The organism is Cupriavidus sp. SS-3 (assembly GCF_035818815.1).
In the GTDB taxonomy this organism is placed as follows: Bacteria; Pseudomonadota; Gammaproteobacteria; order Burkholderiales; family Burkholderiaceae; genus Cupriavidus; species Cupriavidus taiwanensis_C.
In genome coordinates this window covers 1-43,387 of the sequence record NZ_JAYLVT010000029.1, presented here as the reverse complement: position 1 = coordinate 43,387, position 43,387 = coordinate 1, and the positions used below count along the sequence as shown (strand labels likewise).

The 43,387-nt window shown below is 69.9% G+C and carries 37 protein-coding genes and 3 pseudogenes; 22 read left to right on the top strand and 18 right to left on the bottom strand.

The genetic code is table 11. From position 1 onward, the window contains the following. Positions 1-209 precede the first annotated feature (209 nt). On the bottom strand, positions 210-1,118 hold the full coding sequence (prpB, locus tag U9J39_RS28885) for a methylisocitrate lyase (RefSeq protein WP_115703169.1): 909 nt from the start codon (positions 1,116-1,118) through the stop codon (positions 210-212). Between the two features lie 280 nt (positions 1,119-1,398). Between prpB and prpR the strand changes: the two genes are divergently transcribed. Further along, entirely contained in the window at positions 1,399-3,360 is a 1,962-nt protein-coding gene (gene prpR / locus U9J39_RS28880) for a propionate catabolism operon regulatory protein PrpR (RefSeq protein ID WP_326348745.1), read from the top strand. A 16-nt stretch (positions 3,361-3,376) separates the two neighbouring features. Here prpR and U9J39_RS28875 read toward each other — a convergent pair whose 3' ends face one another. Further along, on the bottom strand, positions 3,377-4,378 hold the full coding sequence (locus tag U9J39_RS28875) for a cysteine synthase A (protein WP_326348744.1): 1,002 nt from the start codon (positions 4,376-4,378) through the stop codon (positions 3,377-3,379). A gap of 121 nt (positions 4,379-4,499) precedes the next feature. Continuing rightward, positions 4,500-4,793, bottom strand: a complete 294-nt coding sequence (locus U9J39_RS28870; RefSeq protein WP_062799507.1) for a putative quinol monooxygenase — start codon at positions 4,791-4,793, stop codon at positions 4,500-4,502. A 224-nt stretch (positions 4,794-5,017) separates the two neighbouring features. Between U9J39_RS28870 and U9J39_RS28865 the strand changes: the two genes are divergently transcribed. Next, the gene (locus tag U9J39_RS28865) at positions 5,018-6,241 is read left to right on the top strand and encodes an HD-GYP domain-containing protein (protein ID WP_115709535.1); all 1,224 of its coding nucleotides are present in this window, start codon (positions 5,018-5,020) and stop codon (positions 6,239-6,241) included. An 18-nt stretch (positions 6,242-6,259) separates the two neighbouring features. On the opposite strand, the gene U9J39_RS28860 is transcribed toward U9J39_RS28865, so the two are convergent. Next, positions 6,260-7,168: a LysR family transcriptional regulator gene (locus U9J39_RS28860; RefSeq protein ID WP_115709534.1), complete on the bottom strand. Its 909-nt coding sequence runs from the start codon at positions 7,166-7,168 to the stop codon at positions 6,260-6,262. A gap of 119 nt (positions 7,169-7,287) precedes the next feature. Between U9J39_RS28860 and U9J39_RS28855 the strand changes: the two genes are divergently transcribed. Then, the gene (locus U9J39_RS28855) at positions 7,288-7,605 is read left to right on the top strand and encodes a DMT family transporter (protein ID WP_115680273.1); all 318 of its coding nucleotides are present in this window, start codon (positions 7,288-7,290) and stop codon (positions 7,603-7,605) included. Between the two features lie 78 nt (positions 7,606-7,683). Beyond that, entirely contained in the window at positions 7,684-9,012 is a 1,329-nt protein-coding gene (locus U9J39_RS28850; protein WP_115709533.1) for a mechanosensitive ion channel family protein, read from the top strand. A gap of 12 nt (positions 9,013-9,024) precedes the next feature. On the opposite strand, the gene purT is transcribed toward U9J39_RS28850, so the two are convergent. The 7 genes and pseudogenes from purT to U9J39_RS28815 all read right to left on the bottom strand — a co-directional run bounded on the left by purT (position 9,025) and on the right by U9J39_RS28815 (position 16,264). Continuing rightward, a complete protein-coding gene (purT, locus tag U9J39_RS28845; protein WP_115680271.1) occupies positions 9,025-10,230 on the bottom strand; it encodes a formate-dependent phosphoribosylglycinamide formyltransferase in 1,206 nt (401 codons plus the stop codon). A gap of 71 nt (positions 10,231-10,301) precedes the next feature. Beyond that, entirely contained in the window at positions 10,302-10,781 is a 480-nt protein-coding gene (locus tag U9J39_RS28840; RefSeq protein ID WP_116312590.1) for a hypothetical protein, read from the bottom strand. A gap of 143 nt (positions 10,782-10,924) precedes the next feature. Beyond that, positions 10,925-12,094 carry an MFS transporter gene (locus tag U9J39_RS28835; protein ID WP_240987711.1) on the bottom strand — a complete coding sequence of 390 codons (1,170 nt, stop codon included), beginning with the start codon at positions 12,092-12,094 and terminating at the stop codon, positions 10,925-10,927. A gap of 294 nt (positions 12,095-12,388) precedes the next feature. Continuing rightward, a pseudogene (locus tag U9J39_RS28830) lies at positions 12,389-13,386 on the bottom strand (Bug family tripartite tricarboxylate transporter substrate binding protein). Between the two features lie 89 nt (positions 13,387-13,475). Further along, entirely contained in the window at positions 13,476-14,240 is a 765-nt protein-coding gene (locus tag U9J39_RS28825) for a crotonase/enoyl-CoA hydratase family protein (RefSeq protein ID WP_115680267.1), read from the bottom strand. Positions 14,241-14,267: 27 nt separating this feature from the next. Then, positions 14,268-15,032 (bottom strand): SDR family NAD(P)-dependent oxidoreductase, encoded by a 765-nt coding sequence (locus U9J39_RS28820; RefSeq protein ID WP_115709529.1) that lies wholly within the window; start codon positions 15,030-15,032, stop codon positions 14,268-14,270. Between the two features lie 53 nt (positions 15,033-15,085). Then, the gene (locus U9J39_RS28815; RefSeq protein ID WP_326348743.1) at positions 15,086-16,264 is read right to left on the bottom strand and encodes a thiolase family protein; all 1,179 of its coding nucleotides are present in this window, start codon (positions 16,262-16,264) and stop codon (positions 15,086-15,088) included. Between the two features lie 214 nt (positions 16,265-16,478). On the opposite strand from U9J39_RS28815, the gene U9J39_RS28810 reads away from it, so the two are divergent. Further along, the gene (locus tag U9J39_RS28810; RefSeq protein ID WP_326348742.1) at positions 16,479-17,294 is read left to right on the top strand and encodes an IclR family transcriptional regulator; all 816 of its coding nucleotides are present in this window, start codon (positions 16,479-16,481) and stop codon (positions 17,292-17,294) included. A gap of 29 nt (positions 17,295-17,323) precedes the next feature. Here the strand turns inward: U9J39_RS28810 and U9J39_RS28805 are convergent, their stop codons facing one another. Further along, the gene (locus tag U9J39_RS28805; RefSeq protein WP_115709525.1) at positions 17,324-18,121 is read right to left on the bottom strand and encodes a crotonase/enoyl-CoA hydratase family protein; all 798 of its coding nucleotides are present in this window, start codon (positions 18,119-18,121) and stop codon (positions 17,324-17,326) included. Between the two features lie 299 nt (positions 18,122-18,420). Between U9J39_RS28805 and U9J39_RS28800 the strand changes: the two are divergent. Then, positions 18,421-20,591 (top strand): annotated as a pseudogene (locus U9J39_RS28800) (PQQ-dependent dehydrogenase, methanol/ethanol family). Between the two features lie 25 nt (positions 20,592-20,616). On the opposite strand, the gene U9J39_RS28795 reads toward U9J39_RS28800, so the two are convergent. Together U9J39_RS28795 and U9J39_RS28790 are read right to left on the bottom strand one after the other, a co-directional pair. Next, positions 20,617-21,609, bottom strand: coding sequence for a tripartite tricarboxylate transporter substrate-binding protein (locus U9J39_RS28795; protein WP_326348741.1), 993 nt, complete (start codon positions 21,607-21,609; stop codon positions 20,617-20,619). A 29-nt stretch (positions 21,610-21,638) separates the two neighbouring features. Continuing rightward, complete coding sequence (locus U9J39_RS28790; RefSeq protein ID WP_326348740.1) at positions 21,639-23,066, bottom strand: amidase; 1,428 nt, start codon at positions 23,064-23,066, stop codon at positions 21,639-21,641. A gap of 379 nt (positions 23,067-23,445) precedes the next feature. Between U9J39_RS28790 and U9J39_RS28785 the strand changes: the two genes are divergently transcribed. Genes U9J39_RS28785 through U9J39_RS28760 form a run of 6 tightly spaced genes read left to right on the top strand, consistent with a single transcriptional unit; the run spans position 23,446 to position 29,306 of the window. Next, a complete protein-coding gene (locus tag U9J39_RS28785) occupies positions 23,446-26,262 on the top strand; it encodes a monovalent cation/H+ antiporter subunit A (protein ID WP_326348739.1) in 2,817 nt (938 codons plus the stop codon). Beyond that, on the top strand, positions 26,262-26,648 hold the full coding sequence (locus tag U9J39_RS28780; protein ID WP_115680259.1) for a Na+/H+ antiporter subunit C: 387 nt from the start codon (positions 26,262-26,264) through the stop codon (positions 26,646-26,648). The genes U9J39_RS28785 and U9J39_RS28780 overlap by 1 nt, the downstream gene beginning before the upstream one ends. After that, entirely contained in the window at positions 26,645-28,186 is a 1,542-nt protein-coding gene (locus tag U9J39_RS28775; RefSeq protein ID WP_326348738.1) for a monovalent cation/H+ antiporter subunit D, read from the top strand. Before U9J39_RS28780 ends, U9J39_RS28775 begins: the two co-directional genes overlap by 4 nt. A 3-nt stretch (positions 28,187-28,189) precedes the next feature. Beyond that, a complete protein-coding gene (locus tag U9J39_RS28770; protein WP_115680257.1) occupies positions 28,190-28,693 on the top strand; it encodes a Na+/H+ antiporter subunit E in 504 nt (167 codons plus the stop codon). Beyond that, positions 28,678-28,950, top strand: coding sequence for a K+/H+ antiporter subunit F (locus U9J39_RS28765; protein WP_025586311.1), 273 nt, complete (start codon positions 28,678-28,680; stop codon positions 28,948-28,950). The genes U9J39_RS28770 and U9J39_RS28765 overlap by 16 nt, the downstream gene beginning before the upstream one ends. A gap of 11 nt (positions 28,951-28,961) precedes the next feature. Further along, positions 28,962-29,306, top strand: coding sequence for a Na+/H+ antiporter subunit G (locus U9J39_RS28760; RefSeq protein WP_013956828.1), 345 nt, complete (start codon positions 28,962-28,964; stop codon positions 29,304-29,306). Between the two features lie 30 nt (positions 29,307-29,336). On the opposite strand, the gene U9J39_RS28755 is transcribed toward U9J39_RS28760, so the two are convergent. Beyond that, positions 29,337-30,206 (bottom strand): DUF72 domain-containing protein, encoded by an 870-nt coding sequence (locus tag U9J39_RS28755; protein WP_326348737.1) that lies wholly within the window; start codon positions 30,204-30,206, stop codon positions 29,337-29,339. 242 nt (positions 30,207-30,448) lie between these two features. Between U9J39_RS28755 and U9J39_RS28750 the strand changes: the two genes are divergently transcribed. The 3 genes from U9J39_RS28750 (at position 30,449) to U9J39_RS28740 (ending at position 32,816) form a co-directional block, all read left to right on the top strand. Then, positions 30,449-31,240: a TorF family putative porin gene (locus tag U9J39_RS28750; RefSeq protein WP_326348736.1), complete on the top strand. Its 792-nt coding sequence runs from the start codon at positions 30,449-30,451 to the stop codon at positions 31,238-31,240. Between the two features lie 93 nt (positions 31,241-31,333). Then, a complete protein-coding gene (locus tag U9J39_RS28745) occupies positions 31,334-32,155 on the top strand; it encodes a class I SAM-dependent methyltransferase (RefSeq protein ID WP_326348735.1) in 822 nt (273 codons plus the stop codon). Between the two features lie 118 nt (positions 32,156-32,273). Then, positions 32,274-32,816 carry a hypothetical protein gene (locus U9J39_RS28740; protein WP_326348734.1) on the top strand — a complete coding sequence of 181 codons (543 nt, stop codon included), beginning with the start codon at positions 32,274-32,276 and terminating at the stop codon, positions 32,814-32,816. 9 nt (positions 32,817-32,825) lie between these two features. On the opposite strand, the gene U9J39_RS28735 is transcribed toward U9J39_RS28740, so the two are convergent. Continuing rightward, on the bottom strand, positions 32,826-33,878 hold the full coding sequence (locus U9J39_RS28735; protein WP_115709513.1) for a glycosyltransferase family 4 protein: 1,053 nt from the start codon (positions 33,876-33,878) through the stop codon (positions 32,826-32,828). A 398-nt stretch (positions 33,879-34,276) separates the two neighbouring features. Between U9J39_RS28735 and U9J39_RS28730 the strand changes: the two genes are divergently transcribed. Next, the gene (locus tag U9J39_RS28730) at positions 34,277-34,927 is read left to right on the top strand and encodes a response regulator transcription factor (protein ID WP_326348733.1); all 651 of its coding nucleotides are present in this window, start codon (positions 34,277-34,279) and stop codon (positions 34,925-34,927) included. After that, the gene (locus U9J39_RS28725) at positions 34,924-37,917 is read left to right on the top strand and encodes a hybrid sensor histidine kinase/response regulator (protein WP_326348732.1); all 2,994 of its coding nucleotides are present in this window, start codon (positions 34,924-34,926) and stop codon (positions 37,915-37,917) included. The genes U9J39_RS28730 and U9J39_RS28725 overlap by 4 nt, the downstream gene beginning before the upstream one ends. Positions 37,918-37,923: 6 nt before the next feature. On the opposite strand, the gene U9J39_RS28720 is transcribed toward U9J39_RS28725, so the two are convergent. After that, the gene (locus U9J39_RS28720) at positions 37,924-38,391 is read right to left on the bottom strand and encodes a hypothetical protein (protein WP_115709510.1); all 468 of its coding nucleotides are present in this window, start codon (positions 38,389-38,391) and stop codon (positions 37,924-37,926) included. Between the two features lie 275 nt (positions 38,392-38,666). On the opposite strand from U9J39_RS28720, the gene U9J39_RS28715 reads away from it, so the two are divergent. From U9J39_RS28715 to U9J39_RS28695, 5 genes are all read left to right on the top strand, one after another. Continuing rightward, positions 38,667-39,008: a hypothetical protein gene (locus tag U9J39_RS28715; protein WP_115709508.1), complete on the top strand. Its 342-nt coding sequence runs from the start codon at positions 38,667-38,669 to the stop codon at positions 39,006-39,008. 51 nt (positions 39,009-39,059) lie between these two features. After that, on the top strand, positions 39,060-39,467 hold the full coding sequence (locus U9J39_RS28710) for a DUF3302 domain-containing protein (RefSeq protein WP_116312575.1): 408 nt from the start codon (positions 39,060-39,062) through the stop codon (positions 39,465-39,467). Continuing rightward, on the top strand, positions 39,468-40,643 hold the full coding sequence (locus U9J39_RS28705; RefSeq protein WP_115709504.1) for an HlyD family secretion protein: 1,176 nt from the start codon (positions 39,468-39,470) through the stop codon (positions 40,641-40,643). It abuts the gene before it with no gap. A gap of 10 nt (positions 40,644-40,653) precedes the next feature. Continuing rightward, positions 40,654-42,042 carry a TolC family protein gene (locus tag U9J39_RS28700; RefSeq protein WP_326348731.1) on the top strand — a complete coding sequence of 463 codons (1,389 nt, stop codon included), beginning with the start codon at positions 40,654-40,656 and terminating at the stop codon, positions 42,040-42,042. Positions 42,043-42,247: 205 nt separating this feature from the next. Further along, positions 42,248-43,252, top strand: a complete 1,005-nt coding sequence (locus U9J39_RS28695) for a GlxA family transcriptional regulator (protein ID WP_326348730.1) — start codon at positions 42,248-42,250, stop codon at positions 43,250-43,252. 39 nt (positions 43,253-43,291) lie between these two features. Here the strand turns inward: U9J39_RS28695 and U9J39_RS28690 are convergent. After that, a pseudogene (locus tag U9J39_RS28690) lies at positions 43,292-43,387 on the bottom strand (zinc-binding dehydrogenase); the annotation flags it as partial.

Genomic DNA, 43,387 nt, shown 5'->3' with positions numbered 1-43,387 from the left:
GTCATTGCCGGTGCGGCCGACGGTGCACAGCGCGGTGTTGCCGGCGGTCACGCCCGACAGCGCGACGGATTTCTTGGGCTTGGGAGTGACGAGCGGTTGCGCTTCGGACATCTGGGTCTCCTTGGTGTGATGCCTGGTGTTGCCTGTCTTGGTCGTGCAAGCGGCCGGGAGGGGATGTCCCCGGCCCGGCCGCGCCTGCGTCTGGTTGCTTACTTGCCCTTGCCTTGCGCGAACAGGGCGTCGAGCTTCTGCTCGAAGTCATGGTAGCCGATGCTCTCGTAGAGCTCGGCACGGGTCTGCATGGTATCGACCACGTTCTTCTGCGTGCCGTCGCGGCGGATCGCCGCGTAGACGTTTTCCGCGGCCTTGTTCATGGCGCGGAAGGCCGACAGCGGGTACAGCACCATCGACACGCCGGCACCGCCCAGTTCTTCGGTGGTGAACAGCGGCGTGGCGCCGAACTCGGTGATGTTGGCCAGTACCGGCACCTTCACCGCGTCGACGAACTTGCGATACATGCCGAGGTCGGTCATGGCTTCCGGGAAGATGGCGTCGGCGCCGGCTTCGACGCAGGCCACGGCGCGCTCGATGGCGCTGTCCAGGCCTTCCACGGCCAGCGCATCGGTGCGGGCCATGATGACGAAGTTCTCGTCGGTGCGGGCGTCGACGGCGGCCTTGATGCGGTCGACCATTTCGCCCTGGGTGACGATTTCCTTGTTGGGACGGTGGCCGCAGCGCTTGGCGCCGACCTGGTCCTCGATATGCATGGCCGCGGCGCCGAACTTGATCAGCGACTTGGTGGTACGGGCCACGTTGAAGGCCGAGGCGCCGAAGCCGGTGTCGACATCGACCAGCAGCGGCGTGTCGCACACGTCGGTGATGCGGCGGATATCGGTGAGCACGTCATCCAGGTTCGAGATACCCAGGTCCGGCAGGCCCAGCGAGCCGGCCGCCACGCCGCCGCCCGACAGATAGATGGCCCGGTAGCCGGCGCGCTTGGCCAGCAGCGCGTGGTTGGCGTTGATGGCGCCGACCACCTGCAGCGGATGTTCGTCGGCAAGCGCCTGGCGGAAACGGGCGCCAGCGGAGCGCGCGAGGTCGGAAGCGGAGTAGGTCATGGCGTATGCGTTGGTGAACAGGACAAGCCGAATACTGCAAGGGGTGTGCCAGGCTCGGCGAAAGCAGCCGGAAAACCCGGAATCCCTTGCCAGCGCTGGGCTGGCGGGCAGGGCGACAGGCACCTCCGCGGGATCCGTGCCGGGTTTTCCGCACTTTTGAAATCCACGACCTGTGTTTTGGAATTCAAAGTTGAAATCCCGGGCATCGTGGCGGACAATGTGACAGCACTGTACGCCTGTTCATCCCGCCTTTCATCCCACTTTCCTTCCGCACCGCATCATGGCTCCTCCCGTTTCCGCGCAAGGCCGCCCGCGCATCTGGGCAATCGGCATCAGCCGCCTCGCGCGCGCCTTTGCCGACCTGATCCCGGCCTATGCCGACCGCGCCGAATTCCGCATCGTCGGCAAGGGTTTCGAGGCCGCCGCCAGCGCGGTGTCGCGCGAGGTGCGCGAGGGCCGGCTCGACGTGGTCGTCGCCGGCGGCTCCAACGGCGCCTATCTGCGCCAGCATGTGGACGTGCCGGTGGTGCTGGTCAAGGTCACGGGCTTCGACGTGATGAGCGCACTGGCCACCGCGCGGCGGATCTCGCCGCGGGTGGCGCTGGTCACGCACGCGGCAACCTACGCCGAGGTCGATGAATTCGTGCGCGCGTTCTCGCTGTCGGTGCCGGCCTACACCTACCTGACCGAGGATGACGCGGTGGCGCGCGCGAAGGCGCTCAAGCAGGAGGGCATCCAGGTGGTGGTGGGCCCCGGCCTGGTGACCGACCTGGCCGACCGCTATGGCCTGACCGGCGTGTTCCTGTACTCGGGCAACTCGGTGCGCATGGCACTGGAAGACGCGATCGAGGCGGCGCGCCTGCGCCGCATCGAGGCCACCCGCCGCGACTACGTCAACACCATCCTGGCGCACCTGAACGAGGGCGTCGCGGCGGTCGACGCGCAAGGCCGGATCCAGTCGTTCAACCCGGCGATGGAGCGCTTCCTCGGCACCTCGGCCGCCGCCGCGGTCGGGCGCAAGCTGCAGACGCTGGCGCCGAGCCTGGCGCTGGAAGGGGTGATGCAGAGCGGCGACAAGGAGCTCGAGGCGATCCACAAGCTCGGCGACAAGATGGTGGTGGTCAACCGCATTCCCATCCTTTCCGAGGCCGGCACCACCGGCGCGGTGCTGACCATCCAGGACGCCAGCGCGATCCAGCGCGTCGACCGCAACCTGCGCTCGCGCAGCCGCGCGCGGCCGGCGGCGGTGCGCTACAGCCTGGACGACCTGGCCGGCACCTCGGCCGCGATGACGGCGCTGCGCGAACTGGCGCGGCGCTATGCCGTGGTGGACTCCACCGTGCTGATCGGCGGCGAGAGCGGCACCGGCAAGGAGGTGCTGGCGCAAGGCATGCACGATGCCAGCCCGCGCCGCGCGTTCCCGTTCGTGGCGGTCAATTGCGCCGCCTTTCCCGAGGCACTGCTGGAAAGCGAGCTGTTCGGCTACGAAGAGGGCGCCTTCACCGGCGCGCGCCGCGGCGGCAAGGCCGGCCTGTTCGAATCGGCCCACAACGGCACGCTGTTTCTCGACGAGGTGGGCGACATGCCGCCCGCGCTGCAGACGCGGCTGCTGCGCGTGCTGCAGGAAAAACAGGTGCTGCCGATCGGCGGGCTGGACGCGGTGCCGGTGAACGTGCGCGTGATCGCCGCCACCCATCGGGACCTGGCCGCGATGGTGCGCGACGGCAGCTTCCGCCAGGACCTGTATTACCGCCTCAACATCCTGCGCATTGCCATGCCGCCGCTGCGCGAGCGCGCCGAAGACCTGCCCGAACTGGCCGAACTGCTGTACCGCCGCGCGCAGGACCGGCTGGGCCTGGAGCGCCCGCAGCGCCTGCCCGCCGCGGCGCGCGCCCGGCTGGCGCGCTACCGCTGGCCCGGCAATATCCGCGAGCTGGAAAACGTGACCGAGCGCATCGCGGTCCTGGTCGCCGGCCGCCGGCTCGACGGCGAGGCCCAGCAGCGCGAACTGCAGGCCGCGGCGCCCGAGCTGTTCGGCGAGGTCGCGCCCGCGGTTGAACCCGAAGCCGCAGCCGCGGCGCCAGCCGCGCGGGCGCGCCGGTCGCTGGCGCGCATCAAGCAATCGAGCGAGGTCGACCATATCCGGCGCGTGCTGGAAGAGTGCGGCGGCGACCGCACCGCCGCCTGCCATATCCTCGGCATCAGCCCGACCACGCTGTGGCGGCGGCTGAAGGCGGCCTAGCCCGGGCGTTATCCCGTTATCCGGCGGGGCTGGCCCGGCGGAACGGAATCGGCTGCAGCCCCTTGCCCTGCAGCCACGCCTCATTGAACAGCCGTCCCATATACAGGTCGCCACGGTCGCACAGCAGCGTGACGATGGTGTGCCCTGGTCCCATCTCGCGCGCCAGCGCCACCGCAGCGCCGACATTGATGCCGGATGAACCGCCCACGAACAGCCCTTCCTCGCGCAGCAGCCGGTAGACCATGTCCACGCAGGTCTGGTCGTCGACGCGCACGGCATCGTCGATGGGGGTGTCCTGCAGGTTGGCGGTGACGCGGCTGGAACCGATGCCTTCGGTGATCGAGCTGCCTTCGGCCTTGACCTCTCGGTGCTTGACGAAATGGTACAGGCCGCTGCCGTGCGGGTCGGCCAGCACGATGCGCACGCCCGGCTTGTGTTCCTTCAGGCAGCGCGCGATGCCCGCGAGCGAGCCGCCGGTGCCGGTGGCGCAGGTGAAGGCGTCGATATGGCCGGTGGTGGCGTGCCAGATCTCGGGGCCGGTGGTCTCGTAGTGGGCCTGGCGGTTGGCGAGGTTGTCGAACTGGTTGGCCCAGATCGCGTTTTCGGTCTGGTCGGCGAGCCGGCCGGCGATCTTCTGGTAGTTGTCGGGATCGGCGTACGGCTTGGCCGGTACCGCGCGCACTTCGGCGCCGAGCATGCGCAGCCGCTCCATCTTTTCCGGCGATTGCGTGTCGGGGATCACCACGATGCAGCGGTAGCCGCGCGCCGCGCACAGGTGCGCCAGGCCGATGCCGGTATTGCCCGCCGTGCCTTCGATCACCGTGCCGCCCGGCTTCAGCAGCCCGCGCCGCTCGGCGTCGCGGATGATGTAGAGCGCCGCGCGGTCCTTGACCGAGCCGCCGGGATTGAGGAATTCCGCCTTGCCGTAGATGTCGCAGCCGGTGTCGGCGCTCAGGCCGGCCAGCCGGATCAGCGGCGTGTGGCCGATGGTGCCGGCAAATCCATCCCTGATCTCCATGGTGCACTCCTGCCGCGCCCGGGGCGGGCGTCACCTTGATTGATAGGTCGGTGCGGCGGGAATGACAAGCGGCGGCCGGCGCGCTGGAGCAGCGGAAAGTGACCGGGATAGCGCCTTGCGCTCAGGCGGCGTTGAGCCAGCGGAAGCTGAAATCGCCCTCGACGAAGTCGGCGCGCGCGGCGTGGAAATCGCGCATATAGGGGCGGTTCAGGTGCGATTCCAGCGCGCGCTTGGAATCCCAGACCATGTAGATGACGAACACCCGCGCGTCCTCGGCATCCTGCCCGACGTGATAGTCCAGGCAGCCGGGCTCGGTCAGCCCGCGCGAGCGCAGCGCAGCGAGCTGGGAGACCAGCGCGTCGCGGCGGTGGGTCTTGGCACGGGCGATGCCGACTAGCGTGTACGTTCCGGACATGGGTGAACGGGGGCGACTGGCTGGCGTCTGTGAGCACTGGGCCAGCCATTGTAGCGGCGGCCATGGCCCGGCCCGGCAATGCCCGACGGCGCCGTCCGGGCATTCGGGCGGCGCTTGACAAGGGTGCGCGGCACGGTTCCTGCCGCCGTGGCCGACGCTCAAGTTATGTCCGCCGCCGCCGATATCCGGAACGACAACGAGAAAACCATCATCCGAGGGGGCGCATGCTGAGACGCATTGGATCGGAGCAATTGCAGGTCGGGATGTTCGTCGCCAGGCTGGGCGGGCCCTGGATCAACCATCCGTTCTGGCGCGCGCGCTTCCTGGTCGCCAGCGAGGAGCAGGTACGGCAGATCCGGTCGGCGGGCGTACGCGAAGTGTGGATCGATATCCTGAAGGGCCGCAACGTGCCGGTGCCGGAAGGCGCCGCCAACGCCGCGTCGGGCCTTGCCACGGCCCACCCCGCAACCGGGGCCGAGGGCCCGGCCCACGCGCCGCCAGCCACCACGCTCGAAGCCGAGATCGTGCATGCGCGCGAACTGCTGCAGTCCGGCAAGGCCGTGATCGGCTCGATGTTTGCCGACGTGCGCATGGGGCGGGCGCTGGACGTCAGCGGCGCGCTGCTGCTGGTCGACGCGGCGTCGCGCTCGCTGTCGCGGCATGGGCAGGCGCTGCTCGCGCTGGCGCGACTCAAGGCGCGCGGCGACGACAACTACCTGCATGCCTTCGCGGTCTGCGCGCTGATGATCGCGGTCGGCCGCACGCTGGGGCTGCCCGACGACGAGGTGCGCGAACTGGGCCTGGCCGGCCTGGTGCATGACATCGGCAAGCTGGCCGTGCCCGGCGCCGTCAGCCTCCGCGCCGGCGAGCGCACGCCCGAGCAGGAGGAGGCCTACCGCCGCCATCCCTCCGCCGGCTACCGCATCCTCAACGAAGCCCGGCTCTATTCCAATATCCCGCTCGACGTCTGCGTCCACCACCATGAGCGCGTCGACGGGCGCGGCTTTCCCTTCGGCCTGGTCGGGCACGAACTGAGCGTGCACGCCAGGATCGGCGCGATCTGCGATACCTATGACACCCTCACCGCCAGCCACCCCGGACACCAGCCATGGTCACCGGCCCGCGCCATGGAATACATGGCGGTGCGCGTCGACACGCTGTTCGACCGGCGCGTGTTCAAGGCCTTCTCGCGCACCGTCGGCATCTACCCGCTCGGCACGGTGCTGCGGCTGCGCTCCAACCGGCTGGCGGTGGTGTGCGCCCAGCATGACGCCGACCCGCTGCGGCCCAAGGTGATGGCGTTCTATTCGGTGTCGCAGTCGCGGCCGGTGCCGACCGAACTGATCGACCTGCGCCATGGCGACGAGACCGTGGTGGCGTTCGAGAACGCGGCGGAGTGGGGCTTTACGGATGAGCAGTTGCTGGAGATGTATGCGCCGGCGGCGTGAGCGCACGCCGCCGGTGCGTCACCCCGCCAGCCATCGCCCTTGCCTGAGCCGCTCATGCAGGAAGTCCCCCAGCGCCCGCACGCGCGCGCTGTGCCGCAGGTCCGGGTGGGTCAGCACCCACAGGTCGGTGTCCATGGCGGCGTCGGGCGGCGCCAGCCGCACCAGCGCCGGATCGTCGCCGGCCAGCAGGCACAGCAGCATGCCGGCGCCCATGCCATGCCGGACCGCGTCGGCCATCGCCACCAGGCTGTCGGCGCTGACCACGCGGCGCGGTTCCGGCACGTGCTCGCGGATCCAGCGCGACTGGGTCAGGTGCGACAGCGCTTCGTCCGGCACGACCCAGTCATAGGCGGGCCAGTCCGCCAGCGCGGGGCTGTCGGCCATGGCGGGCAGCCCGAGTTGCTGCAGGTAGCTTCGCGCCGCGTACGGGGCCGTTTGCAACCGGCCGATGCGGCGGCCCACCAGGTACTCGGGGGGCGTGTTCGCCGGCCGGATCGCGACGTCGGCCTCGCGCCGGCTCAGGCTGAGGAAGCTGTTGTTGACGACCAGCTGCAGCTGGATGCGCGGATGCAGGGCGCGGAACTCGGCCAACAACGGCATCAGCAGCCCGCCCAGCAGCGTGTCGGTGGTGGTCACGCGCAACGGGCCGCTCAGCTGGCTGTCGAGGCCGGACAGCTGGCGCTGCGCCGCATCGATCTGTTCGCCCACCCCGGCCAGCCGTTGCGCCAGCGCCTCGCCGGCCGGGGTCATGGCGTAGCCGGTGGCATGGCGCTCGAACAGCAGCGTGCCGAGGGCGTCTTCCAGCCGCGCCAGCCGGCGCAGCACCGTCGAGTGGTTGACGTGCAGGGCGCGGGCCGCGCCGGCCAGCGAGCCGGACTGGCCCACGGCGAGGAAGTATTTCAGGTCGTCCCAGTCTGCTTCCTGCATGTTTGCATAATCCCTTTGCAAGTTCGGCCAGTTCCCGTGCGGATCCGCACAGCCTACAGTGGCTGGGCGTGGCCGGCAATGGGTGCCGGCGCACGAGCGAAGGGAGGAAAAACATGGCAATGGCGTGGACGCTGCTGGTGCTGGCCGGGTTGATCGAGATCGTGATGGCGCTGGCGCTCAAGCATACCGATGGCTGGACCCGCGTCGGCCCGACCGCGCTGGGCATCGGGGCCGCGCTGGCCAGCATCTACCTGCTCAGCGCGGCCCTGCGCCACTTGCCGGTGGGTACTGCCTATGCCATCTGGACCGGGATCGGCGCGATCGGCGTGACGCTGATCGGCATCCTGTTCCTGGGCGAGAGCGCGTCGCCGCTGCGGCTGGTGCTGATCGGGCTGATCTTCGTCGGCATCGGCGGGCTGAAGCTGCTGCCTGCCTAGCCGGATCCGGGCGCCGCGCAGCGGGGCGGGCGCGTTCGGTACACTATCAGGCCAAGTCAAAGGCCAGAGTCGCCCCCCATGAGTTTCGATGCCCTGCTGGAGCTGTTCCAGCAACGTATTCCTGCCCATCCGTGGGCCCAGATCGCGCTATACCTGGTGGCGCTGGTCCTGATCGCCGCGCTGGCGCAGTGGCTGTTCGGCCATGTGATGTCGCGCATCGCCCACCGGGTGCTGAAGGTGTGGGGCAAGACGCCGTGGAGCACGGCGCTGACGCGCCATCGCGCCTACCGGCGTTTCGGCTACGCGGTGGGCTTTGCAGTGATCACCGTCGGCATCGGCGAAGTCCCGCATATGGGCCGCTATGCGCTGGCGATCGAGCGCCTGGCGCATGCCAGCCTGTGGGTGTGCTTCTTCCTGATGCTCGGCGGCGTGCTGGGCGCCTGGCAGGACGTGTACGCCAGCAGCCGCCGGGCGCAGACGCGCTCGATCAAGGGCTATATCCAGGTGGGCCGGCTGGGGCTGGGTCTGGTGTGCGCGGTGCTGGTGCTGTCGATCCTGATCAACCGCTCGCCGCTATGGATGCTGTCCGGCCTGGGGGCGCTGTCGGCGGTGCTGCTGCTGGTGTTCAAGGACACGCTGCTGTCGCTGGTCGCCAGCACGCAGCTGACCTCCAACGACATGCTGCGCATCGGCGACTGGATCGAAATGCCCCAGTGCAATGCCGACGGCTACGTCAAGGACATCGCGCTGCATACGGTCAAGGTGCAGAACTGGGACAACACCGTGACCACGGTGCCGACCTACAAGCTGTTCTCGGAGAGCTATCGCAACTACCGCCAGATGTTCGAGTCCGGCGCGCGCCGGATCAAGCGCACCTTGCGGCTGGATGCGGGCAGCGTGCGCTTCCTGGAAGACCGCGAGGTCCACGCGCTGATGCGCTTCCGCCTGCTGCACGACTACCTGGAAGAAAAGCAGCGCGAGGTCGACGAGGCCAACCGGCTGCTGATCGCCGCCGGCAACGACCCGGTCAACCGGCGCCGGCTGACCAATATCGGCACCTTCCGCGCCTACGGCATTGCCTACCTGAAGGCGCACCCCGAGATCCACCACGACCTGCTGCTGAACGTGCGCATGATGGAGCCCGATTCGCAGGGCATCCCGGTCGAGATCTACTGCTTTACCGCGCTGACCGCGTGGATGGACTACGAGCGCATCCAGGGCGATGTGTTCGACCACCTGCTGGCGATCCTGCCCGAACTGGGGCTGCGGCTGTACCAGGCGCCGTCGGGCGCCGACCTGAACGGCGTGCGCATCGCGCCGGTGCTGGCGGCCGCGCAGGTGGCGGCCGTGCAGGCGGCCCAGCATGCCCCGGCGCATGGTGCCGCCGCGGGCAGCCATCCGATCTAGCGGCGCCGCGCCTCAGCCCACCGCGCGCGGGCGCACGCGGCTGGCGGCTTCCTTGGCGCGCGTGCGCGCGGTGTCGATGTCGTCGGCATAGGCCAGCGCCACGCCCATGCGGCGGCGGGCGAAGCTCTCGGGCTTGCCGAACAGCCGCACCTCGGTCTGCGGCACGCGCAAGGCCTGGTCGACGCCGTCGAAGACCACGCCCTGCGCTTCCACGCCGCCGTAGATCACGGCGCTGGCGCCGGGGCTGCGCAGCGTGGTGTCGACGGGCAATCCGAGGATGGCGCGCGCATGCAGCTCGAACTCGTTCTGCCATTGCGTGGCCATGGTGACCATGCCGGTGTCGTGCGGGCGCGGGCTGACCTCGCTGAACCAGACCTGCTCGCCCTTGACGAACAGCTCCACGCCGAACAGGCCCATGCCGCCCAGGTCGGCGGTGACCGCCTGCGCGATGCGCTGCGCGCTGGCCAGCGCGGCGGGATGCATGGGTTGCGGCTGCCAGCTCTCGACATAGTCGCCACTGACCTGCACGTGGCCGATCGGCGCGCAGAACTGCGTTTCGACCTGCCCGCTGGCGCCGATGGCACGAACGGTCAGCAGCGTGATCTCGTAGTCGAAATCGATAAAGCCTTCGACGATCACGCGGCCGTGGCTGACGCGGCCGCCGGCCATGGCGTAGTCCCACGCCGCCTTGACGCCTTCGGGCCCGTCGATCTTGCTCTGCCCCTTGCCGGAGCTGCTCATCACCGGCTTGACCACGCACGGGTAGCCGATGCCGCCGTCGATGGCGGCCTGCAGTTCTTCCAGCGAATCGCAGAACTTGTACGGGCTGGTGGGCAGGCCGAGCGATTCGGCGGCGAGCCGGCGGATGCCTTCGCGGTCCATGGTCAGGCGCGCGGCGCGGGCGGTGGGAATCACGCGCACGGTGCCGGCGGCTTCCAGGGTTTCCAGCATCGGCGTGGCAATCGCCTCGATCTCGGGCACCACCAGGTGCGGCTTCTCGGCTTCGATCAGGGCCTTGAGCTGGTCCGGGTCGCTCATCGCGATAGTGCGGGCGTGATGCGCGACCTGCTGGCCGGGCGCGTTGTCATAGCGGTCGACCGCGATCGTCTCCACGCCCAGGCGCTGCAGCGCGATCAGCACCTCCTTGCCGAGCTCGCCGGAGCCGAGCAGCATCACTTTGGTGGCGGAGGGGGAAAGGGGCGTTCCGAGGGTGGTCATGGCGGCGGGGCGGCGAGGCGCAGGGAAAACCGAGATTGTACGTGCTGCCGCGCGTGCTGGCGCCGCCGGGCCTAGTCTTCGGCGTCGCGCGAGCCGGTTGGGCGCCGTGCGGCCTGGTCCTTGCGGTCGGCCGCCTCGGCCTCGGCCGGGCTGGAGGCGACGCCGTACATGCCGTGGCGCGGCGTGCCCGCGGGCAGGTTGCCGAGATCGGTCGGTTGATAGGGATGCGGGCCCGGCGGCGGCTGCGAGGTATCGCTGGACGGATGTGCTCTGCCGGTGAGCTTCTCGTCGCGGGTCACGCTGTGGCCGCCGTAGTGGTAGTCGGTCAGCGAGCCTTCATGCGCGGGGGCTGAGGGGGCCGGCGCGCCGGAGATATCGGTCACGCGGACCGGAATCGACGGATAGACCTGCTGGGCGCCGGCGATCGCCATCTCGGGCGAGTCGAACTCGCCGTCGAGCCGCTCCGGCGCGCCGTTGCCGGTGCGCATTTCCAGATGCCAGCGGCCGTCTTCCGGGCCGCACACCAGGATTTCCTGTTCGGTCGAGGTCATGGGGCCTCCTTCGGTCTGGGCATTGCGTCTCTGCGCAGACAGGCACGAACCGTTCCAGCCGCGCGGCCCGCGCCGTACCGGCCTGGGCGCGCGCCGCGTGACGCCAGATTTACAATGCGCGCGCGTTCTTACCGCCGCCGCGCTCAGGACGTCGCCATCAACGGCGGCCGCGGCCGCGTCGCCACCGCGAAAGCGATCTGCGCGAGCCCCGCCGCCAGCCCCAGCGCCACCCCGGCCTGCCAGGCCACGGTATAGGAGCCGAGCGCGTCATAGACCAGCCCGCCGCCGAAGGCGCCGACAAAGCTGCCGATCTGGTGGCTGAAGAAGGCCACGCCGCCCAGCATCGCCTGCCAGCGCAGGCCGAAGGTCTCGGCGATCCAGCCCGAGACCAGCGGCGCCACGCCCAGCCACAGGAAGCCCATCACCGCGGCGAACACCAGCGTGCTCTGCGGCGTCGGTGCCGACGAGAAGTACCAGGTCAGCGCCAGCGAACGCAGCGTATAGATGCCGCCCAGAAGCATCAGCTTGTTGTAGCGGCCACCGGCCCAGCCGAAGAAAATGCTGCCCAGCACATTGAAGCCGCCGATCACGCCCAGCGCCTCGGCGCTGAGCATCGGGTCCATGCCGCACACGTCGAGATACGACGGCAGGTGCGTGGTCAGGAACACCAGCTGCATGCCGCAGACAAAGTACGCCAGTGCCATCACCACGAACGGCGCGTGGCGCAGCGCGGTGCCCAGCGCCTGGCGCGCGTTGTCCTGGCCGATGCCCGCCGGCGTCGCCAGCGGCAGCCGGTCGACGCGCCCGGCCGACCATGCCGCCGGCAGCATCACCAGCGCCAGCAGCACGAAAGCGGCCAGGCCGGTGCGCCAGCCGTAGGCCTGCGTCACCATCTGCCCGATCGGCGCCGCCAGCAGCGCGCCCAGCGAGCCCGCGCCCGACACCAGCCCCAGCACCGTGCTGCGCAGCGCCGCCGGCACCGGCCGCGCCGCCACCGCCATCGCCAGCGCGCTGCCGGTGCAGGCCATCGACGCGCCGATGGCCACGCCCGCGCCCAGCGTGACGCCGACCATGCTGTGCGCGGTCGCCAGCAGCACCAGCCCGATTACGTAGAGCAGCGAGCCCGCCATCATCAGCGGCCGGAAGCCGATGCGCGTGGCCCACGCGCCGGCCAGCGGCTGCAGCAGGCCCCACGCCAGGTTCTGCACGGCGATGGCGACGGTGAAATCCGACACCGAGATGCCGATATCGCGCGTCAGCGGCGGCATGAAGATGCCCAGGCTCTGGCGCAGGCCCATGGCCAGGCTCAGCATCACCGAAGCGCCTAGCAGGATCGGCAGCGCCGGGCGCAGGCCCTCGAAGCGGGAAGGGGATGAAGACGGGGAAGGGGCGGGGGAGCGTGGCACGGCAGGTCTCGTCGCGGGGTTATCGTTATCGTTGTGGACCCCGGGCGCCTTCCATGTCTGCAATGTCTGTAATTTAAGCGGGCACTGAATATACCGCAGGGTAAGGCGAGGGTATGCCGCGGCCCCCGGCCATGTCAATTTGGCTTTGGGCCGGGCCGCCTTCCGCTTTGGCGAAGTCGGCCCGGCGCGGCGCCCGCGGGGTCAGTCCAGGCTGACCTTCGAGGCGCGGATGGTCTCGCCCCAGCGCTGGATCTCGCCGCGCACCAGCGCGGCGAACTTCGGCTGCGGCTCGCCGCCGGCAACGCCGCCCATGTCGCGCAAGCGCGCCGCCACTTCGGGATCGCGCATGGCTTTGCCCAGCGCCTCCTGCAGCGCCGCGGCCACCGCCGGCGGGGTCTTGGCCGGGGCGAAGAAGCCCAGCCAGCCCATCACCACGAAGTCCTTGACGCCGGCTTGCGCCATGGTGGGCACGTCGGGCAGCGCGGGCAGGCGCTCGGCGCTGGTCACGGCGAGCGCGCGCAGCTTGCCGGCGCGGATCTGCGGCAGCGCCTGCGTCAGGTTGTCGAACATGAAGGTGGTTTCGCCCGCCAGCACGGAGGTGGTGGCAGGCGTCGAGCCCTTGTACGGGACGTGGATGACCTCGGTGCCGGTGCGCAGCCGGAACAGTTCCGCGGTCAGGTGGGGGTCTGGCCGATGCCGGCCGAGGCATAGGAATACTTGCCGGGCGACTGCTTGAGCTGCGCCACCAGCTCGGGCACGCTGCGCACCGGGGCCTGCGCGCCGACCACCAGCACGTTGGCGAACGAGATCAGGTCGGTCAGCGGCAGGAAATCCTGCGGCTGGTAGGACAGCTGCTTGTAGGCGCTGTAGTTGATGGCATGCGAGCCGGTATTGCCGACCAGCAGCGTGTAGCCGTCCGGCGCCGCGCGCATGAAGGCCTGCGTGCCGATGATGCCGCCGCTGCCGGGCTTGTTGTCGACCACCACCGGCTGGCCCAGGATGGCCGACAGCTTCTGCGCCACCAGCCGCGTCGGGATATCGGTGGTGCCGCCGGGCGCGCCGGGCACGATGATGGTGATGGGCCGCTCGGGCCAGGCCGCGGCATGCGCGGCCGCGGGGGCCACGCAGGGCAGCGCCGCGGCGGCGAGCAGCAGTGCGGCGCTGGTATGGGACTGCGATGCGGGCAGCTTGGGTGTCATGGGTCTCCTCCACGTATGTTTATGGGCTGCTTGGCAAGGCAAGAACGGCCGGCTTGCGGCCGGCCGTTCTCAGGTCAGGTGCGGGCGTTTCACTTGCCCGTCCACACCGGCTTGCGCTTCTCGGCGAAGGCGGCGGCGCCCTCGCGCGCGTCGGCGGAAGTAAAGACCGGGTCGATCAGCGGCTTCTGCTTCACGAACATGTCCTCGCGGGTCCAGTCGCCGGACTGCGCCACCACCTGCTTGCTGGCGGCGATGGCCAGCGGCCCGTTGGCGCCGACCGCATCGGCCAGCTGCAGCGCGGCGTCGAGCGCGCCTCCGGCATCGGTCAGGCGGTTGACCAGGCCCAGCTCGTAGGCGCGCTCGGCCGGCAGCATGTCGCCGGTCAGCGCGTATTCCATCGCCACGTGGTAGGGCACGCGGCGCGGCAGGCGGATCAGGCCGCCGGCGGCGGCGGCCAGGCCGCGCTTGACCTCGGGCAGGCCGAACCTGGCGGCGCGCGAGGCCACCACCAGGTCGCACGCCAGCACCAGCTCGAAACCGCCGGCCAGCGCATAGCCCTCGACCGCGGCAATCAGCACCTTGCGCGGCGGCTGCTCGGTCACGCCGCCGAAGCCGCGGCCGGGAATGCTCGGGCGCTTGCCGGCCAGGAAGCCCTTCAGGTCCATGCCGGAGCAGAAGGTGCCGCCGGCGCCGGTCAGCACCGCCAGGCTCAGGTCGTCGCGCGCATCGAGTTCATCCAGCGCGGCGGCAATCGCGGTGGCGGTCTCGAAGTCCATCGCATTGCGGGCCTCGGGGCGGTTGATGGTCAGCACCATCACGTTGCCGCGGATTTCCTTCAGCAGGGTATCGCTCATGAGTTCTCTCCTGTCTGGTCGGCTGGTTCAGCGCGGTGCCATGCGGATGGCGCCATCCAGGCGGATGGTCTCGCCGTTGAGCATGGGGTTCTCGAGGATGTGCAGCGCGGTCGAGGCATATTCGTCCGGCGCGCCCAGGCGCGCCGGGTGCGGCACCATGGCGCCGAGCGAGGCGCGCACGTTCTCCGGCAGCTTGGCCAGCAGCGGGGTGTCGAACAGCCCCGGGGCGATGGTGCAGACGCGGATCGCTCGCTGCGCCAGGTCGCGCGCGGCCACCAGCGTCATGCCGACGATGCCGGCCTTGGCCGAGGCATAGGGAATCTGGCCGATCTGGCCTTCGTAGGCGGCCACCGACGCGGTCAGCACGCAGGCGCCGCGTTCGCCGTCGACCAGCTCGTTCCTGGCCATGCGCGCGGCGCCCAGGCGCAGCGCGTTGAAGGTGCCGATCAGGTTGATGCGCACGATCGACTCGTACTTTTCCAGCGAGCCCGGCGAGCCGTCCTTCTCGACCACGCGCACGGGGCCACCCAGGCCGGCGCAATGGATCAGCGCGCGCAGCGGGGCAACGGCCTCGGCGGCGTCGTAGACCGCGTTCATCTGCTCGGTGTCGGTCACGTCGGCCTTGAGGAAGCGGACCTTGCCGCCGAACTCGTCGACCACGGCGTTGCCGCGTTCTTCCGACAGGTCGGCGATGACCACGTCGACGCCGCGCTCCACCAGGCGCCGCACGCAGGCCAGGCCCAGGCCGGAAGCGCCGCCGGTGACGACGGCGGACATGTTGGTCAGTTTCATGGTGAGTCTCCTTGATGGGGGATCGGGATGGCGGAAATGGGGCAGGGCGCCGCTTACAGGCGCTCGATGATGGTGGCGTTGGCCATGCCGCCGGCTTCGCACATCGACTGCAGGCCATAGCGCTGGCCGCTGTCTTCCAGCGCATGCAGCATGGTGGTCATCAGCCGCACGCCCGAGGCGCCCAGCGGATGGCCCAGCGCGATCGCGCCGCCGCGCGGGTTCAGCCGCGCCGGGTCGGCGCCGAGCGCGCGCTGCCAGGCCAGCGGCACGCAGGCAAAGGCTTCGTTGATCTCGTAATGGTCGATCTGCTCCAGCGTCAGGCCGCTCTTCTTGATGGCGCGCTGGCTGGCGGGGATGGGAGCGGTCAGCATCGCGATCGGATCGTCGCCGCAGACGTCGAACGCGACGAAGCGCGCGCGCGGCTTCAAACCCAGGCGCTGCGCCATGGCCTCGCTCATCAGCAGCATGGCGGCGGCGCCGTCGCTGATCTGCGAGGCATTGCCCGCGGTCACGTTCCAGCCGATCTGCGGGAAGCGCGCGCTCAGCTCGTCGTTGCGGAACGACGCCTGCAGCGTGCCCAGCTTCTCCACCGAGGTGCCGGGACGGATGGTCTCGTCGTGCTCGACCACGCCGTTGGGGGTGCTGATGCCGACGATCTCGCGGCGGAACGCGCCGCTTTGGCGCGCGGCGGCGGCCAGTTCGTGCGAGCGGGCCGAGTAGCTGTCCATCTGCTCGCGCGACAGCTCGTACCGGGCGGCGACCAGCTCGGCCGCCACGCCCTGCGACACCAGGCCGGGCGCATAGCGCGCTTCCATCGACGGGCCATACGGGTTCTGGCCGATGCGCGCCGAACCCATCGGCACCCGGCTCATCGACTCGATGCCGCAGGCGATGACGATGTCATAGGCGCCGGCCATGATGCCCTGCGCCGCAAAGTGCACGGCCTGCTGGCTGGAGCCGCACTTGCGGTCGATGGTGGTGGCCGGCACGTGCTCGGGGAACCCCGCCGCCAGCCACGCCACCCGGCCGGGGCCGGCGGACTGCTCGCCCGCCTGCGTCACGCAGCCGGTGATGACGTCGTCGACCAGGCCCGGGTCCAGCCGGTTGCGCTCGACCAGCGCCTTGAGCACCTGCGCCAGCAGTTCGGTGGCATGGAGCTCGGTAAAGGCCGAGCCCGGCTTGGAGCGGCCCATCGGGCTGCGGATAGCGTCGACGATGACGGCTTGTTGCATGCGGAGTCTCCTGAGAAAGCTGAGCGTTGCGAGTCGTGGCGGGATATTGAGACGTCTGTATCGAAAAGTGATCGTCCGATACGATGAATTGGGATTCTGGCGTCGAAAAACCGCCATGTAAACGCAAAAAAACCGGTTTGACTTTCGAAAAGGCGAAGGGCAACATCCGGGTTTTGAGACGCGAGTATCAAAAAACTCAGATTCAGGCCTTGCAATGACCAATGCTCCACATGCTTCCGTGGCCCCGCCAGCCGCCGATGCCGACGGCGAGGCGCGCCTTGTCAGCGCGCTGGCACGCGGTGTCTCGATCCTCAACTGCTTCTCGCCAACGGTGCAGGAACTCAGCAGCCGGGAACTGATGGAACGCACCGGGCTGGCCAAGCCGACCCTGTTCCGGCTGCTCGACACGCTGTGCGGGCTGGGCCTGCTGCATTACTCGGAACGGCTGTCGCGCTATGTGCCCGGCGTCGGGCTGATCAACCTGGCCGCGCCGGCGCTGGCGCGCATGACCATCCGCCAGCTGGCGCGGCCGGCGATGCAGGAGCTGGCCGACCATATCGCCGGGCAGGTCGAGCTGATCGTCGGCAGCGGCCATGCGCTGACCTATGTCGAGATCGCGCAGGGTGTTGGCAGCCATGTGTTCCGGCCAGAGGTGGGCACGCGCGTGTCGGCCACGCGCACCGGCTCGGGCCGCGCGTACCTGCTGCGCCTGGACGAGGCCGAGCGCGAGGCGTACCTGGCCCAGCTGCGTGCCGCCGACCCGCCGCGCGCCGACTGGCTGCAGGCGCGCCTGGCCGATGGCGCGCGCGACCTGCAGGAGCACGGCTTCTGCCGAGGCCATCGCGACCTGCACCGCGAAGTGGAATCGGTGGCCGTGCCGCTGCGCACGCGCCGCGACGGCGAGGCGTGGATCTTCGCCGCGTCGGTGCCGGTGTTCAGCCAGCAGAGCAAGCAGCTGGAGGAAGATATCGGCCCGCGCCTGGTCAGCCTGGTGCGCAATGTCGAAGGCGCGCTGGGCGTGGCGGGATAGGGCCGCGCCAGCGCATTGCTGCGGCGGCTTCAATTGCCGGTAAAGACCGGCGTGCGCTTGTCCAGGAAGGCCTGCACCGCTTCGCGGTGGTCGGCGGTCTGGTGCGACAGCGCCTGGAAGCCGGCCGACAGTTCCAGCAGCGTATCCAGCCGGGTATGCATGGCTTCGCGCATCAGGCGCTTGGCCAGCCGCACCGCGTGCGGCGGATTGGCGGCGATGCGGCCGGCCAGTTCATAGGCGGTGGGCAGCAGCGCGTCGGGCGCCACCACGCGCGACACCAGGTTCCATTCGAGCGCCAGCCTGGCGTCGATCGGCTGGCCGGTGAAGGTCATCTCGGCCGCCCGCGACAGGCCGATCACGCGCGGCAGCAGCCACGCGCCGCCGTCGCCGGGAATGATGCCCAGCTTGACGAAGGACTCGGCGAACTGCGCGCGCTCCGAGGCAATGCGGATATCGCACATGCAGGCCAGGTCCAGGCCCGCGCCCATGGCCGCGCCGTTGACCGCGGCGATCACCGGCACCTCCAGGTTGAACAGTGCCAGCGGCAGGCGCTGGATGCCGCGGCGGTAGTCCTGGCGGATCTCCATGCCGGGCACCGTGCCTGAGGCCTGGCGCTCCATGTCCTTGATATTGCCGCCCGACGAGAACGCCGTGCCGGCGCCGGTGATCACCACCGCGCGCACGCTGCCGTCGCCGTGGATGCGGTCGATCGCCTCCAGGAACTCCGCCACCGCGGTATTGCCGGTCAGCGGGTTGCGCCGCTCGGGCTCGTTCATGGTCAGGGTGACGATGTGGTCCTGCTGCTCGTAGAGAAGGAACTGGCTCATGTGGGGGCTCCGGGTAGGGATGCAAGGTCTGTCCTGGCGCCAAGGCTAAGCCACGGTGGCCGGCAGCGTCCAATATTCATTTCTTCCCTGCCGATATCCAGGGGATATTGCTCGCGCGGCCCGGACCTCCGGTGGGCAGTGCCGGCCGCGGAGCCGGATTGGGGTTATCCCTGTACCCATAACGCGAGGGCTCGCCGATGATCGGTGGGCCCCGGCTACCGCCCGGCATCGCGCAGTACCGCGCAGTACCGTAATCCTGCAGTCCCGAATTCCAACAAGAATGCCCTTCAGGAGACGATATGAGCCATGCGTTGAAGCCGGCAACGGATCCCGTTGCCGCCGAATTTGCCTCCGCAGTTGCCACGGCCAGGCGCCGTACCAGGAATCGCGCCGCGGTCTGGCTGGCGATCCTGGCGCTGGCGGCGCAACTCTTGCCCGCCAGCGCCGCGGCGCCGCGCAACGCGGCGGCCCGGGTCGACGGCGCCTTCATCAGCGCCAATGCCAGCACCACGCGCGACTGGCCCAGCCATGGCCTGGACTATGCCGAGACCCGCTTCAGCCGGCTGCGGCAGATCGATGCGGCCAATGTGCGCGACCTGGGGCTGGTGTGGAGCTATAACCTGGAGTCGACCCGCGGCGTGGAAGCCACGCCGCTGGTGGTCGACGGCGTGATGTACGTGACCGCGTCGTGGAGCGTGGTGCATGCGGTCGACGCGCGCACCGGCAAGCAACTCTGGACCTTCGACCCCAAGGTGGACCGCGCGCTCGGCTATCGCGGCTGCTGCGACGTGGTCAACCGCGGCGTGGCGCTGTACCAGGGCAAGGTGTTCGTCGCCGCCTACGATGGCCGGCTGATCGCCCTCGACGCCGCCAGCGGCCGCAAGGTTTGGGAGCAGGACACCATCATCGACCGCCGCTATTCGTACACCATCACCGGCGCGCCGCGCGTGTTCAAGGGCAAGGTCATCATCGGCAACGGCGGCGCCGAGTTCGGCGTGCGCGGCTACATCACCGCCTACGATGCCGCCACCGGCGCGCAGCAGTGGCGCTGGTTCACCGTGCCGGGCGACCCGTCCAAGCCGTTCGAGGACGAGTCGATGGCCGCGGCCGCCAAGACCTGGGACCCGAGCGGCAGGTACTGGGAAGCGGGCGGCGGCGGCACCGCCTGGGACACGCTCGCCTTCGACCCCGAACTGAACCTGATGTACGTCGGCACCGGCAACGGCGCGCCGTGGTCGCGCAGCAAGCGCAGCCCGGCCGGCGGCGACAACCTGTACCTGGCCTCGATCGTGGCGCTCAACCCCGACACCGGCAAGTACGTCTGGCATTACCAGGAGACTCCGGGCGACAACTGGGACTACACCTCGACCCAGCCGATGATCCTGGCCGACCTGAAGCTGGACGGCCAGCTGCGCAAGGTCATCCTGCACGCGCCCAAGAACGGCTTTTTCTTTGTCATCGACCGCACCAATGGCAAGTTCATCTCGGCGAAGAATTTCGTCGACGTCAACTGGGCCACCGGCTATGACGCCAGCGGGCGCCCGATCGAACGGCCCGAGGCGCGCGCGGTGGACCGGGCCTATGACGCGATCCCCGGCCCGTACGGCGCGCACAACTGGCACCCGATGTCGTTCAATCCGCAGACCGGACTGGTCTACCTGCCGGCGCAGCACGTGCCGCTCAACCTGATGGACGACAAGACCTGGCAGTTCAACCAGGGCAAGCCCGGCACGCCGCATGGCAACGTGGGCTGGAACACGGCCAAGTTCCTCAACGCCGAGCCACCGCAAAGCAAGCCTTTCGGCCGGCTGATTGCGTGGGATCCGGTGCAGCAGAAGGCCGCGTGGACCAAGGAGCTGGTCTCGCCGTGGAACGGCGGCACGCTGACCACGGCCGGCAACCTGGTGTTCCAGGGCACAGCGGACGGCCGCTTCGTCGCCTATGACGCGCGCACCGGCGACAAGCTGTGGGAATCGCCGACCGGCACCGGCGTGGTCGCCGCGCCGGTCAGCTTCGAGCTCGACGGCAGGCAGTATGTCTCGGTGGCGGTGGGCTGGGGCGGGGTCTACGGGCAGGCGCAGCGCGCCACCAACCGGCAAGGCCCGGGCACGGTCTACACCTTCGCGCTCGGCGGCAAGGCGCCGCTGCCGGCGTTCGCCGAATACCGTGCCGGCAAGCTGCTGCAGGGCGTGAAGTACGACCCGGCGCTGGTCAAAAGGACGGCACCGCGCTGTACGTCAGCAACTGCGTGCTGTGCCACGGCGTGCCCGGCGTCGACCGCGGCGGCAATATCCCCAACCTGGGCTATATCGATGCCGCCTTCATCGAGAACCTGGACAAGGTCGTGTTCAAGGGCCCGGCGATGGCGCGCGGCATGCCGGACTTCACCGGCAAGCTGACGCCGCAGGACGTCGAGAAGATCAAGGCCTTTATCCAGGGCACCGCGGACGCGGTGCGGCCCAAGCCCTGAGCACGGGGCAGGGCCGCGCCGAAGCTCAGTCCTCGGCCTGGAAGCCGGTCGCCTCGACGATCGGCTTCCACGCGGCGCGCTCGATCTGGATGCGGCGGCGGCCCTCCTGCCCGGGGCGCGCCACCACTTCCAGGCCCAGCGCCTCCAGCTTCGCCGCGGTGGCGGGGTTGGCCGATGCGGCCAGGAACATCTTCTCCACCTGCGCCAGCACGTCCGGCTGGGTGCCGGCGGGCACGAACACGCCGTACCAGCTGGTGGCGTGCTCATACTGGCTGAAGCCCTGTTCCTTCATGGTGGGCACCTCGGGCAGCGCCTTGGCGCGGCGCGCGCCGCTGACGCCGAGGAAGCGCAGCTTGCCGCCCTTGTACAACGGCATCATGCTGGCCACCGCGTCCCAGCCGATCGACACATTGCCGCTGACCACGTCGACCAGCATCGGCGACGCCCCGCGGTACGCCGCCGGCGTGATGGCAATGCCTTCGGCCTTGCCCAGCGCCACCGTGCCCAGGTGGCCGGCGCTGCCGATGGTGGCCAGGCCGAGGCTGGCGTTGCCGGGGTTGCGCCTGGCCCAGCCGACATACTCCTTCATGTTCTGGTACGGCTGCTGCACGCCGGTCACGACCGCGGTCGGCACGTCGGTCAGCACCGCCGCGGGCAACAGGTCCTTGTCGGCGTCGTACGACAGTTTCTTGTAGGTCAGCGGGAAGATGGTGAACAGCGGCGATGGGCCGATGAACACGGTCTTGCCGTCCGGCCTGGCGCGCTTCACGTAGTCCAGCGCAAGCCGCGCCGAGGCGCCGGGGCGGTTCTCGACCACCACGGTGCCGTGGCCGTCCTGGCGCAACTGCTCGGCATACAGGCGCGCCAGGCTGTCGGCGGCGCCGCCAGGGGCATAGCCGACGATGATATGCATCGGCTCGGGGTCGGCCGCGTTGGCTGGCGCGGCAACGGCAAGGGCGGTGGCGGCGGCAGCGGCCAGCGCCAGCAAGCGGCGCTTCGGTCGGAGGGATGGGGTCATGGCAGTCGGCAGGTCATGGGGTAAGGTGGTCAGGGCAGGGCGGGCCAGTGGCCGGTGAAGTCGTGGACGGCTTCGAACAGGGCGGCGGCGCGCAGCAGCGCGGCATCGCCGCGGATTCGTCCCACCAGCTGCAGGCCGACCGGCAGGCCGTCCTGGCCAAAGCCGCACGGCAGGCTGATGGCGGGGTGGCCGGTCAGGTTGAACGGCATGGTCCACGGGAACCAGCTTGCGCGCACATCGGGGCAGGCCTGGCCGTCGATCTCGATCTGGCCGAACAGGTCCTGCTCCAGCGGCAGCGCGGTGCGCGTGAGCGTGGGCATGGCGAGCCAGTCGGCATCCGCCAGCAGCGCCTGCACGCGCAGAAACAGCTGGGAGCGCGCGAACATGGCCTGCTGGTATTCCACCGCGGTGAACGCGGCGGCGGATTCGACCTGGCGCACGAAGGTCGGGCTCAGCGCGTCGCGGTGCTGCGCCACGATCGGCGCAAAGCGCGTGCGCCATACCGTATGGTTGATGGTGCGCCAGACCGGCTCGATGTCGAAGCCATCGCCGCTGAACGGCTCCAGTTCCGCGCCGAGCCCGCGCAGCTGCGCCAGGCTGACCTCGAACGCGCGCGCCACGTCGGCGGCCACCGGCCGCCCCGGCGGCGCCAGGCAATAGCGGATGCGGCGGCCGCGCAGATCGCCGTGCGGCCGCGCGGCGTCGACGTAGTCGGGCACGGGCACGCCGATCGACCACGGATCGCAGGCGTGCTCGCCGGCCATGGCCTGCAGCCTCAGGCCGGTGTCCGCCACCGTGCGCGTGGTCGGGGTCACGTAGGTCTGGTTGCCGAACAGGTCCTGGGCCTGGCTGTGCGGCACCACGCCCTGGCTTTGCTTGATCCCGACCACGCCATTGCACGCGGCCGGGATGCGGGTCGAGCCGCCGCCGTCGGTGGCCACCGCCAGCGGGGCGATGCCGCTCGCCACCGCCACCGCGGCGCCGCCGCTGGAGCCGCCGCTGGTGCGCCCGGCATGCCAGGCATTGCGGGTGCGGCCGAACAGCGGCGCATCGGTCAGGCACTTGGAGCCGAATTCCGGCGTGGTGGTCTTGCCGACCAGGATCGCGCCCTGCGCGCGCAGCCGCGCCACCGCCACGGCGTCTTCGGCGGGCACGTGGTCGCGCATCGGCACTGCGCCAAAGGTGGTGCGCACGCCCGCGGTGTTGACGATGTCCTTCACCGTGAAGGGAATGCCGTGCAGCGCGCCCAGCGGCGCGCCCGACATCAGCTGCGCTTCGGCCGCGCGCGCCGCGGTCATGGCCTCGTCCGCGCACAGCGTGATCAGGCAGTTCAGCGCGGGCTGCAGCCGGGCCGCGCGCTCCAGCACGGCCGCGGTCAGCTCGACCGGTGAAATCTCCTTGCGCCGGATGCGCTGCTGCAGTTCGGCTGCGCTGGCAAGGCAAAGCGCGTCGCTCATGGGTGGTGGCTCCGGAAGGTTGGGGACGTGGGGCGCGGTGGTTCCGCCATCTTACAACTTGCTGTGCGGGCCTCTCGCATGGCAGCCCGGATGACCTGGCGCGGGTGCGGCCTGCCCATCGCGACACGCCTCCGGTTCCTTGCGCGATACGATGATTTTTTTTGCAAATCGCGCCAATTGACTGGCACAGCCGGCGCAATGCCGGCAGAATCCGGACAGTAGCGGCCGCAATCGCCCACCGAGATCTGCCACGCCATGACCACCGCCCCGACACTCCGACTCCGACACTGCGCCCCACCGGCGACCCGGCTGACCCTGCGCCGCAAGGCAGGCTGGCACCTGCCGGCCCCTGGCCCGGGCAACGGCTGAAGGGGCGCGCATGGCGCTGCCGCTGCTGATTGCGCTGCCGCTGCTGGCCGCGGCGCTGACGTGGTTGATCGGCACCCGTGCCCCACGGCTGCTGGCGCCGGTCATCATCGGCCTGCCGCTGGCCGGGCTGATGCTGCTGCTGAGCCTGCGCGGCGAGGTCTTCGCGCAGCCGGGGCACGCACTGGGCTGGCGCGTGGCGTGGCTGCCCGCGCTCGGGCTGGACCTGTCGCTGCGCCTCGACGGGCTGGCCTTCCTGTTCGCGCTGCTGGTGCTGGGCGTGGGCCTGCTGGTGATCCTGTATGCGCGCTACTACCTGGCGCGCAACGAATCGGCGGTGCGCTTCTTCTGCCTGCTGCTGCTGTTCATGGCGGCGATGCTGGGCGTGGTGCTGGCGGGCAACCTGCTGTTGCTGGTGGTGTTCTGGGAGCTGACCAGCATCCTGTCGTTCCTGCTGATCGGCTTCTGGTCGTGGCGCGCCGATGCGCGTCAGGGCGCGCGCATGGCGCTGGCGGTGACCGGCGGCGGCGGGCTGGCGCTGCTGGCGGGGGTGCTGCTGCTGGGCCATATCTGCGGCAGCTTCGAGCTGTCGGTGGTGCTGGCGCAGGCCGGCAAGGTGCAGCACCACCCGCTGTACCTGCCGATGCTGGTGCTGGTGCTGCTGGCGGTGTTCACCAAGTCGGCCCAGTTTCCGTTCAGCTTCTGGCTGCCGCACGCGATGGCCGCGCCCACCCCGGTTTCGGCCTACCTGCACTCGGCCACCATGGTCAAGGCCGGCGTGTTCCTGCTGGCGCGGCTCTATCCGGTGCTGGACGGCACCAACAGCTGGTTCTACCTGGTCAGCATGACGGGGCTGGCCACGCTGATCGTCGGCGCCGGGCTGGCCCTGCTGCAGCGGGACCTGAAGGGCCTGCTGGCGTATTCCACCATCAGCCACCTGGGGCTGATCACGCTGCTGTTCGGCCTCGATACCCAGCTCAGCACGGTGGCGGCGATCTTCCACATCATCAACCACGCGGTGTTCAAGGCGTCGCTGTTCATGGCCGCCGGCATCATCGACCATGAAACCGGCACGCGCGACCTGGATCGCCTGCGCGGCCTGGCCCGCTATATGCCGCATACCGCGGTGCTGGCGATCGTGGCGTCGCTGTCGATGGCGGGGGTGCCGCTGTTCAACGGCTTCCTCAGCAAGGAAATGTTCTTCGGCGAGACCCTGGCGCAGGGGCTGCTGGGCGAGTTCAACTGGGTGATCCCGGCCGCGGCCACCATGGCCGGCGCGCTGACCATGGCGTACTCGCTGCGCTTTATCTACGGCGTGTTCTTCGGCGGGGGCCGGCCCGACCTGCCCAACTATCCGCCGCACGAGCCGCCGCGCTTCATGAAGGTGCCGGTGGAATTCCTGGTGGTGATCTGCCTGGTGGTCGGGCTGGTGCCGGCCTACACCGTGGGCGACCTGCTCGCGGCCGCGTCGCTGGCGACGCTGCGTGCGCCGCTGCCGGAATACAGCCTGAACCTGTGGCACGGGGTCAACCTGCCGCTGGTGATGAGCCTGGTGTCGATGGCCGGCGGCGCGACCCTGTTCTTCCTGCGCCGCGACGCGCTGCGGCGCTGGCAGCAGGCGATCGAGCACCTGAGCGCGCGACGCTCGTTCGAACACGGCATGCGCGCGCTGGAACGCTTTGCCGCGGCGGTCTCGCGCTGGCTCGAAAACGGCTCGCTGCCAACCTATATCGCGTGGATGCTGCTGGCGATGCTGGCGCTGCCGGCCTATTTCCTGGCCGACCTGGCGGCGCTGGCCGGCAGCGTGCCGGCCGGCGCCATCGACCCGATCGGCGCCGCCGCGCTGGCCTTGCTGGCGCTGTGCGCCATCGCCGTGGTGGCGACGCACCGGCAGCGGCTGCTGGCGCTGGTGCTGCTGAGCGGCTGCGGGCTGATGGTGTCGCTGGTGTTCCTGCGCTTCTCGGCGCCCGACCTGGCGCTGACCCAGATCTCGGTCGAGGTGGTGACCATCCTGCTGCTGGTGCTGGCGCTGTTCTACCTGCCGCGCGAAACTCACGACAACCCGCACGACCGCGCGCGCGCCGGCCGCCGCGTGCGCGACGCCGTGCTGGCGCTGGGCGGCGGCACGCTGCTGGCAGTGGCGGCCTACGCGGTGATGACGCGGCCGTATGACCCGGTGTCGACGTTCTACATCGAGCAGGCGGTGCCGGGCGGCGGCGGGCACAACGTGGTCAACGTGCTGCTGGTGGACTTCCGCGGCTTCGACACGCTCGGCGAGATCTGCGTGCTGCTGGTCGCCGGCCTGGCGGTGCAGGCGCTGCTCAGGGGCATGCGCCTGCCGACCCCGTCGGCGGCGCCGGATGGCCTGCCGTGGACCAGCCAGGCGCATCCGCTGCTGCTGGCGATGCTGGCGCGGCTGATGCTGCCGCTGACGCTGCTGGTGGCGGCCTTCATCCTGCTGCGCGGGCACAACCAGCCGGGCGGGGGCTTTATCGCGGCGCTGATCACCTCGGTGGCGCTGCTGCTGCAATACGTTGCCAACGGCGTGCGCTGGACCGAAGCGCGCATCGCGCCGGACTACCGCGCCATCGCCGGCGCCGGCATCCTGGTGGCGGGGCTGACCGGACTGGGCAGCCTGGCCTTCGGCCATCCGTTCCTGACCACCGCGTTCGGCCACTTCCACCTGCCCGGCATCGGCGAGGTGGAACTGGCCACCGCCATGATCTTCGACCTGGGAGTGTTCTGCACCGTGACCGGAACCACGCTGGTGATCGTGTCTCACCTGGGCGTCCGCAACCTGCCGCCGGCACAGGCCACGGAGGACGACTGATGGCCGCGCTCTACGCCATCGCCATCGGCATCCTGACCGCCGCCGGCATCTACCTGCTGCTGCGCGAGCGCGTGTTCACGGTGGTGCTGGGGCTGACGCTGCTGTCGTATGCGGTCAGCCTGTTCCTGCTCGGCATGGGGCGACTGTCGATCGGCCAGCCGCCGGTGATCGCGCCGGGAGCCAGCTATGCCGATCCGCTGCCGCAGGCCCTGGTGCTGACCGCCATCGTCATTGCTTTCGGCATGACCGCGTTCGCGGTGGTGCTGGCGCTGCGCTCGCTCGGGCTGACCGGCAGCGACCATGTCGACGCCGCCGGCCAGCCGGAGTCGCGCGACGGCCATGCTGCCGCGGGCAGCAACGCTGGTGACAAGGAGCCGCGGCCATGAACCATGCGGTGCTGCTGCCCATCCTGGTCCCGATGTTCGCCGGCGCGCTGCTGACGGCGATGCCTGCGCAGCGTTTGCACGCGCAGCGCCTGGCCAGCGCGGTGGCGACGCTGCTGCTGGTGCCGGTGGCGGTGCTGCTGCTGCGCCATGCGGCCGGCGGCGATATCGCGGTCTACGCCATGGGCGACTGGCGCGCGCCGTTCGGCATCGTGCTGCAGCTGGACCGTACCGGCGCGATCATGCTGGCGCTGACCGCGCTGCTGGCGGTGGCCGCGCTGGCCGCGGCCGGCGAGGGCACGGCGCGCCAGGGCCGGCACTTCCACGCGCTGTTCCAGTTCCAGCTGATGGGCCTGAACGGCGCGTTCCTGGCGGGCGACCTGTTCAACCTGTTCGTCTTCTTCGAGATCCTGCTGATCGCTTCCTACGCGCTGCTGGTGCATGGGGCGGGGCGCGCGCGGGTCGGCGCCGGCCTGCACTACGTGATCCTGAACCTGGTGGCGTCGTCGTTCTTCCTGGTCGCGATCGGCGTGCTGTACGGGCTCTCGGGCACGCTCAACATGGCGCACATGGGCCTGCGCCTGGCCGGGCTGCCGGCCCAGGACCTGCCGCTGGCGGTGGCCGCGGGCGCGATGCTGATGCTGGTGTTCGCGCTCAAGGCGGCGCTGTTCCCGCTGTACTTCTGGCTGCCGCGCGCCTATGGCAGCGCAACCGGGCCAGTGGCGGCGCTGTTCGCCATCATGACCAAGGTCGGCATCTATGCCATGCTGCGTTGCGATGCGCTGATCTTCGGCGGCGCGCAGGGGCTGCTGGGGCCGTTCCTGCACGACTGGGTGTTCGCGCTGGCGCTGGCCACGCTGGCGGTCGGGGCGCTGGGCGCGCTGGCCGCGACGACGCTGCGCGCCACCACCAGCTACCTGGTGGTGGCGTCGGTCGGGCTGCTGGCGGCGTGCGTGTCGATGCAAAGCCAGGCCGGCTGGGCCGCGGCGCTGTACTACCTCCTCAGCACCACGCTGTGCACCGCCGCGCTGTTCCTGCTGGCCGACGCGCTCGAGCCCGAAGCCGCGCGCACCGACGGCGCGCCGGTCATTGCCTCGCGCCTGGCCGGGCTGCTGTACCTGGTGGGCATGGTCGCGGCGGTGGGCCTGCCGCCGCTGTCGGGCTTCCTCGGCAAGGCCATGATCCTGCGCGCCACGCCGGCGCCGTGGATGCCGGTGCTGTGGCCGGCGGTGCTGGGCTCGAGTCTGCTGCTGCTGATCGCCGTCTCGCGCACCGGCACGCGGCTGCTGTGGCGCCTGCCGCACGAGGCGCAGCGTGTCGCCGAAGGCGCCGAATACCTGGACGAAGACCATCCCGGCGCGGCGCGCCTGCGGGTGCGGCCGGACGCGCGCAAGCTGGCCTGCTGCGTGCTGCTGCTGGCCGGCAACCTGGTGCTGACGGTGGCCGCGAGTCCGGTCAGCGACTACGTGGCGGATGCCGCCGCGCAACTGCTGGACCGCGCCGCCTACCTGCGGGCGGTGCTGCCCGGCGAGCGGGGGTAGGCCATGTTGCGTCGTCTGCTGCCCCATCCCTGGCTGAGCCTGATCCTGATGCTGATGTGGCTGATGCTGGCGCAGAGCATTGCGTTGGGCCACTGGCTGCTGGGCGCGGCGCTGGGGTGGGCCATCGGCCGGCTGGCCGACCGCTGGCTGGTGCTGGGGGCTTTCCGCCTGTCGCGTCCGGACCTGATCCTGCGCCTGAGCTGCCATGTGCTGATCGACATCGTCAAGGCCAACCTGGAAGTGGCGGTGATGGTGCTGGGGCGCACCGCGCGCCTGCGCCCGGCATTTATCGTGGTGCCGCTCGATGTCGAGCATGAACTCGCCACCACCGCGCTGATCAGCATCGTCTCGCTCAGCCCCGGCACGCTGTGCGCCGAACTGAGCGACGACCGCCGCGCCTTGCTGGTCCATGTGCTGGACCTGGAGGAAGAGGCCGCGCTGGTAGCGCTGATCAAGTCGCGCTATGAAACCCCGCTCAAGGAGATCTTCCAATGCTTGCCATCGTGATTCCGGTCTGCCTGGCGATCCTGGGCCTGGCCTTCCTGCTGACGCTGGGCCGGCTGCTGCGCGGGCCCAGCCTGCCCGACCGCATCGTCGCGCTCGACACGCTCAACATCAACGCCATCGCGCTGATCGTGGTGCTGGGCATCAGCCTGGACTCGGCGGTGTTCTTCGAGGCCGCGCTGCTGATCGCGGTGATGGGTTTCGTTGCCACCGTGGCGCTGTCGAAGTACCTGCAGCGCGGCGATATCATCGAATACTAGGAGGCCGGCCCATGCTGCATCCCGTTGCCGAATTCATCGTCTGTGCGCTGCTGCTGGTGGGCAGCGTGTTCATGCTGGTGGGGGCCATCGGCCTGTTCCGGCTGCCGGATTTCTTCATGCGCTTGCACGGGCCGACCAAGTCGACCACGCTCGGCGTGGGCGGCGTGGTGCTGGCCTCGGTGGCGTATTTCAGCTTCCGCGGCGACGCCAGCCTGCATGAGCTGCTGGTGACCGCGTTCCTGTTCCTGACGGCGCCGATCAGCGCCCATATGCTGGCCAAGGCCGCGCTGCAGCGACAGCTGCCGGTAGACCCGCGCACGCGCGGCAGCGGCTGGATGCCGCGCATCCGCGATTGAACGGAGCGGGCGCCAGCCCGGTCCTGCGCGCTATTTCTCCTCGATGCGCGCGCGCAGCCGTTGCGCATCGAAGGGCGCCTTGACCTTCTTGTCGTTATCGAAGTAGCAGTAGATGTCCCGGTGCGCGGCGGCGCGAGGCCGTTTCGGCGAGATCCGCTGCGCGTCGGCGGGCTCGCCGCCATTGGCCCACTTGACCAGCCGCGCGGCCCAGCGGTCCAGCGCCGCGTCGGGATAGGCGCCGCCGTACAGCGTCTCGGTGCCATGCAGGCGCAGGTACAGGAAATTGCTGGTGACGTCCTCGGCATAGGGCCAGTCGGCGACGGCATCCGAGATGACCAGCGCAACCCGGTGCCGGCGCAGCAAGGCCGGGAACTCGGGCGTGCAGAAGCTGGCGTGGCGGATTTCCACCGCATGCCGGATCGGGCGCCGGCGCCGGGTCTCGCACCACGGCTCCCTGACGTTGCGGTTGTGCTGGCGCGCCAGCTCGCGCGCGCTGTGCGTGTCGTGCGGAATCAGCGACAGGAAGCGTTCCATGCGCTCCGGATCGAAGCCGAAGTTGGGCGGAAACTGCCACAGCACCGGCCCCAGCTTTTCCTCCAGCGCCAGCACGCCGGAGGCAAAGAAGTTTGCCATCGCCGGCCGCGCCGAGTCGTCGCGAAAGCGCAGCATGTGGGTCAGGTAGCGCGGACCCTTGACGCTGAACACAAAGCCCGGCGGCGTGGCCTCGTGCCAGGCGCGATAGCTTTTCGGCGTCTGCAGCGCATAGTGCGAACCGTTGATCTCGATGGTCTCGACCGCGCGCGACGCGTATTCGAGCTCGCGCCGCTGCGCCAGCCCCTCGGGATAGAACACGCCGCGCCAGCCGGCATAGCGCCAGCCTGAAATGCCGATCCGGATCATCGCGATGCCCTGGTCTGTACTTTTTGCAAGCGACGGCGCCACGGTTCATGCGTTTGACCCCGAAGTTCCGTCGCGCGAGCCTGCCGAGGCGATTCTCGCAAGATTCGCGCCTTGCGCAGACATGCGCATTTACCGCATTTCAATACGGTCGCGGCGTCTCTTGACGCCGTTTTTATGTCGAAGTCCCTATCGTGGCGGGGCGTTCCGATGCGGACGCGCTCCTCAATCCGCCACCTTCGACCATGACCTTGCCTCGCATCTCCGCCGGCCGACAAACCGCAACTGCCGCGCTGGCCGCCGCCCTGTGGCTGGCCGGTGCCAAGCCCGTACTGGCGCAAGCCACCGCCGACGCGGCTGACGCCGCGGTCCACAGCTTCAGCGCCAACCTCGCGCTCGCCAGCGACTACCGCTACCGCGGCCTGACCCAAAGCAACGGCCGCCCGGCGATCCAGGGCGGCTTCGACTACAGCCATGCCAGCGGCTTCTACCTGGGCAACTGGAACTCCAGCATCAGCTGGCTGGGCGACAGCCACCCGGACGTGTCCGCACCGATCGAGATGGACTTCTACGGCGGCTACCGCCATGCATTTGGCGACAGCGGCTGGAGCACCGACGTGGGCGTGCTGCAGTACTACTATCCGGGCAGCTATCCCGACCGCTATACCAGCCCCGACACCACCGAGCTTTACGCCGGCATCGGCTACGGCCCGGTGACGCTGAAATACTCCTACGCGCCGACCAACCTGTTCGGGCTGGCCGACAGCCGTCACAGCTGGTATGCCGACCTGTCGGCCAACGTTGCGCTCGGGTTCTGGGGGCTGACGCTCAACGCGCATGTGGGCTACCAGAAAGTGCAGGTCGCCGATGCCTCGTACGCCGACTGGAAGCTGGGCCTGACCAAGGAGCTGGGTCATGGCTTCGCGCTGGCGCTGGCGTATCTCGATACCAATGCCGGGCGCGCCGTGTACACCAGCGCCAGGGGGCGCTACCTTGGCCGCGCCACCATGTGGGGCTCGCTGAGCAAGACCTTCTAGCGGGCGCGGTTTACATTGCCCGCGATGTGTCCTACACCCACTCAGGCAACCCCGGCGACTTTGCGGCCGGGCAGGCAAGGGGAGGACGGCGCCATGGGCATGCAGCAGCAGGACAAGGTCTTTGCCGGGGCGATTGCCGAGGTCTACGAGGCGCTGATGGTGCCGATGATCTTTGCGCCCTATGCCGCCGACCTGGGGCGGCGCATCGCCGCGCTGCGGCCGCGCCGGGTGCTGGAGCTGGCCGCCGGCACCGGAGCGCTGACGCGGGAGCTGGCCGGGCGCCTGCCGGCGGACACCCTGGTGGTCGCCACCGACCTCAATGCACCGATGCTGGCACGCGCGCAGGCCGCGGGCACCGCGCGCCCGGTGCAATGGCGCGAGGCCGACGCGATGCGGCTGCCGTTCGACGACGCCAGCTTCGACCTGGTCGCGTGCCAGTTCGGCGCGATGTTCTTCCCGGACAAGGGCAGGGCCTTCGCCGAAGCCCGCCGCGTGCTGGTGCCGGGCGGCACGCTGGTGTTCAACGTGTGGGACCGGATCGCGTTCAACGCCTTTGCCCGCGATATCACCGCGGCCCTGGCCACGCTGTTCCCCGAGGCGCCGCCCGATTTCATGGTCCGCGTCCCGCACGGTTACCACAGCCAGGCCGCGATCGAGCAGGACCTGCGCAGCGGCGGGTTTACGGCCGGCGCGGTATTCGAGACCGTCACCGAAACCAGCCACGCAGCCGCCGCGCGCATCGCCGCCACGGCGTTCTGCCAGGGCACGCCGCTGCGCACCGAGCTGGAAGCGCGCGGGCCGGACGCCCTGGCGCGCGCGACCGGTCACTGCGAGCGGGCGCTGATCCAGACCTACGGCGCCGGGCCACTGGCCGGCCCGATGCAGGCGCACGTGGTCATGGTCGCCGCGCCCTGAAGCCACGTCCGGGCCCTTCACGGCCCGCGCGGGGGGTGCGCAATTCGCCGCCTGCACCGTTACTGTGGTCACCGGCATCCGCCAGGCTTCACGGCGACCGCAACCCCGGGCATATGGCATGGACTCCTCGATCATTTCCGCATCGGTGGCCTTGGGCATCGGACTGGCGATAGGGCTGGAGCGCGAGCGCAGCCAGGCAGCCGACGGCGGCAGCGAAGCGCCGGCCTGCAAATTCTGCAACGCTGCCCGCGGCTTGCTCGATACGACTGCCGTACAAGCCATCATGGGCGCCAGCGTGCGGCCTTGCATCGTGGAACGAAAGTTGCGTGGTTCTGGCTTCCCGCTGCCGGCGGCCCGCTGCGGAAATCAGGGCCGGCCTGTACGGGGGAGCAAGTCCTCAGACCGACCGACGTGTCACGACAAGGAGTTGGCAATGAAACCAGGTTCGAGCGGGAAGACCGCAGGCAAGACCTCAGGCAAGACCGCTGGCAAGGCCGGCGCCGAGCGGAAGAACCCGGGCGCGCGCATGGACCGCGAGGCCAGCGAGATCAAGAGCCGCAGCGCCGATCCGGGGCAAAGCAGCTATGGCGGCTTCCGCAACGAGGATCCGCGCCGGCAGCACCAGGCTGATACCGGCAAGCCGAAGAAGCCAGCGCGCTAGTGCCGCGCGCTAGTGCCGCATGAAGCCGGAGATGGCTTCGGCATAGCGGCGCACCACGGTCTGGCGCTGGTGGTCGGCCAGGAACAGGCGCAGGCCTGGCTCGCTGCGGCGCGACTCGCCGGCGCAAACGGCCAGCATCGTTTCGCACAGCGAGTCCACGCCAGGGTCCACCACCCAGCCGAAGCCGTCGACGGCCTCGGGCAGCCCGCCGCGACGCGTGACGATGACCTCGCAGCCGGCTGCCAGGCCTTCGAGGGCGACGATGCCGAACGGCTCGTAGCCGATCGACGGCACCACCAGGCAGGCATGCTGCGCCAGCATCGTCGCCACCACCGCGGGCCGCTGCGCGCCGGCAAAGGTCACGGCCTCGGCGCACTCCAGGGTTGCCGCCAGGGCCACCAGCACCGCGTACTGCGGCCCGTCGCCGATCACCGTCAGGCGGGCCTCGGGCCGCATTGCGCGCAACCTGGCGAAGCTGCGCAGCAACAGGTCGACCCCTTTTTCTGTGACCAGCCGCCCGACAAAGGCGAAGCTGCCCGCCGGACGCGACGCGGCAGCGGGCTTGAACACGTCGTCGCGATAGCCGTTGTGAATCACCAGCGGCTGTCCTGGCAGCCATCCGGCCAGGTACCGGCTGACGCAGATGTTGTGGTAGAAGCGCGACATCCAGCGCTTGACGTTGCCCGCCGTGAAACGCCGCGTCTCGCCATAGTGGCTGTATGGGCCATGATGCGTCAGCACGATGCGGCGCCGTAGCACGGTGGCCAGCAACACGTCGTAGAAAGTCAGGCCGACGAACACCACCAGCGGGTGCCGAAGCATGGCGCGCGCCAGCTCGGCCATGCCCGCCACGCGCGTGACCGGATAGGGGAACGCCGGGGCGTCGCCCGCGGCCGCCGGCGTGCGCGTCGCCAGCTCGATGCGATAGCCCAGCTCGGTCAGTCCCAGCGCCAGGTCTTCGGCAAAGCGCTCCATGCCGCCCACCGAAGGATGGAACGGCGCGCTGAATATCAGCAGATCGGGCAGCGGCGGCGCGATGTCCGGGGGCTCGGGCTGGCTCATCCTCGTTGCGCTCCATGGCTTGCACAGCACAGGCCCCCGCTGGGGGGGACGGCGATGTTCCAGCATGCCGGCAGCCGGTGCGGCGTTCTGTTCGCTGGCGCACGGTGGACGGTCCGGCGCAGGAGGCAACAGCGGACCCGCCACCGCATCGAGCGCCTTCAGGCGCCGGCGGCATGCTCGCGGCGCGATGCCTCGCGCCGCCGCGGGGGGGGTGGGACGAACGGTCAACTGCGCGTCCCGTATTGCTAAATGGGCTGGCTGGCAAGTTGTTAGAATCCCCGGTCCATCAGCCGTTCAGCACCGTAGCGCGACGCTGCCCCGGCGGGAACCTCCCCGAGAACTGCAGGGCAGGGCGTGTCCTCTCCGGGACCTGCCCGCAGTGTCGAGACATAACGCGCATGCCCCCACGTACCTTCTCTGTCGTGATCGCCGACGATCACCCGGTCATCCAGCTCGCGGTCAGGAGCACCCTGAGCGTGGCCCCGGACCTGCACGTCTGCGCGACGTGCGCGTCGGGCAAGGAACTGTTCGCCGCGCTGGTCACGCATCGCCCCGACCTGATCGTCACCGACTTCACCATGGGCCGTTCCGAGGGCAATGACGACGGGCTGCGCCTGATGCAGCGGCTCAGGCAGTCCAGCCCCGCCACGCCGGTGGTTGTGTTTACCATGCTGACCAATGGCGGCCTGCTCACGCGCCTCAGGGAGGCGGGCGTCGCCGCGATCGTCGGCAAGAACGAGGATCCGGCCGTGCTGCGGCAGATCTGCCTCGACGCGCTGGCCGGCCACCGCCAGCGCCTGTCGCCGGCGATTGCCGGCCTGATGGCGAGCGCCGGCGCGCGCGCCGATGGCGCCGCGAGCCCGCTGTCTCCCCGAGAGATCGAAGTGGTGCGCATGTTCGCGGCGGGCAGCACCGTCACGGCCATCGCCGCCTACCTGCATCGGTCGCTGGCGACCGTCGCGACGCAGAAGCGCTCGGCCATGCGCAAGCTGAACATCACCAGCAATGCCGACCTGGTCGCCTACGCGCGCGACCATGGCCTGGCATGACGCCCGGCCCGTTCGAGCCGCCTGCGCCGGCGCCAGCGCAGGCCGACCTGCAAGCCATCGAACGCAACCTGCAGCGAGAACGCCGGGTCTTTGCGATGGTGGTGCTGCTGCTGGCACTGGTCGTGGTCGCCAGCGCCGCGGCAACCGTGCTGGTCCGGCTGAACGGCTCGTTGCGCGCGCAGGAGCAGGTGGCCAGCCTGTATGAGCAAGGCGTGGTCGATGCCCTGCTGGCACGCCGCAGCACGCTGGCCGCGACCAACCTGATCCTGGAACTGCACGCCAGTGGCACGTTTCCGGCCGCGCCGGGGCGGCCGGCCGGCCACCTGTGCAGGCGGGTCGCGCCGTCTGCGCCCGCGGACGAGGTGCTGCAGCGCAGTTGCGACCAGGCGGTCCGTACGCTGACGGCCGCCAGCCAGAAGCCTTCGATCGAGATGATCTCGCTGGCCAGCGGCGCCATGTATCGCTACGAGGCGGCGCAGCCGGCGCCGGCGGCCACGCGCGCGGCACCGCCGCGGATGCCGCCCGCGGCGATCAGCGCCGCGGTGCTGGAGAGCTTCCGCAGCCGCGACCCCGACCTGCTGCAGGCGGCCAGAGAGAAGCGCGTGATCTGGAAGGGCATCCCGGCCGGCACGGACGGGCATGAGCCGGAGATCCTTGGCGCATCGCTGGTGGCACAGGGCGACGCGCTCTACGCCATCGTGCTGACGCGCATGCCGCTGCGCGAGCTGCTGCGGCCGGCGGGGCCCAACCTGCCGATTCCCGAACCGGTCGTGTTCGACAGTGGCGGCACGCCGCTGGTGGCAGCGGCCGCCCGCGCCGGCATGCAGCGCCTGGACCAGCGGCTGGCGCTGCAGCCGGACGGACTGTTCCACTGGGTTGCGGACTATGGCTGGGCCTTGCGCCGCCCGCCGCTGGTGGCCGACTTCGGACACCTGATCTTTGCGCTGCCGATCGGCCACCAGCTTCGGGACATGGCGGGCGAGCTGAGCGTGATCGGCCTGATCGCCGCCGCGCTTATCGGCTTTCTGCTTGCGATGTACCGCTACTGGAACTATCGCTTCCTCACCGGCACCTATGCCGAATCGGCGCGCGCGCAGCGGCTGCTGCACGAGGCGAAGCTCGCCAGCGATGCTGCCGCCAGGGCCAGGGTGGCGTTCTTTGCGTCGATGAGCCATGAGATACGCACGCCGCTTGCGTCGCTGCTGGGCAACATGGAGCTGGTCGCGATGGGCGCGCTGGAACCGGCGCAGCGGGCACGCGTCAGTGCCATGCAGATGTCGGCCGAGGGCCTGCTGCAGATCGTCAACGACGTGCTCGACTTTTCCCGCATCGATGTCGGCGCCTTCAGCCTTGCCGAGGAACCGGTATCCGTCACGACGTTTTTCAGCGGAATCGCGCTCGCGCACGCGCCGCTGGCGGGGCAGCGCAAGCTGGGCTTCCTGGCGGTGTACGGCAGCGAGCTGCCCGCAAGCGTCGAACTCGACCCGGTGCGCGTGACCCAGATCGTCGGCAACCTGCTCGGCAATGCGTTCAAGTTCACGCCAGCGGGCAAGGTCGTGCTGCGCGCGCGGTGGGTGGACGGGCACCTGGAGATCGTCGTTTCCGACACCGGCATCGGCATCGCCGAGGCGTGCAAGGGGCGGCTGTTCCAGCCGTTCTCCCAGGTCGGCGACAGCCGCCTCGGCCAGGCGCGCGGAACCGGGCTTGGCCTGTCGGTCTGCCTGCGCCTGGTGGAGCGGATGCAGGGTCATATCGCGCTGGACAGCATGGTGGGAGTCGGCACGCGGGTCACGGTGCGCCTGCCGCTGCCGGTGGCCGATGCGGCGCCGTCGCCGCGGCTGCGGCTGCCGCGCAGCCGGACGCTGGTGCTGGCGCGCGAGGCCGAATGTCTCGAAGGCCTGCTGAACCATTTCGACTGGGGCGCATGCGAGCCATCGGCGCGCACGGACACCGATGCGCCGGTGGACGCCGACAGCCATGACTGCCTGCTGGTGGCCGATGGCTTCGATCCCGCCGAAGTCATCGCCTGGTGGCGCAGGCCGGCCGCGATCGTGTGGCTGAAGCAGTCGGGGCCGCCCGTCGCGACCACGCGTCCGGACGGCGGCAGCGAGGTGTCAGCCTACAGCCTGACCGGCATCCACGCCGCCGTCGTGGCGGTGGTAAACAAGGTGCAGCCGTTGCCGCAGCCGGCCGCCAGCCAGGCCGGCCTCGATGAACCGGCGTGCGTGCCTGCGCCGCTGGCTGGACGCGTGGTGCTGGTCGCCGAAGACAACCAGCTCAACCGCAACCTGCTGCGGGACCAGCTTCTCGCCCTGGGGGCCAGCGTGATCGAGGCGGGCAACGGCAACGAGGCCATGGCCATGCTGCGACAACATGGCGATGGCGTGGACGCGGTCCTGACCGACATCGACATGCCGGTGATGAATGGCTTCGACCTGCTCGGCGAAATCAGAGCTGCCGGCATGCCAATCCCGGCCTATGCCGTGAGCGCCAGCGCGCAGCCCGGCGACGTCGCGCGCGGGATGGCGGGCGGGTTCAGCGGCTACCTGACCAAGCCGGTGTCTCTCGCCGCGCTCGCCTCGGTGCTTGCCCGCATCGACGCTACGGCAGGGGCGATGCAGCGGCAAGCCGCACAGGCTGACACGCTGGCGGATGAGGCGCTGCCCGAACTGCCGGCGGTGCCCGGCGAATATGCCGAAGCCTTCCTTGCGCAGACTGGCGCGGACCTGGCGCAATACGATGCCATCCGGGCCGCGCGCGACGTGCATCGGCTGGAACGGCTGCTGCATCGCATCTCGGGCACCCTGGCCGTGCTCGGCGGCTCGCAGCTGGCCGAGCTGTGCGCCGACCTGCGCGACTATGCGACGGAAAAGGTGGACAAGGCGAACGAGGCGGAGTGGGACGACGAGATCGAATGCCAGTCCGGATTCATCGCGCAGTGCCTGCGGCGGATGTGCGAGGCGCTGGTGGCCGGCCAGGCGGCCGCGTAAAGGCTGCTAGAGGACGGCGCACGCTTCGGCGCTGCCGGCCAGCATCAGCCCGACCGGCGCGTCGCTGCGCAGCAGCACGCACAGGTAGCCGCCGGTGAGTTCCTCCAGATGTGGGCCTTCCTGCCACAGCGGTGGCGGTGGCACCGTGGCGGCGTGCCGCTTGCCCCCGGCGGATCCGGCGCCGGGCGCGCCGGAGGCGGCATCGGTCCAGCTGACCTCGATCGCCTTGTCGGGCCGCTCGCCAGGGAAGCAGAACGACGGCGACGACTGCGAGTGGCGCGACACCGGCCCGGTTTCGCAACGGCCGGCGCGCACGCCGGTCACGTCGTGGCCGGTACGGTTGACGGCGACGATGCGCGTCCATGGCCACGGTTCCTGGAACGGGTTCAGGGTCTCGGCAGTGGGAATCGCGCATCCGCTCAGGGTGCTTGCGGCGGCAATGACGCCGGCGCACATCAGGGAAACAGCATTCATGGTGGCAACGGGTTCACGCGGACCCGGGCGAAACCCGGGGGTGTGCGAAGGCCGTCAGCGTATGCGCGGCCGGGGCGCGCGGGCTATCACAGGACTTCGAATCCGCGTGGCAAGGCCGGGCTGCGGTGAATGTGTCGAGCAGCCCGTGCCAACTTTCTAATTCCTTTGATAGCCGGAGACCGAGGCGCTGCCCTAAGGTGTGCGCTCTGCCGGGACGCGGCCGGCGCGCCGGCGCGCATCGACGGCCGCGCAAGGACTTCGGAGAAACTGCAAACATGATCGAGAACTGCCGATCGGCTGCCACCGCGACAGCCATCGCACTGCTGGTGATGGCCGGCGCGCAGGCGCATGCCCGGCACCCGGCCACGCCCGCGCAGCCAGCGGCCTCGGACCTGCCGCCCGCATGCACGGGTGCCGGGCTTGCCGCGACCACGGCGGCGTGCCGCGCTGCGGACGATCCCGGCCGCAGCAAGTACAACCTGCTGTACGCCGACGACGCGCCGGAAGCCGTGGACACCGTGCCGCAAACAGAACCCGCGCCCTCGGACCAGCCGGCGCGACGCACGTCGCTGGACGCGCCCCGCGCGGGCTTGCACGGCACGGCGGCAGGCTCCTAGGCCCATGTGCGCGGCAGCGCCGCGCCCCGTGTTCCACCCCATCGTTACGCCATGAAACTGCGACCACACCTGCTGGCGGGCATCGCCCTGCTGGCGTCGACTGAACCCGCGTTCGCCTCGCTGCTCAGCGGCAAGGCACTCGAGACCGCCGCCAACGCCATCTCCTGGGTGGTGCTGGTATTCGTGCCGGCAGGCGCGATCTACCTGTTCTGGATGCTCCATATCTGGCCGGAGCGGATCGCGCAGCGCAAGCGCCATCCGCAGCAGGAGGCGATCCACGCGCTGTGCCTGCTCTCGCTGTTCTTCGGCGGGCTGCTATGGCCGCTGGCCTGGCTCTGGGCGCATACCAAGCCGGTGTTCTACCGGGCCGCCTATGGCACCGACAAGGCACCGGAAGACCATGGAGCCGCGGTGCAGCCCGTCGCCAGCGCCATGCGCGGGCGCAAGGAGCCGACCTGAATGGACGCTCTGCTGCTTGCGGCCTATGCGCTGGTTGTATGGCTGATCTTCTTCAAGTTCAGATGGCTGCCGTGGAACGCGACCGCGATGGTGATCGTGGTCACGATCCCGGTGGTCGCGCTGACGCTGATGGTCCTGACGCTCAACGTGGTCGCGCCGTCTTCCCATGACGTGCGCGTCGTCGGCAAGGTCCTGCAGGTGGTGCCGCAGGTACGCGGTCGCATCGTCGAGCTCCCGGCCGAGGGGAACCGGCGCTACCGGAAGGGCGATGTGCTGCTGCGCATCGATCCGACTCCGTATCAGGCCTCGGTCCGCCAGCTCGAGCGCCGGCTGATGGCCGACGACGCCGCGCTGGCCGAGGCGCAGGCATCGGCGCGCCAGCTCGGCGAATCCGTGCGTGGCGCGGCCGGCAGGGTGAGCACGGTGACGGCCCGGCTGACACTGGCGCGCCAGCGGCTCAAGGAACAGGATGCGCTGCTCGCGGCCGGCGCGGGCGCGAAGTTCGATCGGGATGAGGCGCTGTCGCGCCAGCGCGAACTGGAAGGCGAACTGGCCAGCGCGCAGGCCGCCGAGGACGAGGCCAGGCAGAAGCTGTCCGCCAAAAGCCAGGGCGAGTTCGCGGCCATCGCCACGGCGCGCGCCCGGCGCGCGGAAACCGAAGTCCTGCTGGAGCAGGCCAGGTGGGAGCTGGAGCAGACGGTGTACCGCGCCCCCGCCGATGGCAGGGTCGTGAACCTGCAGGTGCGCGTCGGCACCATGCTGGTCCCGTTCCCGTTCTCGCCGGCCTTCAGCTTTGTCGAGGACCAGCAGGAGGTGCTCGCCTTCTACCGGCAGAACGAGCTCTACCGGGTCAGGGAAGGCGACCTCGCGGAGATCTTTCTGCCTACGCATCCGGGCCAGATCATCAAGGCGCGGGTCGACTCGATCGTCTGGGCGCAAGCGCAGGGGCAGGTGGCGCAGGGCGGCATGATCCCGAGCACGGGCACCACCGACGCCGTGCCCAACCGCTTCGCGGTCAAGCTGGCGCTGCTTGAAGAGTCAAGGCAGCACCTGCCCGTGGGTGCCGTCGGCGCCGGCGCGATCTATACCGAGCACCTGAAGATGTTCCATATCGTCCGGATGGTGTTCCTGCGCGTCAGCTCCAAGCTCAACTACCTGGTACTCAAACTTCACTAGAGGGATGCCCGTGTCGTCATACGCCAAGAAGAGGGTTCCGGCGGCGCTGTCGATGGCGGCCGCCATGCTCTGCGGCTGTGCCCTGCAGGCGCCGCCAGAAGGCGCCGACCTGATGCGCCAGGCCGTGCCGGTGCTTGAAGGCAAGCCCGCCTGGGTCAACCCTGCCGTGGCGGGCAACTCCGCCGACGGCTGGCTTGCCAGCTTCGACGATGCCGAACTGCAGCGGCTGGTGCGCGAGGCCATCGCGCACAACGGCGACCTGCGGCTCGCCGAGGTACGGGTCCGGCAGGCGCAGGCGCTGGTCGCCATCGAGGGCAGCGGCCTGCTGCCGGATGCGGCCGTCAAGGGCAGGGCGGGCAATTCCGAGACCCAGATCCTTTCCATCGGCGCAACCTGGGAAATCGACCTGTGGGGACGCATCCGCGCGCAGGCGCGGGCCGGACAAGCCCGCTACGCTGCCGCGCGGGACGACCAGCTGTGGGCCCGGCGCGTCGTCGCCGCGGCCACGGCCCGGGCATGGTTCACGCTGATCCAGCACGCGCAACGCGAAGCGCGGCTGCGGCAAGCCGTCGCCATCCACGACCAGCTGCTGCGCATCGCCGGCCAGCGGGTTGCCATCGGCGCCGCGCCGGACACCGAGCTGGTGCAGGCGCGCAATGCGCGCCGGTCGCGGGTCGATGCGCTGGAGTCGGCAAGGCTGGCCAGCAGCCAGGCCGCGCAGGCGCTGGAACTGCTGCTGGGACGCTATCCGGCCGGCGAGATCGGCAGCATGGCGTCCGGGCGCGATCTGCCGCCCGTGCCCCCGGCGCCGCAGGCCGGGTTGCCCGCGGACCTGCTCGACCGCCGCCCGGACCTGAGCGCGGCCGCACACCAGGTTGCCGCGGCCTTCGACATGCGGCAGTCGGCGCAGGCGGCGCGCCTGCCGCGCATTGCCATCAGCGCGGCCATTACCGATATCCGCAGCGACGTATTCCTGCTCAACCAGGCCGGCAGCCCGATCAAGGGACTGAACGGCTCCTTCTTCGCGCCGCTCTTCAGCGGCGGCGAACTCAAGGCCCGGGCCGACTACTACACCGCCGAACAAAAGGCCGCCCTGATCGCCTATGGCAACCAGGCGCTGGCCGCGCTGGGCGAGGTCGAAGCGGCGCTGCAGGCCGAATCCAGCCATGCCGGGCGCACCCGGCAACTGCAGGACCGGGTAGCCGAAAGCCGGGAGCTGGTCCGGCGCGAGGAAGCCCGTGCCGGGATAGGCGCGTCCGACATGCGCGGCGTGCTGAAGGAGCGCCAGTCATTGCTGGCGGCCGAGATCGACTGCATCGACGCGCACGGCCGGCACCTCCAGCAGCGGATCGCGCTGTTGCTGGCGCTGGGCGGGGACTGGAGCGCGGCGGCGGGCTGACTTGCCGCCTCGGTCCGCAGCATTACCGCTGCCGTCCTGAACGCGCGCACCGCCGTCGACGACATCGCCTGGATCCGCGCGATGGCCCGCCGCGGGTCTGCGGCATTGCCCTCCAGGCCGGGTGCGGTGCGCGGATTGGATAGAATCGGCGTTCGACCCACGCCGCAAGGCGTCTCTGCTGCCCCTTGCCGCGACGCCGCGCGCCATGAAGATCAAGACTACTGTAGACATCGTCATCTATCCCGGATTCAAGGCCGTCGAAGCGGTCGGCGCCATCAATGTCTTCGATTACGCCAACACCCGCTTGCGGCAGCTCGGCTGCGAGCCGAAGTACGAGCTGCGCCTGGTCGGTCCGCGCCCCGGCGCGGTCCGCTCCGACACGCTGGTATCGCTAGAGGCCACGCACGCGCTCGCTGGCCTGGCGCCCGCCGACGTGGTGGTGGTCGTGGGCGCCCGCGACATCCTCAACGTGCTGGGCGCGTGCGGCGACATCGTCAGCTGGTGCCGGGCCCAGGCCGGCCGGCTGCGGACCATCGTGGGCCTGTGCTCGGGCAGCTTCTTCCTTGCCGAGGCCGGCCTGCTTGACGGCCGGCGCGCGGCCACGCACTGGAGCGTGGCGGAGCTGATGCAGCAGCGGTATCCCGGGATCCGGGTGGATGCCGATGCCATCTTCGTGCGCGATGCGGCTATCTGGACCTCGGCCGGCGTGACCGCGGTGTTCGACCTGGTGCTGGCCATGGTCGAGGAGGACCTCGGGCGCGACATCGCGCTGTCGGTGGCGCGGGATCTGGTGGTCTACCTGAAGCGGCCGGGCGGCCAATCGCAGTTCAGTGAACACCTGCTCAGCCAGATGACGGGGCATCCGCGCGTGCGCGATATCCAGGACTATATCCACCGCACGCCCAAGGCGGACCTCTCGGTGCAGGGGCTGGCGCAGCGCTTTGCGATGAGCGAGCGCAATTTCTCCCGGGTATTCCTGAAGGAAACCGGACATACGCCGTCGGCCTATGTGGAGCAGACCCGGCTCGATGCGGCGCGGCGGCTGCTGGAAGACAGCAGCCAGCCGCTGAAGTGGATCGCCGTGGAGAGCGGCTTCGGCTCGGAGGCCAAGCTCAGGCAGGCGTTCCAGCGTCGGCTCCATGTCACGCCGGGCGCCTATCGCGAGCGTTTTGCCAGCACCGGCGTCGATGAAGCCGCCGGCGCAGGCTGAGGCGCAGCGTCGCAGCCCCGCATAGCCGTCAGGCCCGGCTCAGTACAGCACCACGGAACGGATCGACTCGCCGCGCTTCATCAGGTCGAAGCCTTCGTTGATGCGCTCCAGCGGCAGCGTGTGCGTGATCAGGTC

Excerpts from the sequence above, each read along its gene's own strand:
- U9J39_RS28735 (WP_115709513.1), bottom strand. The coding sequence starts at position 33,878 with ATGAGCCAGCCCGAGCCCCCGGACATCGCGCCGCCGCTGCCCGATCTG.
- U9J39_RS28715 (WP_115709508.1), top strand. The coding sequence starts at position 38,667 with ATGATCGAGAACTGCCGATCGGCTGCCACCGCGACAGCCATCGCACTG.
- U9J39_RS28835 (WP_240987711.1), bottom strand. The coding sequence starts at position 12,094 with ATGCTGAGCCTGGCCATGGGCCTGCGCCAGAGCCTGGGCATCTTCATG.
- U9J39_RS28870 (WP_062799507.1), bottom strand. The coding sequence starts at position 4,793 with ATGTCCGGAACGTACACGCTAGTCGGCATCGCCCGTGCCAAGACCCAC.
- U9J39_RS28755 (WP_326348737.1), bottom strand. The coding sequence starts at position 30,206 with ATGATCCGGATCGGCATTTCAGGCTGGCGCTATGCCGGCTGGCGCGGC.
- U9J39_RS28855 (WP_115680273.1), top strand. The coding sequence starts at position 7,288 with ATGGCGTGGACGCTGCTGGTGCTGGCCGGGTTGATCGAGATCGTGATG.
- U9J39_RS28725 (WP_326348732.1), top strand. The coding sequence starts at position 34,924 with ATGACGCCCGGCCCGTTCGAGCCGCCTGCGCCGGCGCCAGCGCAGGCC.
- U9J39_RS28810 (WP_326348742.1), top strand. The coding sequence starts at position 16,479 with ATGACCAATGCTCCACATGCTTCCGTGGCCCCGCCAGCCGCCGATGCC.
- prpB (WP_115703169.1), bottom strand. The coding sequence starts at position 1,118 with ATGACCTACTCCGCTTCCGACCTCGCGCGCTCCGCTGGCGCCCGTTTC.
- U9J39_RS28850 (WP_115709533.1), top strand. The coding sequence starts at position 7,684 with ATGAGTTTCGATGCCCTGCTGGAGCTGTTCCAGCAACGTATTCCTGCC.
- U9J39_RS28790 (WP_326348740.1), bottom strand. The coding sequence starts at position 23,066 with ATGAGCGACGCGCTTTGCCTTGCCAGCGCAGCCGAACTGCAGCAGCGC.
- U9J39_RS28780 (WP_115680259.1), top strand. The coding sequence starts at position 26,262 with ATGGCCGCGCTCTACGCCATCGCCATCGGCATCCTGACCGCCGCCGGC.
- U9J39_RS28875 (WP_326348744.1), bottom strand. The coding sequence starts at position 4,378 with ATGGAGATCAGGGATGGATTTGCCGGCACCATCGGCCACACGCCGCTG.
- U9J39_RS28825 (WP_115680267.1), bottom strand. The coding sequence starts at position 14,240 with ATGAGCGATACCCTGCTGAAGGAAATCCGCGGCAACGTGATGGTGCTG.
- U9J39_RS28815 (WP_326348743.1), bottom strand. The coding sequence starts at position 16,264 with ATGCAACAAGCCGTCATCGTCGACGCTATCCGCAGCCCGATGGGCCGC.
- U9J39_RS28865 (WP_115709535.1), top strand. The coding sequence starts at position 5,018 with ATGCTGAGACGCATTGGATCGGAGCAATTGCAGGTCGGGATGTTCGTC.
- U9J39_RS28795 (WP_326348741.1), bottom strand. The coding sequence starts at position 21,609 with ATGACCCCATCCCTCCGACCGAAGCGCCGCTTGCTGGCGCTGGCCGCT.
- U9J39_RS28760 (WP_013956828.1), top strand. The coding sequence starts at position 28,962 with ATGCTGCATCCCGTTGCCGAATTCATCGTCTGTGCGCTGCTGCTGGTG.
- U9J39_RS28805 (WP_115709525.1), bottom strand. The coding sequence starts at position 18,121 with ATGAGCCAGTTCCTTCTCTACGAGCAGCAGGACCACATCGTCACCCTG.
- U9J39_RS28785 (WP_326348739.1), top strand. The coding sequence starts at position 23,446 with ATGGCGCTGCCGCTGCTGATTGCGCTGCCGCTGCTGGCCGCGGCGCTG.
- U9J39_RS28730 (WP_326348733.1), top strand. The coding sequence starts at position 34,277 with ATGCCCCCACGTACCTTCTCTGTCGTGATCGCCGACGATCACCCGGTC.
- U9J39_RS28765 (WP_025586311.1), top strand. The coding sequence starts at position 28,678 with ATGCTTGCCATCGTGATTCCGGTCTGCCTGGCGATCCTGGGCCTGGCC.
- U9J39_RS28860 (WP_115709534.1), bottom strand. The coding sequence starts at position 7,168 with ATGCAGGAAGCAGACTGGGACGACCTGAAATACTTCCTCGCCGTGGGC.
- purT (WP_115680271.1), bottom strand. The coding sequence starts at position 10,230 with ATGACCACCCTCGGAACGCCCCTTTCCCCCTCCGCCACCAAAGTGATG.
- U9J39_RS28695 (WP_326348730.1), top strand. The coding sequence starts at position 42,248 with ATGAAGATCAAGACTACTGTAGACATCGTCATCTATCCCGGATTCAAG.
- U9J39_RS28840 (WP_116312590.1), bottom strand. The coding sequence starts at position 10,781 with ATGACCTCGACCGAACAGGAAATCCTGGTGTGCGGCCCGGAAGACGGC.
- U9J39_RS28745 (WP_326348735.1), top strand. The coding sequence starts at position 31,334 with ATGGGCATGCAGCAGCAGGACAAGGTCTTTGCCGGGGCGATTGCCGAG.
- U9J39_RS28705 (WP_115709504.1), top strand. The coding sequence starts at position 39,468 with ATGGACGCTCTGCTGCTTGCGGCCTATGCGCTGGTTGTATGGCTGATC.
- U9J39_RS28710 (WP_116312575.1), top strand. The coding sequence starts at position 39,060 with ATGAAACTGCGACCACACCTGCTGGCGGGCATCGCCCTGCTGGCGTCG.
- U9J39_RS28720 (WP_115709510.1), bottom strand. The coding sequence starts at position 38,391 with ATGAATGCTGTTTCCCTGATGTGCGCCGGCGTCATTGCCGCCGCAAGC.
- prpR (WP_326348745.1), top strand. The coding sequence starts at position 1,399 with ATGGCTCCTCCCGTTTCCGCGCAAGGCCGCCCGCGCATCTGGGCAATC.
- U9J39_RS28820 (WP_115709529.1), bottom strand. The coding sequence starts at position 15,032 with ATGAAACTGACCAACATGTCCGCCGTCGTCACCGGCGGCGCTTCCGGC.
- U9J39_RS28775 (WP_326348738.1), top strand. The coding sequence starts at position 26,645 with ATGAACCATGCGGTGCTGCTGCCCATCCTGGTCCCGATGTTCGCCGGC.
- U9J39_RS28740 (WP_326348734.1), top strand. The coding sequence starts at position 32,274 with ATGGACTCCTCGATCATTTCCGCATCGGTGGCCTTGGGCATCGGACTG.
- U9J39_RS28770 (WP_115680257.1), top strand. The coding sequence starts at position 28,190 with ATGTTGCGTCGTCTGCTGCCCCATCCCTGGCTGAGCCTGATCCTGATG.
- U9J39_RS28750 (WP_326348736.1), top strand. The coding sequence starts at position 30,449 with ATGACCTTGCCTCGCATCTCCGCCGGCCGACAAACCGCAACTGCCGCG.